General features: G+C 69.5%; 47 protein-coding genes (1 of these 47 only partly in view). 30 read left to right on the top strand and 17 right to left on the bottom strand.

What is annotated here, in order from left to right; all coding sequences use genetic code 11:
- The 7 genes from ACZ6ZD_RS18120 to ACZ6ZD_RS18090 form a co-directional block, all read right to left on the bottom strand.
- Positions 1-1,609 carry the 5' portion of a YveK family protein gene (locus tag ACZ6ZD_RS18120; protein WP_465673451.1) on the bottom strand. The gene continues 17 nt to the left of window position 1, outside the view, so only the first 1,609 of its 1,626 coding nucleotides appear in the window; it begins with the start codon at positions 1,607-1,609; its stop codon lies off the left edge, out of view.
- Complete coding sequence (locus tag ACZ6ZD_RS18115; protein WP_465673449.1) at positions 1,606-2,817, bottom strand: Wzz/FepE/Etk N-terminal domain-containing protein; 1,212 nt, start codon at positions 2,815-2,817, stop codon at positions 1,606-1,608. Before ACZ6ZD_RS18115 ends, ACZ6ZD_RS18120 begins: the two co-directional genes overlap by 4 nt.
- 147 nt (positions 2,818-2,964) lie before the next feature.
- Complete coding sequence (locus ACZ6ZD_RS18110) at positions 2,965-4,893, bottom strand: heparinase II/III family protein (protein WP_465673447.1); 1,929 nt, start codon at positions 4,891-4,893, stop codon at positions 2,965-2,967.
- Positions 4,890-7,034 (bottom strand): bi-domain-containing oxidoreductase, encoded by a 2,145-nt coding sequence (locus ACZ6ZD_RS18105; RefSeq protein ID WP_465673445.1) that lies wholly within the window; start codon positions 7,032-7,034, stop codon positions 4,890-4,892. The genes ACZ6ZD_RS18110 and ACZ6ZD_RS18105 overlap by 4 nt, the downstream gene beginning before the upstream one ends.
- Positions 7,035-7,046: 12 nt before the next feature.
- Positions 7,047-8,963, bottom strand: a complete 1,917-nt coding sequence (asnB, locus tag ACZ6ZD_RS18100) for an asparagine synthase (glutamine-hydrolyzing) (protein ID WP_465673443.1) — start codon at positions 8,961-8,963, stop codon at positions 7,047-7,049.
- A gap of 1 nt (position 8,964) precedes the next feature.
- Entirely contained in the window at positions 8,965-10,191 is a 1,227-nt protein-coding gene (locus ACZ6ZD_RS18095; protein ID WP_465673441.1) for a glycosyltransferase family 4 protein, read from the bottom strand.
- Complete coding sequence (locus ACZ6ZD_RS18090; protein ID WP_465673439.1) at positions 10,188-11,510, bottom strand: UDP-glucose dehydrogenase family protein; 1,323 nt, start codon at positions 11,508-11,510, stop codon at positions 10,188-10,190. The genes ACZ6ZD_RS18095 and ACZ6ZD_RS18090 overlap by 4 nt, the downstream gene beginning before the upstream one ends.
- Before the next feature lie 102 nt (positions 11,511-11,612).
- On the opposite strand from ACZ6ZD_RS18090, the gene ACZ6ZD_RS18085 reads away from it, so the two are divergent.
- Positions 11,613-12,266 (top strand): hypothetical protein, encoded by a 654-nt coding sequence (locus tag ACZ6ZD_RS18085; protein WP_465673437.1) that lies wholly within the window; start codon positions 11,613-11,615, stop codon positions 12,264-12,266.
- Positions 12,263-12,928 (top strand): hypothetical protein, encoded by a 666-nt coding sequence (locus ACZ6ZD_RS18080; protein WP_465673436.1) that lies wholly within the window; start codon positions 12,263-12,265, stop codon positions 12,926-12,928. The genes ACZ6ZD_RS18085 and ACZ6ZD_RS18080 overlap by 4 nt, the downstream gene beginning before the upstream one ends.
- Positions 12,929-12,959: 31 nt before the next feature.
- Here the strand turns inward: ACZ6ZD_RS18080 and ACZ6ZD_RS18075 are convergent, their stop codons facing one another.
- From ACZ6ZD_RS18075 to ACZ6ZD_RS18065, 3 genes are read right to left on the bottom strand one after another with little or no spacing between them, the layout of a single operon-like run.
- Entirely contained in the window at positions 12,960-13,301 is a 342-nt protein-coding gene (locus ACZ6ZD_RS18075) for a helix-turn-helix domain-containing protein (protein WP_465673434.1), read from the bottom strand.
- Positions 13,301-13,681, bottom strand: coding sequence for a type II toxin-antitoxin system RelE/ParE family toxin (locus tag ACZ6ZD_RS18070; RefSeq protein ID WP_465673432.1), 381 nt, complete (start codon positions 13,679-13,681; stop codon positions 13,301-13,303). The genes ACZ6ZD_RS18075 and ACZ6ZD_RS18070 overlap by 1 nt, the downstream gene beginning before the upstream one ends.
- A 55-nt stretch (positions 13,682-13,736) precedes the next feature.
- Positions 13,737-14,522 carry a class I SAM-dependent methyltransferase gene (locus ACZ6ZD_RS18065; RefSeq protein ID WP_465673430.1) on the bottom strand — a complete coding sequence of 262 codons (786 nt, stop codon included), beginning with the start codon at positions 14,520-14,522 and terminating at the stop codon, positions 13,737-13,739.
- A gap of 158 nt (positions 14,523-14,680) precedes the next feature.
- Here ACZ6ZD_RS18065 and ACZ6ZD_RS18060 point away from each other — a divergent pair, with 158 nt between their 5' ends.
- From ACZ6ZD_RS18060 to ACZ6ZD_RS17980, 17 genes are all read left to right on the top strand, one after another.
- Entirely contained in the window at positions 14,681-15,757 is a 1,077-nt protein-coding gene (locus ACZ6ZD_RS18060) for an NAD-dependent epimerase/dehydratase family protein (RefSeq protein ID WP_465673428.1), read from the top strand.
- A complete protein-coding gene (locus tag ACZ6ZD_RS18055; protein WP_465673426.1) occupies positions 15,757-16,986 on the top strand; it encodes a methyltransferase domain-containing protein in 1,230 nt (409 codons plus the stop codon). The genes ACZ6ZD_RS18060 and ACZ6ZD_RS18055 overlap by 1 nt, the downstream gene beginning before the upstream one ends.
- A gap of 31 nt (positions 16,987-17,017) precedes the next feature.
- Positions 17,018-17,845, top strand: a complete 828-nt coding sequence (locus tag ACZ6ZD_RS18050) for a sugar phosphate nucleotidyltransferase (protein ID WP_465673424.1) — start codon at positions 17,018-17,020, stop codon at positions 17,843-17,845.
- Positions 17,845-18,498: a PIG-L deacetylase family protein gene (locus tag ACZ6ZD_RS18045; protein WP_465673422.1), complete on the top strand. Its 654-nt coding sequence runs from the start codon at positions 17,845-17,847 to the stop codon at positions 18,496-18,498. Before ACZ6ZD_RS18050 ends, ACZ6ZD_RS18045 begins: the two co-directional genes overlap by 1 nt.
- A complete protein-coding gene (locus tag ACZ6ZD_RS18040) occupies positions 18,492-19,610 on the top strand; it encodes a class I SAM-dependent methyltransferase (protein ID WP_465673420.1) in 1,119 nt (372 codons plus the stop codon). Before ACZ6ZD_RS18045 ends, ACZ6ZD_RS18040 begins: the two co-directional genes overlap by 7 nt.
- Entirely contained in the window at positions 19,610-20,158 is a 549-nt protein-coding gene (rfbC, locus tag ACZ6ZD_RS18035; protein WP_465673418.1) for a dTDP-4-dehydrorhamnose 3,5-epimerase, read from the top strand. The genes ACZ6ZD_RS18040 and rfbC overlap by 1 nt, the downstream gene beginning before the upstream one ends.
- A complete protein-coding gene (locus ACZ6ZD_RS18030; RefSeq protein ID WP_465673416.1) occupies positions 20,155-21,471 on the top strand; it encodes a glutamate-1-semialdehyde 2,1-aminomutase in 1,317 nt (438 codons plus the stop codon). The genes rfbC and ACZ6ZD_RS18030 overlap by 4 nt, the downstream gene beginning before the upstream one ends.
- A gap of 10 nt (positions 21,472-21,481) precedes the next feature.
- Positions 21,482-22,135 (top strand): phosphatase PAP2 family protein, encoded by a 654-nt coding sequence (locus ACZ6ZD_RS18025; RefSeq protein ID WP_465673414.1) that lies wholly within the window; start codon positions 21,482-21,484, stop codon positions 22,133-22,135.
- Positions 22,132-23,094: a glycosyltransferase family 2 protein gene (locus tag ACZ6ZD_RS18020; protein WP_465673412.1), complete on the top strand. Its 963-nt coding sequence runs from the start codon at positions 22,132-22,134 to the stop codon at positions 23,092-23,094. Before ACZ6ZD_RS18025 ends, ACZ6ZD_RS18020 begins: the two co-directional genes overlap by 4 nt.
- A gap of 2 nt (positions 23,095-23,096) precedes the next feature.
- Positions 23,097-24,320, top strand: a complete 1,224-nt coding sequence (locus tag ACZ6ZD_RS18015; protein WP_465673410.1) for a polysaccharide pyruvyl transferase family protein — start codon at positions 23,097-23,099, stop codon at positions 24,318-24,320.
- Positions 24,317-25,591: a hypothetical protein gene (locus ACZ6ZD_RS18010; protein ID WP_465673408.1), complete on the top strand. Its 1,275-nt coding sequence runs from the start codon at positions 24,317-24,319 to the stop codon at positions 25,589-25,591. The genes ACZ6ZD_RS18015 and ACZ6ZD_RS18010 overlap by 4 nt, the downstream gene beginning before the upstream one ends.
- Complete coding sequence (locus tag ACZ6ZD_RS18005; protein ID WP_465673406.1) at positions 25,588-26,730, top strand: glycosyltransferase family 4 protein; 1,143 nt, start codon at positions 25,588-25,590, stop codon at positions 26,728-26,730. Before ACZ6ZD_RS18010 ends, ACZ6ZD_RS18005 begins: the two co-directional genes overlap by 4 nt.
- Positions 26,731-26,990: 260 nt before the next feature.
- Positions 26,991-28,481: a sugar transferase gene (locus ACZ6ZD_RS18000; protein ID WP_465673404.1), complete on the top strand. Its 1,491-nt coding sequence runs from the start codon at positions 26,991-26,993 to the stop codon at positions 28,479-28,481.
- Entirely contained in the window at positions 28,481-29,410 is a 930-nt protein-coding gene (locus ACZ6ZD_RS17995; protein WP_465673402.1) for a GDP-L-fucose synthase family protein, read from the top strand. The genes ACZ6ZD_RS18000 and ACZ6ZD_RS17995 overlap by 1 nt, the downstream gene beginning before the upstream one ends.
- A complete protein-coding gene (gene gmd / locus ACZ6ZD_RS17990) occupies positions 29,407-30,390 on the top strand; it encodes a GDP-mannose 4,6-dehydratase (protein WP_465673400.1) in 984 nt (327 codons plus the stop codon). The genes ACZ6ZD_RS17995 and gmd overlap by 4 nt, the downstream gene beginning before the upstream one ends.
- A 6-nt stretch (positions 30,391-30,396) precedes the next feature.
- Positions 30,397-31,173: a WecB/TagA/CpsF family glycosyltransferase gene (locus ACZ6ZD_RS17985; RefSeq protein ID WP_465673398.1), complete on the top strand. Its 777-nt coding sequence runs from the start codon at positions 30,397-30,399 to the stop codon at positions 31,171-31,173.
- A gap of 9 nt (positions 31,174-31,182) precedes the next feature.
- Positions 31,183-32,454, top strand: coding sequence for a hypothetical protein (locus tag ACZ6ZD_RS17980; protein WP_465673396.1), 1,272 nt, complete (start codon positions 31,183-31,185; stop codon positions 32,452-32,454).
- 40 nt (positions 32,455-32,494) lie between these two features.
- Here ACZ6ZD_RS17980 and ACZ6ZD_RS17975 read toward each other — a convergent pair whose 3' ends face one another.
- From ACZ6ZD_RS17975 to ACZ6ZD_RS17965, 3 genes are all read right to left on the bottom strand, one after another.
- Entirely contained in the window at positions 32,495-34,003 is a 1,509-nt protein-coding gene (locus ACZ6ZD_RS17975; RefSeq protein ID WP_465673394.1) for a fibronectin type III domain-containing protein, read from the bottom strand.
- Between the two features lie 143 nt (positions 34,004-34,146).
- A complete protein-coding gene (locus ACZ6ZD_RS17970) occupies positions 34,147-35,667 on the bottom strand; it encodes a fibronectin type III domain-containing protein (protein ID WP_465673392.1) in 1,521 nt (506 codons plus the stop codon).
- A 147-nt stretch (positions 35,668-35,814) separates the two neighbouring features.
- Positions 35,815-38,016, bottom strand: a complete 2,202-nt coding sequence (locus tag ACZ6ZD_RS17965) for a LamG-like jellyroll fold domain-containing protein (protein WP_465673390.1) — start codon at positions 38,014-38,016, stop codon at positions 35,815-35,817.
- Positions 38,017-38,153: 137 nt separating this feature from the next.
- Here ACZ6ZD_RS17965 and ACZ6ZD_RS17960 point away from each other — a divergent pair, with 137 nt between their 5' ends.
- Both ACZ6ZD_RS17960 and ACZ6ZD_RS17955 read left to right on the top strand, forming a co-directional pair.
- Positions 38,154-39,779 (top strand): Wzz/FepE/Etk N-terminal domain-containing protein, encoded by a 1,626-nt coding sequence (locus ACZ6ZD_RS17960; protein ID WP_465673388.1) that lies wholly within the window; start codon positions 38,154-38,156, stop codon positions 39,777-39,779.
- A 2-nt stretch (positions 39,780-39,781) separates the two neighbouring features.
- Positions 39,782-41,125: an O-antigen ligase family protein gene (locus ACZ6ZD_RS17955; RefSeq protein ID WP_465673386.1), complete on the top strand. Its 1,344-nt coding sequence runs from the start codon at positions 39,782-39,784 to the stop codon at positions 41,123-41,125.
- On the opposite strand, the gene ACZ6ZD_RS17950 is transcribed toward ACZ6ZD_RS17955, so the two are convergent.
- A complete protein-coding gene (locus ACZ6ZD_RS17950; protein WP_465673384.1) occupies positions 41,126-42,649 on the bottom strand; it encodes a right-handed parallel beta-helix repeat-containing protein in 1,524 nt (507 codons plus the stop codon).
- A gap of 134 nt (positions 42,650-42,783) precedes the next feature.
- On the opposite strand from ACZ6ZD_RS17950, the gene ACZ6ZD_RS17945 reads away from it, so the two are divergent.
- The 4 genes from ACZ6ZD_RS17945 to ACZ6ZD_RS17930 all read left to right on the top strand — a co-directional run bounded on the left by ACZ6ZD_RS17945 (position 42,784) and on the right by ACZ6ZD_RS17930 (position 48,653).
- Positions 42,784-43,344 (top strand): hypothetical protein, encoded by a 561-nt coding sequence (locus ACZ6ZD_RS17945; RefSeq protein ID WP_465673382.1) that lies wholly within the window; start codon positions 42,784-42,786, stop codon positions 43,342-43,344.
- 126 nt (positions 43,345-43,470) lie between these two features.
- Positions 43,471-44,892 (top strand): PepSY-associated TM helix domain-containing protein, encoded by a 1,422-nt coding sequence (locus ACZ6ZD_RS17940; protein WP_465673380.1) that lies wholly within the window; start codon positions 43,471-43,473, stop codon positions 44,890-44,892.
- A 77-nt stretch (positions 44,893-44,969) separates the two neighbouring features.
- Complete coding sequence (locus ACZ6ZD_RS17935) at positions 44,970-45,851, top strand: GTP-binding protein LepA (protein WP_465673378.1); 882 nt, start codon at positions 44,970-44,972, stop codon at positions 45,849-45,851.
- Positions 45,852-45,860: 9 nt separating this feature from the next.
- Positions 45,861-48,653 (top strand): AAA family ATPase, encoded by a 2,793-nt coding sequence (locus ACZ6ZD_RS17930; protein ID WP_465673376.1) that lies wholly within the window; start codon positions 45,861-45,863, stop codon positions 48,651-48,653.
- Positions 48,654-48,805: 152 nt separating this feature from the next.
- On the opposite strand, the gene ACZ6ZD_RS17925 is transcribed toward ACZ6ZD_RS17930, so the two are convergent.
- The 3 genes from ACZ6ZD_RS17925 to uxaC all read right to left on the bottom strand — a co-directional run bounded on the left by ACZ6ZD_RS17925 (position 48,806) and on the right by uxaC (position 51,634).
- On the bottom strand, positions 48,806-49,369 hold the full coding sequence (locus tag ACZ6ZD_RS17925) for a dihydrofolate reductase family protein (protein ID WP_465673375.1): 564 nt from the start codon (positions 49,367-49,369) through the stop codon (positions 48,806-48,808).
- 74 nt (positions 49,370-49,443) lie between these two features.
- The gene (locus tag ACZ6ZD_RS17920; RefSeq protein WP_465673373.1) at positions 49,444-49,902 is read right to left on the bottom strand and encodes a hypothetical protein; all 459 of its coding nucleotides are present in this window, start codon (positions 49,900-49,902) and stop codon (positions 49,444-49,446) included.
- Positions 49,903-50,227: 325 nt separating this feature from the next.
- On the bottom strand, positions 50,228-51,634 hold the full coding sequence (gene uxaC, locus ACZ6ZD_RS17915) for a glucuronate isomerase (protein ID WP_465673371.1): 1,407 nt from the start codon (positions 51,632-51,634) through the stop codon (positions 50,228-50,230).
- Between the two features lie 179 nt (positions 51,635-51,813).
- On the opposite strand from uxaC, the gene ACZ6ZD_RS17910 reads away from it, so the two are divergent.
- From ACZ6ZD_RS17910 to ACZ6ZD_RS17890, 5 genes are all read left to right on the top strand, one after another.
- Positions 51,814-52,824 carry a LacI family DNA-binding transcriptional regulator gene (locus ACZ6ZD_RS17910; protein ID WP_465673369.1) on the top strand — a complete coding sequence of 337 codons (1,011 nt, stop codon included), beginning with the start codon at positions 51,814-51,816 and terminating at the stop codon, positions 52,822-52,824.
- A 13-nt stretch (positions 52,825-52,837) separates the two neighbouring features.
- Entirely contained in the window at positions 52,838-54,223 is a 1,386-nt protein-coding gene (locus ACZ6ZD_RS17905; RefSeq protein WP_465673368.1) for a mannitol dehydrogenase family protein, read from the top strand.
- A gap of 32 nt (positions 54,224-54,255) precedes the next feature.
- Positions 54,256-54,723 (top strand): hypothetical protein, encoded by a 468-nt coding sequence (locus ACZ6ZD_RS17900; RefSeq protein WP_465673366.1) that lies wholly within the window; start codon positions 54,256-54,258, stop codon positions 54,721-54,723.
- Between the two features lie 1,039 nt (positions 54,724-55,762).
- Complete coding sequence (locus ACZ6ZD_RS17895; protein ID WP_465673364.1) at positions 55,763-56,128, top strand: YunG family protein; 366 nt, start codon at positions 55,763-55,765, stop codon at positions 56,126-56,128.
- A 329-nt stretch (positions 56,129-56,457) separates the two neighbouring features.
- Positions 56,458-57,513, top strand: a complete 1,056-nt coding sequence (locus tag ACZ6ZD_RS17890; RefSeq protein WP_465673363.1) for an amidohydrolase family protein — start codon at positions 56,458-56,460, stop codon at positions 57,511-57,513.
- The last annotated feature ends 158 nt before the right edge of the window (positions 57,514-57,671 follow it).

The raw sequence follows: 57,671 nt of genomic DNA, 5'->3' as shown, positions 1-57,671 counted from the left end.
CGAGGTCGGCAGCCGGCGGCGCTGCCTCCGCGTCGGCGACGCCGATTCCTTCGTCGGTCTTGTCGGCGTTCAGCACGATCGCGGTGTCGATCTCGAGCCCGGCCAGGCGCAGCATGTCACCGGTCGACCGGACCGTGGTCGCGGTCGACCGGCCGGACGTCACGACGACGGCCGCCCGCGACGCCCAGCTGCCGAGGTGATCGGCGCCGAGGGCGGGGGACAGGACCGCGAGGGTGAGCACCAGGTCGGCCGCCTCCCAGGCAGCATCGAGCTGGACGTCGCCGGAGCCGGCGGGCCGGTTGTTGTCGCCGACCCGCAGGTAGCAGCCCTCGGGCGGCAGAGCGCCCTTGGCAGGCAGGTGGACCGCGATCCGGCGTCCCTGCTCGGCGAACTTCGAGTCGTGGACGCCGGTCTCGGTGACGCCGAGCTTGCTCGCGAGAGCGCGCGTCCCGGTCAGGTCGGCGACGAGGATGTGCTTACCCTCGTCGGCCAGCGAGACCGCGAGCGACGCCACGGCCAGCGAACAGGCCTGCAGGTCATCGACGCTGACCACGACCACGGCCGGGGTCGGCCGCTTGGTCCAGACGATCCGCCGGCTCAGGTGCTGCGACAGCAGCTTGATCCCTGGGTGCTTGGACTGCGACGTCCGCAGCAAGCGGGAGAACGGCACCCAGCTGCGCGGCGGACGGCCGGTGCTGAGCCGGATGCGGGCGCCCAGCGCGTTGGAGATGTCCTGACGCTTCCAGAGCCGGTCCGAGATCAGGGCTCGCACGATCACGAAGCCGAGGCCGAGGAACAGCCCTGCGACCAGACCGGTGGCGGCCTTCAGCGCGAGCATCCGCTTGGCCGAGCTGGGCAGTGCCGCCGGCGCATCGAGCAGCCGGCTGCTGTTCATCTTCGCGGCGGACGTCGTCGAGTCGAGCAGCTGCTGCTGGACGAACTTGACCTTGTCCTGTGCCGCGTTCAGCCGGGTCACCTCCGGGCTGTTCGGGCGCTGCGGGTCCAGCGGGTCGTCGCCGCCGGCGCGGACGGCCTGTTCGGCGAGCGTGACCTCGTTCTGCGCGGCGGTCAGGTCGCGCTTCAGCGGGACGTCCTGGGCCGCGATCTGCTCGCGGCGGAACTTCAGGTAGGTCTGCGCGACGGTCGTGGCCAGCGTGGTGGCCTCGGCGTCGGTCTTCGCGGTGGCCTTGATTTCCAGCACCCGGCTGGTGATCGGCTCGGCGGTGTAGCGGGCCAGCAGGTCGTCCGGCGCGTCAGGCAGCTTCAGCGTCGCGATCACCCGGTGCGCGACGGTCCGCGTGGTGGCCAGGCTGACCTCGGTGGCCATCGCCTTCGACGGGTCGTCGCCCTCGCGGGTGGTGATCAGCAGCCGGGCCGAGGCCGCGTGCGGCGCGGGCAGGACGAAGTGCGTCGCCAGGCCGATGCCGAACCCGGCGATCGCGAGGATCAGCCACAACCGCAGGTGCCGGACGACGGCGTCCCGCAGGAACCGGAACGTCACCAGGCTGTCCGGCGGCGCGCTGCTCGTCCGCTCGGCGTCGAACAGGCCGTCCTCGTCGTCCCACCGGCTGCTGGCGCCCGCCGGCTCGGAGTACTGGTGGTTCGTCATCGGTTCCGCCTTGCCGTTCCGGTGAGAAGCGTGGGGAGCCGCGAGCCCGAACGGCGCTGCGACTGCGCGACCCGGCCGATCGTCCGGTCGAACGGGTCGGGATCGGTGACGACGATGCCGTCGATGGTCCGGTCGTCGGCGGTGGTGGCGACCGCCAGCCGGGCCAGCTCCTCGGCGGTCACGGTGCCGGCCGAGAGCGCGATGATGGTCCGGGTGGTCGGCTCGCCCTCGGGCTGCGGCTCGTCCCGGTCGACCAGCGTCAGATAGATGTCGAGGGCAACGTTCCCGCGGGCGTCGGCGTGGATCTGGTCGATCACCAGCGAGGTGGTGATGCCGAATGTCGAGGCGAACGCGGCCAGCTGCGGGCCGAGCGAGCGGGCCTTGTCGTCGTCGGCGAAGGTGATGACGGTCAGCGAGAGCGGCGGGCCGCCCTTGGCGTCCAGCTCGAGGTGGTGCAGCGTCTTGCGCAGGCTCCAGGCGTCGACCGCGGTCGGCGTGTAGTTCTCCAGCAGGTCGGCCCAGTCGGAGGGGTCCTGGGCCGGGTAGGAGGACACCGACGCGAGGACCGGCAGCCCGACGGCGTCCGCGATCTCGTCACGCAGCCGCAGCCTGCGGTCGCCACGGGCCCGGGCCAGCACGATGATCGCGCCGGCGACCGCGCCGAGCAGTGCGCCCAGACCGCCGTACGTCGCCGCGTGGACGAACATGTTGCCGCCGTGCGCCTCAGCGGCGCTCTCGAGCAGCCGGGCGCCGGTGCGCTTGCCGAGGTCACCCGGCAGCTGCTTGTCGGTCGTGACGAAGACGAGGTAGACCTGCGCGACCGCGTTGGCGAGCCGGACGGACTGGCGCGCCGAGGTGCCCTTCGCCTCGATCCGGATCACGTCGTCGGTGACCGCGGTGGCCTTCACCCGCGACCGGACCGTCTCGGTGGGCAGCGCGGGCTGCAGGTTCTGGCCGGCGCTGTGCAGGACCGGACCGCTCTCGGCGATGTACACCTGGGTCTCGATACTCTGCGAACCCGTCGTCGAGCCCGCGACCGCGGCCGGCGGCGGCAGCACCACCAGCGCGGCGGACGTGTACATCGGCGGCCGCACGAACGCATAGGCCACACCGAGCAGCAGACCGACCACGGCCATCACAGCCATCAGCAGCCGCGACCGCCGGATCGCCTGCCACGACTTCTTCACATCCAGCTGCTGAGCGCTCACGCCTTCGCCTCGCTTCGCTCAGCTACGGCTTGAGCGCAGGCGCTGCTCTGCCTATTTGTTCGGTCGCTGCGCTCCCTCACGGTGCCCCCTCCAAGAACGTCAATCGTTCGCGTATATAGAGGGGGCACAGCCTGCCTTGATACACCGTTAACTGCGAAAACGGAAGGTACTCGTCGCAGGACTCTCCGGAGTTATCCGTCCGGAGCCGATGAGCGTGGTAGAAGGCACCTTGCGACCGAAGCGCGGGGAGTACCAACCCAGCTCGCCACCTCGGTGCGCCTCCCAGTTCAGCTCGGCTGGGAGCTCGGCGACCGCGGAACCAGCCGGCCAGGTGAGGCGGGCCGTGGCGCCGTCCAGCTCGGCGGTTACGTCCGGTCCGAGGTGCCAAGCGATGCGGACGTCGGCTGCCGTGTCCAGGTGGTCCTCGACGCGCAGGACGCCGTCGTCCAGGCGGGTGTGCCGTCTGTGCGTTGCTGGGGCGTAGCCGTCGTGTTCGGCGTCCCAGGTCGATTTGTCGTACTGGCGGAGGCGACCGGTCGCGCCGCGGAGCCAGAGGAACGGTCCGCCCCAGGTGGACTGTTCGGCGCCGCTCACTTCGACGGTGTTGTGGCCGATCGTGGAGCGGAAGTAGTTCCGCCACTCCTCTTCGCCGTGGTAGCAGTACGTTCCTGGGTCGGCCAGGACGTCGACACCGCCGACGCGGACCTCCAGCGACAGTGCGTCGCAGTGTGCGTGTGCTGCGATCGACAAGAAGCCGTGCGGACCGGCGTCCCCGCGGGCCCAGATTTCGGGCCCGTCGTCGCTGCTGCGCAGGATGGTCAGCCCGGCGTCGTTGAAGTGACCCGGCTTCTCCGCAGGGCGGTCGCCCTGCGTCCCCTCGACCAGCGCGCCAACCAGGACGGACGTCGCGGTCTCCGGGACGGTCGGCCACCAGGACGCCGTCCCGACGACGGCTCCGGCCAGGGCGACGTACGCCGACCAGCTGTGCACGTTCGGCGGGTCGAGGACCAGGACCATGCCTTCGTCGTCGTCACCCTGGCGTGGTGGTCGGAGCGTGCTGTCGACGATGGCTGCGGAGACATCCGCCGTCCGGGTCAGCAGGGACCAGGTCGCCGGCCTGAGTGGGTGTCCGGCCAGGTCTGCCTCCAGAGCGGCGTACAGGCCGAGCTCGGAGACGAAGCGGTGGTAGTCGGTGGCCAGCTCGCGGTTGACGCCGGAGGGGAAGGTGTTGGCGTCCAGCTCGCGCTCCAGCAGGGCTGCGGCGTCGGTGCGCCACTTCGCGCTCTCACGGAACCAGGGGAACGCGCAGGCGCCGACGAGCTGGCCGGCGGCCTCGGCGATCACATGGTTGTTGGCCGATGAGCCGCGGCTGCGGAACGCGGCCAGATAGCGCTGGTGCCAGTGGATCTGGTTCAGCGCCAGCTCGTTGTGCTCGAACAGATCGGTGATCTCGGGCCAGTCGTTCAGCAGCCGGCGGATCCAGGTCCAGCTGATCAGCCGGATGCCGACCTCGATCCCACTCGCCCAGTGCACGCCGGACAGGAACGGGTTCGACCGCCACCAGTCGTTGAGGTGTTCGGCGACGCGGTCGGCGTACTTGTCGTCGTGTGTCAGGTACCAGGCGGCGGCCAGCTGGGTGAGGTGGTGATGCCTGGACAGCTCCCAGACCTGCTTGATGTTGCCGACGGCGTCCTCGTTGCGGTGGTTCAGCCGGAACACGTACTGCGCCGGGTCGGACCGGCGGCCGGTGATCGGGTCACGGAACCAGTCCGGCGCTTCGAGGTCCGTCCGGTCGGTGCCGAGGACTTCGAGCCGGCCGGCCAGGATCTCGTCGGCCGTCGCGATCACCTGCGCCCGGGCCGCCTCCGGGACGCCGCACGCCGTCTGGTGCGGGAGCGTCGTCCGGAAGGTCAGGTCCTTACGCAGGCTGCCCGGCGGTTGCGGGTCCTGGCCGGGACGGACCTGCTGGTAGGCCCAGGTGGTCCGTCGTCCGTGGTCGGTGGTGCGCCAGATCAGTTCGGCGGGGGACATCCGGCGCAGCCGCCGGACGTACCACCCGATGGGCTGACGGCTCATACCTTTTCCGGGGCGCCGCTGGCGAGGCTCCGGTCGACGGCGATGGTGGCGCGGGTGGTGGCGATGAGCGAGTCGAGGGAGATCGGCATCGGGCTGCCGGTCTTCACGGCCTGGACGAAGCGCTCCAGCTCGACGCGCTGACCCTTGTCGGTCCCGCGCGCCTTGCGGGTCGCGGGCTTGCGGCCGCTCCAGACCGAGGCGCTGCCGAAGTTGTCCAGGCGCGCGTTGCGGCCGCCGCCGGTGATGTCGATCGTCTCCTTCGGGAAGCGTGCGTTGCCGCCGCCCACGTAGCTGATCGTCCCGACCGACCCGTTCGCGAACCGCAGCGTCACGACGACGTCGCCGGCGTCCGGCCCGGGGACGGCGTACACCTCGGTCGGGGTGCTGTCGAGCCACCAGGCCAGCGTGTCGATGAAGTGCCCGCCCTCACCCGCGAACCGGCTGCCTTCCTTGCCCTGGTCCAGGTACCAGCTCGACGGATCGAGCTTCCCCGCGTTCACCAGGTACCGCAGCGACGAGTTCCCGCCCGGATCGCCGAACCGCTGCCGCAGGTCCGTCAGCAACGGCGCGAACCGCCGATTGAACCCGACCATCAACCGATCGTTCCCGGTCGCTTCCACCGTCGCCACGATCCGGTCGACCTCGTCACTCGTCAGCGCCAGCGGCTTCTCGACGAACACCGCCTTGCCCGCCTCCAACGCCCGGCACGTCAACTCCGCATGCGTACTGTGCCGAGTCACCACGAAGATCGCATCCAGGCTCTCGTCGCCCAGCACCTCGTCCGCACTCGTCGAGATCGCCTCGAACCCGAACTTCCGCTGCGCATTAGCCGCCGACAAACTCTTGTTCGTAGCCACCCGCGCCAGCACCGCGTCATCATTCGACTGCAAATGCGGCAACAACATGCTCGACGCATAATTCCCAGCCCCCACAAACCCCAACCGCACCGCGCCGCTCGTGCTCTTGGCCGGGCGCGCAACCTGCGGTGCGACCTGCTTCGTCTCCTCCGACGGTACGTCGGGGTATTCGAAGAGGAAGCCGACGCCGGGGACGGAGCCGTTGGACAGCTTGGCGTAGGCGTCGGTGGCTTCGGCGATGGGGAAGGTGGCGGCGATGAGGGAGCCTACGTCGATTTGTTCGCGGGCGATGAGGTCGACGAAGCACTCGAGGTTGCGGCGTTCGGTCCAGCGGACGTAGCCGGCCGGGTAGTCGATGCCCTGGAGCTCGTAGCGGTCGTCGTAGCGGCCGGGGCCGTAGGAGCGGGAGAAGCGGAGGTCGAGTTCTTTGTCGTAGTAGGCGTTCCAGGGCAGGTCGAGTTTGGTCTTGCCGATGTCGACGACGCGGGCGCGGTCGCGGGCCAGGCGGGCGGCGGTCTCGACGGGTCCGTTGGAGGAGCCGCCGGCGGCGAGCAGGATGTGGTCGGCGCCCAGGCCGTTGGATGCCGCGAGCAACGACCGCTCGAGCGCGGCGACGTCGTCCGGCGACGAGCAGTGCAGTGCGCCCGCCTTCTCCGCCATCCGGCAGCGGTCCTCGACGGTGTCGATCCCGAACACGCGGACGCCGGCCGCGACCAGTAGCCGCACGCACAGCTGACCGACCAGCCCGAGCCCGATCACGACCGCGGTCTCACCCAGCTGGACCTCCGCCTGCCGGACGCCCTGCATCGCGATCGCGCCGACCGTCGAGAACGCGGCCTCCTCCGGCCGCACCCCGTCCGGCACCGGCACGCACAGGTTCACCGGCACCCAGTTGTACTCCGCGTGCAGCGCGAACTCGTTGCCCGCGGCAGCGACCAGCTGACCGACCGAGAACTCCTCGGCCCCGGTGCCGACCTCCACCACGACCCCGCACAGCGAGTAGCCGAGCGGCGTGTAGGAGTCGAGCTTGTTCATCACCTTCTGGTACGTGTTCCGCAGACCCTGCTGCGCGACCGTGTCCAGGACCTTCTTCACCTGGTCCGGCCGCGCCTTCGCCTTGCCGACCAGCGACAGCTTCGCCTCGCCGACCTTCATCAGCTCGGTCCCGGTCGAGATCAGCGAGTACAGCGAGCGCACCAGCACGCCACCGGGCTGGCACCCGGGCGGCGGGACGTCGAGAACCGCCAGCTCGCCGGACTTGTAGTTCTGCGCAACCTGCTTCATATGTCTGTGTCCTTAGGAGGTGATCGTCACGCCGAGGGAACGCATGTGCCGCGTCCACGTCTCCAGCGTCAGCAACTGCCAGATCTGCTTCGAGTAGTCCTCACGCCCGGCGCGTTCGTCGTCCACGAGCCGCTGGACGGCGGCCCGCTGCAGGAACCCGCTCTCGACCAGCTCGCCGCGCAGCAGGGTGTCGTCGACCAGCTCGCGCAGGTCGTTCCGCACCCAGGCCCGCAGCGGCGCGCTGAACGACGCCTTCGGCCGGTAGATGATCTCCTTCGGCAACCACGCCTCGGCCGCCTTCTTCAGCGCCAGCTTGCTGACCCGGCGGTGGATCTTCTGGCTGCCCGGGATCGAGAACGCCGCCCGCGCGACGATCGGGTCGACGAACGGCGTCCGGACCTCGGTGGACGCCGCCATCGAGGACCGGTCGGTGTAGGCCAGGTTCAGCCCGGGCAGGAACATCCGCGAGTCGGCCAGGCACATCCGGTTCACATGATCGTCGAGGGTCGTGTCGTGGTAGATGTCGCTGTGCTCGGCGAGCAGCTTCCCGACGTACGGCTCCAGATCCGGGCTCAGCAGCCCGGTGAGCTGATCGCCGTCGTACATCGTGTAGCTGCGCCGGAACGCCTCTTCCTCGGGCAGGTTCGCGAACGTCTCGAACCGCTTCGCCCAGCGCGCGTACCGCAACCCGCGACCGCGCACGGTCACCGGCAGCCGGCGGACGGCCGGGCCGATCAGCCCGTTCCGCAGGACGCCGGGCAGCTGCTGGTACTGCGCGCCCATCACACACGCGAGGTGCTTGCGGTAGCCGCCGAACAGCTCGTCGGCGCCCATCCCCGACAGCAGCACCTTCACCCCGGCGTCGCGCGCGGTGTCGCACATCAGCAGCGTGTTGATCGCGGCCGGGTCGCCGATCGGCTCGTCGAGCATGTCGACCACGCGCGGCAGCAGCTCGACGACGTCCGGCGCGATCTCGATCTCGTGCAGGTCGATCCCGAACTGCTGCGCCACCTTGCGCGCGTAGATCGCGTCGTCCGGCATCGCTTCGAGTTTCTGGTCCTGCGCCCGGAAGGTGATCGTGTACGAGTCGACCGCCGGGTCCATCCGCTTCGCGAGCACGGTCACCAGGCTCGAGTCGAGCCCGCCGCTCAGGAACGTCGACACCGGTACGTCGGCGACCATGTGCGCCGCGACCGACTCCTCGATCACCTGCCGCAGATCGGCCGGCGGACCGGCGGCGGCCTCGGTCGCGACGTCGGTCACCCGCCAATAGGTCTCGTGCCGGCTGCCGCCGTCCGGGCGGAACTCGGCCCACGAGCCGGGCGTCAGCTTCTCGACACCCTCGATCGAGCAGCGCTGCTCGGGCAGCCAGTAGTAGAGCATCGACGAGATCAGCGCGCCGGGCTCGGTGCGCAGCTCCGGGCCGACGGCCGCGACGATCGCCTTCAGCTCGGAGGCGAAGAGGACGCCGTCGCCGCGGCGCAGGAAGTAGAGCGGCTTGATGCCGAGCGGGTCGCGGGCGAGGAACAGGCTGCCGCTCTCCTCGTCGAGGATCGCGAACGCGAACATGCCGCGGAATCGCTTGAGCGCGTCCGGCCCCCAGCGCCGCCAGGCCTCCAGCACGACCTCGGTGTCGGAGTTGGTCCGGAAGGAGACGCCGGCCTTGGCCAGCTCGCTGCGCAGCTCTTTGTAGTTGTACAGCTCGCCGTTGTAGCAAAGCGTCAGATCGCGCTTGCTGAACGGCTGATCCGCCGCAGAGGACAGATCGATGATCGACAGCCGCCGATGCGCCAGTACGGCGTGGACGTCCGGCTCCTCGAACCGGTACACCGACGCCGCATCCGGACCGCGGTGGGCGATCCGGTCGCTCATCACCGCGGCCAGCGCGTTACCGTCGCGCTGCTGGTAGCAGCCGGCGATCCCACACACCTCAGGACCCCGTCGCGCGGACGACGGTGAACGGGGTGACGTGACCGGTGAGCCGGCCGTACACCTCCAGGTAAGCCTTCTGCTGGTGCTTCCAGGCGAGCACCTGCTCGACCCGCTCGCGCCCGAAGCGGCCCATCCGGCGCCGCGCGACCTCGTCGTCCAGCAGGTCGACGATCGCCTGCCCGTACTTCGCGACGTCGTTCGGCTCGACGTAGACCGCGGCGTCCGCGGCCGAGACCTTGGTCTCGATCAGGTCGAAGGCGACGACGGGCAGCTCGAACGCCATGTACTCCATCGTCTTGTTCATCGTGGAGACGTCGTTCAGCGGGTTCTTCGGGTCCGGCGACAGGCCGAGGTCGGCGGTCGACATCACCGCGCGGACGGTCTCGTCCGGGACCCGGCCGGTGAACTCGATGTGCTCGGTCAGGCCGAGTTCGTCGCGCAGGGCAACGACCTCGTCGAACGAGTCGCCGCCGCCCATCAGCGTGAACTTGATTTCGGTCCGGCCGAGGTTGTTGACGATGTGGTCGGCCGCGCGGACGACGATGTCGACGCCGTCCTGCGGGCCCATCACGCCGATGTAGGTGACGAGGTACTTGTGCCCGTCGCGCAGCGCGTCGTCCGGCGTGCTGCGCTGCAGCTTGTCCGGGTCGGGGCCGGTCCGGACGACGGTGACGTCGTGATTGGCCTTACCGCTGCGGGTGATCGCGATCCGCCGGTACGAGTCGTTGGTCGACGTCACGTGGTCCGCCGTCCGGTGCGTCATCCGCTCCAGGAACCGCAGTCCCTTGTACGGAAGGGACGTCGTACCGCCGAAGCGGGACTGGAACAGCTCCGGGCACAGGTCGTGGTGGTCGAAGACGAACTTCGTCCGGTCCAGGCGGCGGAGCAGGATCGCGATCGGCCAGAAGATGTCCGGCGGGTTGCACGCCTGCAGCACCTGGAACTTGCCGGCCTTACGGGCGCGCAGCACGAGCAGCAGCGTCATCAGGAACGAGTACGCGTACTCGAGGATGAACCCCGCCTTGCTGCCGCCGGGCGCGTAGGCCTTGTACTGATGGACGGCGACGCCGTCGATCACCTGGTACGACGGGTCGCCCGGCCCCTTCGGGCAGACGACCGTGACGTCGTACCCGGCGCCTTTCAGCGCCTTGCACTCCTCCCAGACCCGGCGGTCGAACGGGACCCACAGGTTCTGGATGATGATCAGGACGCGCGGACCGGTCACCAGCCGACTCCTTCGTATCCGGGCAGGGCCTCGACGTCCGCGCCGAGCCGGCCGCTCAGGTCGATGGTCCGGGCCGGTGGGGTGGCCAGGAGCGCCTCGACGGCGGCCGGATCGGTCGCGGAGACCAGGGCGACGTCGGCGCCGCGGAGCGCGGCCGCCGGATCGTCGGTGAGGACCCGCTGCAGGTGCGGAAGCTTGGACTCGACGTGCCGCAGGTTGGCGCCGACCAGGCGGGCCGGGTTCACGATCGCGTCGTAGATGCGCAGGTTGTAGCCCTTGCCGATCAGCCGCTCGGCGAGCTCGACGTTCGGGCTCTCGCGCAGGTCGTCGGTGGAGACCTTGAAGCTCAGCCCGAGCAGGGCGACCTCGCGGCCCGGCCCGGCGATCACCCGGTCGACCACGTCGCTGACCGTGCGCTCGTTGGTGGCCAGCGTCCCGGCCAGCAGCGGCAGCTCGGTGTCGTTGACGCGCGCCAGGTGCAGCACCGAGCGCAGATCCTTCGGCAGGCAGGAGCCGCCGAACGCGAACCCGGGCTTCAGGTAGTACGGCGAGATGTTCAGGCTGGTGTCCTGGACGAACAACCGCATCACCTCACGGGAATCGACCCCGTAGTTGCGGAAGATCCGGCCCATCTCGTTCGCGAACGACACCTTCGTCGCGTGGAACGCGTTACAGGCGTACTTGAGCGCCTCCGCCGTCCGCACGTCGACGACCTGCGCCTCGACGTTCAGGAAGCCGAACAGCTCGGTGAGCTGGACGCCGACCTTCGGGTCCTGCGTGCCGACCACGACGAACGGCGGCTCGTAGAAGTCGGCCAGCCCCGATCCCTCGCGCAGGAACTCCGGGCACATCGCCGTCCCGATCGTCAGCCCGGCCGGCGCCGGCGTCTCCGCCAGCACCCCGGCGACCACCTCGTCCACCGTCCCCGGCGGCACGGTGCTCCGGATCACGATGCTGTGGAACCCCGACTCCGGCGGCGACACCACGTGCGCCGCCTCCGCGATGTCCCGCACGGCCCGCTTGATGTACGTCAGATCCGTGCTCCCGGCCGCGGTCGACGGCGTCCCCACGCAGATCAGCGAGACATCCGCCCGCTCCACCGCGAGCCGCGGGTCCGTCGTCGCGTGCAACCGCCCCGACTCCACCCCCGCCGCGACCAACTCGTCCAGCCCGGGCTCGACCACCGGGCTGTGCCCCTCGGTGATCGGCCCGACCTTCGCGGTGTCGACATCGACACCCCAGACCTCGTGCCCCGCCGCAGCCAAACAAGCGGCGGTCACCGACCCCACATACCCCAGACCGAAAACGGCAACCTTCATAACGCCCCCCACAGGCTCAGAACACGGCAGCGCCCAAGAGAGCACCCACCACCCCCCGCTGATACACCCCACCCGAAAATCGCAGAAAGTATCCTCGGTCACATGGAGTTCCGTTACGACCTGGCCAACGGCGACCGCGTCTGGGTGATCGACGTCGCCACAGTCGCCGCGCAACTGCCGCAGATCCTCCAGCTCTACCGCGACGGCGAAACCGAGCCGGTCTTCTTCGGCGACCAACGCCCCGAAGGCGTCGTCGTCCCCTTCGCCCAGTGGACCGAGGCCGAGGTGCTCCGCAACGATGCCGAGGGCGAGCGACGCCGGTTGGAGGCCATCCAGAGGCATCTCGCCGAGACTGGTGAGCAGCTGTCGTTCGAGGACGCCTCGCGCGTGGCCGGCTGGGATCTGACCACCAGCGGCGCCCTGGCCCGAGAGACCGCTGAGCGTCTCGGAGCCGTCACCACGGCCGGCGCCGCCCGTGCCCTCCCGCATCTCCTCGAGCGGATTCGGGAAGGTGCGACGGAGCCTGCCTTCTTCGGCGACCGCCCGGCGCCGGAAGGCGCCGTCATCTCGTTCGAGCAGTGGGCCGACGACGAGGAGCTGAAGGCTGAGGCGGAGTTCGACCGACGTACCTACCAGGTCGTGCGGGAGCGGATCGCGACCTCACGGAACGAGGACGCCGTGTCGTTCGAGGACATGATGGCCGAGTTCGGATTGGATCCTGATTCCGGCGAGCCACTGGATCCCGGCAAGCCGTGACCTCCTACCACCTGATCATCGACGCTGCGTTCAAGCAGGACCTGAACCGGCTGCACGCCGCGTGGAAGCAGGACAGCGGGAGCCGCGAGGGGCTGGAGTTCCAGGCCGCGCTGGGGGCACTCCGAGCGTTGCGGGAAGGGCGGGAGAGCGAGTACGAAGGGAAACAACTCGGCGCCGGCCGATCGTCGTACGACTTACGTGATGCCGCTGAGCTCAAGGTGCCGGTGGTCCAGGAATACAGCGACTCCGGCCGGCCGCTGGGACCGTCGCATCGCCTCGTCTACCGCGAGTTCGACCCGCTGCCGACCGTCGAGGACGGTCGGGTGGTCCACAATCCGGACGCTCAGGCCTACCGACACGCGATCAACCTCACCGCGCGTTCGGACGATCCGGCGGCCGTGGCCGGCGAGCGGCTCGGACGGCAGCGGGGGATGCTCGATCGCGGACTGCACGGGCTCGAGGGCGGCGGTCGGCCGGCGGTGGGGCCGGATCGGCGGGAGGGGGTGCAGACGACGCCGCACCGGATCCCCGTGCCGGCGGATCTGTTGCGGCAGGCCGCCATCCTGCGGGACAGCCCGCCTCCGACCGCGCGCCCTCCGCAAGGTGCACCTGGTGCGGCCGCTCGGCGTCCGTCCGGCCCCGGTCAGGAGCGGGAGCGGTAGACACCCGGTTGGTCGGATCTGGCGGTAGCGGTCAGGCCGCGTCGGTGTTGTGCGCGATGAAGGAGACCTCGGCGCGGTCGTCGTCGAGCGCGATGTTCAGGGAAGCGTCGAGAGCCTGTGCGAGTCGAGCCAGCAACGGCAGCGTCGGGACAGTGTCGGAGCCCTCGATCCGAGAGATCTTGGCCTGCGTCAAGCTGGCGCGGGCGGCGAGCTCGGTCTGGGTGAGGCCGAGCGCCGTACGCCGTTCGTGGACGGCCTGGGCCAGCGCCATCGACAGCCGGATCTCGCGCCGGGCGTCGGCTACGTCCGCGGGCTCGGTGAATCCTTCGCGGAGCTTCCGGGCACGCAGGGTCTTCCATTTGCTGTGACTCATCATTCCACCTCTCCAGCCTCGATGTTCCGGACGAACTCGTCGTGGGCCGGCCCGTGCTCGGCCTCGCAGACCTTCTTGGCCTGCAAGGCGCGCTTCACCTCGGCGTCCTCTCGCATTCGGGTCTTCCGGAAGACCGTCAACAACACGATCCGGCGGCCTGGCGCCAGCCAGTAGGTGATGCGCATTGCCGCCCCGTCGAGGGTAGGGCGCAGCTCGCGCACCCCCTCGCCAAGGTGCCGTGCGTAAGGCTCTCCGAGTGACTGGGCCGATCGGGACAGCAGTCCGACGAACTCATCGACCTTGAGGAAGTGTTTGGCCGGAAGGGTTTCCAGCCAGGACCGGACTTCAGGCTCGATCTCGACCAGGTAGAGCTCGTCCACTCATCGAGAGTATATGTCGTTAACGACATATGCAATCGGCGTGTGTCGGCCCATCTCAGGACTTGCGGAGGAGGTAGTAGGCGTAGCGGTGGTCGAGGTTGTTCTCGGGGACGAGGTAGAGGGCTTCTGGGGTGAGGCCGAGGGCGGCCATTTGGGTCCAGAAGGTGTCGATGGGGTAGGCGGTCATGCTGGCGGCGGTGGATTCGCGGTAGCGGTGGCGGCGGGAGGCGGTGCGCCAGTCGGCGGTTTGGTACTTGGTCTGGACGAAGGCGAGGGCGCCGGGTTTGAGGAGGTCGGCGGCGATCCGCATCAGGCGCAGGCCGTACTCGGGGCTGGGGACCAGTTCGAGGACGTAGAGGCAGAGGAAGAGGTCTGCCTGGCCGATCTGCGGGACGGCAGCCTCGGGCTTGGTCAGGTCGGCTTCGACCGGGGTGAACGGCGTACCGGTGGCGGCCATCTCCTGGGCGCACTCGGCCAGCGTGGCGGCGTTGACGTCGACGCCGATGAACTCGCGGCAGTGCGGCGCGAAGGCGACCGCGTTGGCGCCGCCGCCGCAGCCCCATTCGACGACGCGGTCGAAGCTGCCGCTGGGGGCGACGTTCGCGAGCCGGGCGAACAGCTCCCAGTGCTCGGTGCCGACGGCCGCCCAGTCCACCGAGCTGAAGATGCCGGCGTCGCGGATGTGCGAGTTGCCGCGCCAGGTCGGCAGGTCGTTGCCCTCGGTCCAGTACGAGCGCGCATCGTGTGCGAGCCGTTCCTCCGAGTCGCCGAAACCGAGCCGGACCGTGGTCCGGTCGACGGCCTCGCGCAGCAGGCCTCGGGCTGATCCGATCACACTCATGGCGCCTCCTCAGGTCGCGCGTCCCGCCCGGGCGCCGACATCGAAGAGAGCTGTGTCACAGCGTGGTTGATACAAGCATCCCGATTCGATGTATCAGGACGGCTGGAAGCGGTTCTGTACAAGGCGACAGGGGAGTGTCGGGGTGAGGGAGCGTACGGATGAGAGTGCTGGTCACCGGCGATCGGGGTTATATCGGGGCCGTCATGGTGCCGTTCCTGCGGGACGCGGGCCATCAGGTGGACGGTCTGGACACCGGGCTGTACGAGGGATGTGACCTGCTCGGCGGCCCGGATCCGATCGGGAGCCGCCGGCCGCGGGACATGCGGGACGTCCGCCCGGAGGAGCTCGAGGGGTATGACGCGGTGGTCTGTCTGGCCGCCCTGTCCAACGATCCGCTGGGCAACCTGGACAAGGAGGCGACGTACTCGGTCAACCTGAACGGCACGCTGAACGTCGCCCAGGCGGCCAAGGACGCCGGCGTCGAGCGGTTCCTGTTCGCGTCCAGCTGCAGCCTGTACGGCGCGGCCGGGTCGGAGGCGGTCGGCGAGGACGCCGAGATGTTCCCGGTGACGGCGTACGGCGAGACCAAGGCGCTGGCCGAGCAGGAGCTGTCGAAGCTGGCCGACGACAACTTCAGCCCGACGTACCTGCGGAACGCGACGGCGTACGGCGCCTCGACGCGGCTGCGGCTCGACATCGTGGTGAACAACCTGACCGCGGTCGCGCTGACCACCGGCCAGGTCCGGCTGGAGAGCGACGGCACCCCGTGGCGGCCGCTCGTCCACATCGAGGACATCAGCCGCGCGTTCGGCGAGGTGCTGGAGTCGCCGCGGGACCTGATCCACGACGAGGCGTTCAACGTCGGCCGGTCCGAGGACGTCGTCCAGGTCCGCGACATCGCCGAGATGGTCCGCGAGGTCGTCCCCGGTTCGACGCTGTCGATCGCGGACGGCGCCGGCCCGGACCTGCGCAACTACAAGGTCGACTTCAGCAAGCTGAACGACACCTTCCCGGATCTGAAGCTGGAGTGGACGGTCCGTAAGGGCGTCGAGGAGATGTACGCCGCCTACCAGCGGCACGGCCTCACCTACGACGACTTCACGTCGGCCCAGTTCGTCCGGCTGCGCCGCATCCAGCAGCTGCTCGACAAGGGTCTGGTCGACAGCCAGCTGCGCCGCCAGACCGACGACCAGTTCCCCGGCCCGACGGCCGCCTTCTTCCAGGAGTCCAACTGATGGCCGCTGTGGACTGCCGCCTCTGCGGCGCGGAGCTGAACCGCACGTTCGTCGACCTCGGGATGTCACCGCCGTGCGAGAGCTTCCTGCGCGCCGACCAGATCGACGCCGGTGAGACGTTCTACCCGCTGAACGTGCGGATCTGCGACAACTGCCTGCTCGTCCAGCTGCCGGCGTACGTCGCGGCCGACGACGTTTTCAGCGACTACCTGTACTTCTCGTCGTACTCGACCAGCTGGGTCGAGCACGCCCGCCGGTTCGTCGTCGACATGCAGGAGCGCCTGGACCTCGGCGCGGAGAGCCTGATCGTCGAGGCCGCGAGCAACGACGGCTACCTGCTCCAGCACGCGACCGCGCTCGGCATCCCGGTGCTCGGGATCGAGCCGGCCGGCAACATCGCCGCGATCGCGAACGAGAAGGGCATCCGGACCGAGAGCTACTTCCTCGGCGAGGCGACCGGAACGGACGCCGCGGCCCGGCACGGCCAGGCCGACCTGGTCGTCGGTAACAACGTCTTCGCGCACGTCCCGGACATCGTCGACTTCGCCAAGGGTCTGCGCGCGCTCGTCAAGGACGACGGCCTGGTGTCGCTGGAGTTTCCGCACCTGCTCCGGCTGATCGAGCGTCGCCAGTACGACACGATCTACCACGAGCACTACTCGTACCTGTCGCTCAAGACCGCGTCGCTCGCGCTGGAGAAGGCCGGGCTCAAGGTCGTCGACGTCCAGGAGCTGGCCAGCCACGGCGGCTCGATCCGCGTCTTCAGCACGCCGATCGAGACCGCGGGGGAGCCGACCGAGCTCGTCGGCAAGGTCCTCCAGGACGAAGCGGACGCCGGCCTGCACACCGTCGAGGGGCACGCCGGTTTCGCCAGTGAGGTCTTCACGATCAAGGCCGAACTGCTGGAGTTCCTGATCCAGGCGCAGCGCGACGGCAAGACCGTCGCCGGCTACGGCGCGCCCGGTAAGGGCAACACGCTGCTCAACCACTGCGGCATCCGCGAGGACCTGCTGCCGTACACGGTCGACCGCAGCCCGCACAAGCACGGCATGTACCTGCCGGGCACGCACATCCCGATCTTCGCCCCGGAGCGCCTGGCCGAGACGCGCCCCGACTACATCCTGATCCTCCCGTGGAACCTGCGCGAGGAGATCGTCCACCAGCTCGGCTACGCCCGGGAGTGGGGCGCGAAGTTCGTCGTCCCGATCCCGCGTCTCGCCGTGCTTTAGGTATCTGGCATCTGAGGGGTTTGGGGGGAACATGAAGGTAGTCATTTTCTGTGGCGGCTTCGGGCTGCGGATGCGCAGTGGGGTGGACTCGGCGCCGAAACCGATGATGACGATCGGCGATCGGCCGGTCCTGTGGCACGTGATGCGCTACTACGCGCACTTCGGGCACACCGAGTTCATCCTGGCGCTGGGCTTCGGCGGCTCGGCGGTCAAGGAGTACTTCCTGCGCTACGAGGAGACGGTCTCCAACGACTTCGTGATGACCAAGGGCGGGCAGCGCATCGAGCTGCTCGACTCCGACATCAGCGAGTGGAAGATCACCTTCGTCGACACCGGGATCGACACCTCTATCGGGGAGCGGCTGCGCCGGGTGCGCCCGTACCTGGAGGACGACGACGTCTTCCTGGCCAACTACGGCGACGTGCTGACCGACGCCCCGATGGACAAGATCGTCGACCACGTGATCTCCAGTGACGTGACGGCGAGCCTGCTCGCGGTCCCGCCGCAGGCGTCCTTCCACGTGGTCGAGTTCGGCACCGACTCGCGCGTCACCGGGCTGCGCTCGGCGGCCGATCTGAACGTGTGGATCAACGGCGGCTACTTCGTGATCAAGAAGGAGATCTTCGACGTCCTGAACGAGGGCGAGGATCTGGTCGGCGACGCGTTCCCGCGGCTGTCCGCGGTCGGCAAGCTGGAGGCGATCCCGCACCACGGGTTCTGGGCGCCGATGGACACGCTCAAGGAGCGCAGCCAGCTCGAGGAGCTGTACCGCTCCGGCAAGAAGCCGTGGGCGCTGTGGTCGCACGAGAACCGCCGGCCGAGCCCGTTGTCGACCGACCCGGTAGTGGTGGCGATCTGATGCTGCCGTTCCAGCTCGGCCTGATCGACGGGCCGGTCCACCTCGTTGCCCTCGGCGCGCATCCGGACGATATCGAGATCGGCTGCGGCGGCACGCTGCTCAAGCTGGCCGAGTCGGTGCCGGAGCTGACCGCCGAGTTCGTGATCGCGACCGGGACGCCGCTGCGGCTCGAAGAGGCCCGGCACGCGGCGGAGCTGTTCCTGCCCGAGTGCGAGGTGACCGTCACCTCGGCCGGGCTGCCGGACGGTCGCCTGCCCGCACACTGGAACGAGACCAAGGAGTTGCTGGAGGCAACGGCCCGCGGGGACGGCCCGAAGCCCGACCTGGTCCTTGCCCCGAGCAAGCACGACGCGCACCAGGACCACCGGCTGATCGCCGAGCTGGCGCCGACGGTGTGGCGCGACCATCTCGTGCTGCACTACGAGATCCCCAAGTGGGACGGCGATCTGAGCCGTCCCTGGCTGTACGTCGAGCTGACCGAGGAGCAAATGCGGGAGAAGGTCGCCCTGCTGCACAAGGCGTACCCCTCGCAGGTCCCGCACGACTGGTTCGACGAGGAGACCTTCACCGGTCTCGCGCGGCTCCGTGGCATGGAGTGCCGCGCCCGGTACGCCGAGGCCTTCACGACCGGTAAGGGGATGTTGACGTGGTGAACTGCCGGGGCTGCGCATCCGACGACGTCGTCCTCGTCGTCGACATCGGCGACCAGCCGGTCGCGGACCTCTTCCCGCCCGCCGACGCGCCGGGGCCCGACCCGCGCTGGCCGTTGTCGCTGTGGCTGTGCCGCGACTGCACGCTCGTCCAGCTCGGCCCGGTCGAGGCCCAGATCGCGGAGGAGCCGCTGGCGGTCGAGTCGGCGACGAGCCTGGCCCACGCCGAGTCGTCGGTGAAGGAGATCCTGCGCGACTACCCGGAGCTCGCCGGCGGCGTCGTCTTCGAGTTCGGCAGCCCGCACGGCGGTTCCTGGCTGGACCACCTGTACGCCGCAGGCTCGCGCCTGGCCGACGACGGTGAGCGAGCCGACCTCGTCATCGACGTCCACGGCCTGGTCCACGAGCCTGCGATGGGTGACAGCTTCACGTTGCGCGCCGAGCGGCTCGCGCCCGGCGGCCTGCTGGTGATGGAGTTCCACCACCTGCTGCCGCTGTTCGTGGGCAACCAGTTCGACACGATCCGGCACGGGCACTGGTCGTACCAGTCGTTGCGCGCAGTCCGGAACATTGCCGCCCGCAACGGTCTGGCCGTCGAGTCGGTCAAGCAGGTGGACATGTACGGCGGCAGCCTGATGGTGATGCTGCGGCACGCGGACGACGCGAAGCCGGACCCGTCGGTCGACGTCATCCTGGCCGACGAAGAGGCCGCGGGGATCGCCGACGAGATCCAGCTGGCCAGCCTGCAGGAGGCCGCCTGGCACGCCGCGGGCTCGCTGCACGCCGAGCTGACCCGGCATAAGGCCGCCGGACGCCGAGTCCTCGGGTACGGCGCGCCGTCCAAGGCGCCGGTCCTGCTCGACCTGAGCAAGGTCGGGACGGAGCTGCTGGAGTTCACCGTCGACAAGGCGCCGGGTAAGCACGGCCGCCGGATCCCGGGCGCGTGCATGGTCCCGATCCGGCCGGTCGAGGAGCTCAAGGCCGCCAAGCCGGACGTCGTCCTCGTCCTGACCTGGGACATCGCCGAAGAGGTGATCGCGCAGCTCGAGGCCGACGGCGGCTGGGGCGCGACGTACCTGGTCCCGCTGCCCGAACCGCATGAGTTGAGGCGCTGATGCAGGTCGAACAGGTCGCCAACATCGCCGGAGCGCTGGTCTTCCGGCCGACGCCGCACGTCGACGAGCGCGGGTTCTTCTCGCGCACGTTCGACCGCGACATCGTCAAGCAGGCCGGGCTCGACCCGGACGCGTTCGTCCAGGACAGCATCTCCCGGTCGCGGCGCGGCGTCGTCCGGGGGATGCACATCCGCGCGGGCGCGGGGGAGGCGAAGCTGGTCCGCTGCTCGGCCGGCGCCGTCCTGGACGTCGTCGTCGACCTGCGGCCCGGCTCGCCGACGTACCGGCAGCGCGAGACGTTCGATCTGACCGGTGAGAACCAGGTGACGGTCTACGTCCCGGCCGGCTGCGCGCACGGGTTCCAGGCGCTCACCGAGCCGGCTGACGTGTCGTACCGGATCGATCGCGCGCACGACCCGTCCGAGGACGTCTCGATCCGCTGGGACGACCCGGATCTCGACATTCACTGGCCGCTGCCGGTGACGCTGATGTCCGAACGGGACCTCGCGGCGCCGTCCCTGGCCGCGGCGATTGCGAGGCTGACATGAGCAAGTCGTTCGAGAAGTCGATCGCCGCGAACCTGCGGCTGCACGCGGCCATCCCCGGCGGTGCGCACACCTACGCCAAGGGCGACGACCAGTACCCGGCCGACATGGCGCCGGTGATCGAGCGCGGCCTCGGCGCCCATGTCTGGGACGTCGACGGCAACGAGTACATCGAGTACGGCTCCGGCCTGCGCGCGGTCAGCCTCGGGCACAAGCACCCGCGGGTGCTCGAAGCGGTCCGCCGCGAGCTTGACCGCGGCACGAACTTCGTCCGGCCGAGCATCCTCGAGGCAGAGGCGGCCGAGCGGTTCCTGGCCACGGTGCCGACCGCGGAGATGGTGAAATTCGCCAAGAACGGCTCGGACGCGACCACGGCCGCGGTCAAGCTCGCGCGCGCGATCACCGGCCGGGCCAAGGTCGCGATCTGCTCCGACCACGCCTTCTTCTCCACCGACGACTGGTTCATCACCCGGACGCCGATGGCGGCCGGCATCCCGGATGCGATCGGCGACCTCACCGTCGCCTTCCCGTACGGCGATCTGGCCGCGACCGAGGAGCTGCTGCGCCGCCATGACGGCGAGATCGCCTGCCTGATCCTGGAGGCGGCGACCCAGCAGGAGCCCCCGGCGGGCTACCTGGAAGGCCTCCGCGACCTGGTCCACTCCTACGGCGCGCTGCTGGTCTTCGACGAGATGATCACCGGCTTCCGGTTCTCCGAAGCCGGCGCGCAGGGCATGTACGGCGTCACACCGGACCTGTCCACGTTCGGCAAGGCGCTCGGCAACGGGTTCGCCGTCTCGGCGCTGGCCGGCAAGCGCGAGTACATGGAGCGCGGCGGGCTGCGCGACAGCCACGAGCGCGTCTTCCTGCTCTCCACGACGCACGGCGCCGAGTCGCACGCGCTGGCCGCCGCGATGGCGGTCATGGACGTGTACGCCGCCGAGGGGATCGCCGCGCGGCTCCAGGAGCGCGGCGACAAGCTCGCGGCCGGCGTCCGCGAGGCCGCGCTGGCGGCCGGGGTCGAGGAGCACGTGCTGGTCCGCGGCCGGTCCTGCAACCTGGTCTTCGCGACGCTCGACGAGAACCACGCGCCGTCCCAGCCGTATCGGACGCTCTTCCTGCGGGAGCTGATCCTCGGCGGCGTGATCGGCCCGTCCTTCGTCGTGAGCAGTGCGCTGACGAACGAGGACATCGATCGGACGGTCGAGGTCGTCGCGCAGGCCTGCACGGTCTACCGCAAGGCGCTCGACGCCCAGGACGTCGCGGCGTTCCTGCCCGGCCGTCCGGTGCAGCCCGTCTTCCGTAAGTACGCGTGAAGGGAGCGCTGTGGAGTTGAAGGTGTCAGCGGCGCACCGCTGGGCTGTGGTCAGCCTGGTGGTGTTCCTGGCATTGGCCGTGTACGTCACGGTCGACCCGACCGACAACTTCGACCGCGTGGCCCGCGAGGTGTTCCGGCCGGACGACGTCTGGGGCCCTTGGCAACTGAAATTCGGCTGGGTCGTGGACGCGGCCGGTCCGCCGGTCGCGCTCTTCTTCCTGGCGGTGGCCGGGCTGATCGCCGCCGTCCGGCGCCGGCTGCTGGCTCCGCTCGTGTATGTCGTCGGTGTCGCCGTGCTCGCCGTCTTCGTCACGCAGGTGACCAAGGCGGTGTTGCAGCGACCCGATCCGCACGGTGACGTCGGCGTCCTCAGCGGTTCGTACCCGTCCGGGCACACAGCGGTGCTGCTGTGCTGTCTGGGCGGGATCTTGTTCGTCTGGCGCCGCCATCCGCCGCTGTGGGCCTGGTGGCTCGTGCTCGTGGCCGAACTGACCATGGGCTTCGCGCTGCTGGTGCTGTCGATGCATTGGTTCACCGATGTCGTCGGCGGCTTCCTGCTGGCAGTTCCCGTTCTCGCGCTCGCATCGTCGCGGCGCTTCCTCGATCCGGTGCACCGGACCATCCGCCCCTCGGCCGTCGACTCAGTTGGGAGCCCGACATGACCCACCCCAGACTCAGCATCGGCCTACCGGTCTACAACGGCGAGGAGTACCTCGCCCAGTCGCTGGACGCCGTCCTCGGCCAGACCTACACCGACTTCGAGCTGATCCTGTCCAGCAACGCGTCGACGGACAGCACGGACGACATCTGCCGGGACTACGCCGCCCGCGACGAGCGGATCACGTTCTACCGCCAGGAGCGCAACGTCGGCGCCGCGCCGCACCACGACTTCGTCTTCCGCAAGAGCCACGGCGAGTACTTCAAGTGGGCCTCGGGCGACGACCTGTGGGGCCGGGAGCTGGTGGCCCGGTGCGTCGAGATGCTCGACGCGCACCCGGACGCCGTCCTCACGCACTCGTACACCGCTGCGATCGACGGTAAGGACAACGTCATCCAGGCGCTGGAGTATCCGCTGCACACCGACTCGCTGGAAGCGCCGGAGCGACTGCGCAGCATGCTGCGGGACGGCGATCTGCCCGGTGCGATCCAGGCCGACGACTTCTACGGCGTGATGCGTGCGGACGTGCTGCGCAAGGTGAAGCCGCACGACAGCTTCTACCACGCGGACCAGGTGTTCATGGCCGAGGTGGCGCTGCACGGGCGCTTCCTGCAGGTGCCGGAGTGGCTGTACTTCCGCCGGCACCACGAGGGGCGCGCGCTGCAGGCCAACCCGACCATCAGCAGCTGGTCGCGCAACCTGGACCCGAAGCGCGCCAACAAGCTCGTGCACCCGCCGGTGCGGCTCGTCGCCGAGTACATCGGCGGCTACTTCGCCGCAGTCCGCCGCGCGCCGCTCTCCGCGGCCGACAAGCGCGCCTGCAACCGGCACATCCGGCAGTGGCTGACCAGCCGGGTCACCCGGCGTCTTCCGGGTGCGGACCGGCCGGAGCCGATCACGTACTTCGGTGCGGTCGACAAGTTGTCGCTGGGCGCGCTGGTCGCCGGTCAGGAGGGGCGCTGACGATGAAGGTCGGACTCTACGGACGCCTCGGCGGCGGCAACATCGGCAACGATGCGATGCTCGACGCCGTCCTCGACTACCTGCGGAAGAAACGCCCGGACGCCGAGCTCGACTTCATGTGCGAGGGACCGGAGGCGATCACCAAGCGCTTCGGCGTCCCCGCGGTCGAGCTGCACTGGATGCAGTCCCGCAAACCCGCTCGCAACCGCATCGCGCAGAAGCTGCTGACGCTGCTGCGCATCGGTCCGGCGGCTGTCATCGACACCTGGCGGACCGGGCGGTGGGTACGGCGGCACGACGTGGTGATCATTCCGGGTGCCGGCGTCCTGGAGGCAACGCTGCCGCAGCGGCCGTGGGAGCTGCCGTACAGCATGCTCGTGATGGCGGTGTGCGGCGTTCTGTTCGGTGTGAAGACCGCACTGGTCTGTGTCGGCGGCTCTCGGGTCGAAGAACCGCTCATCCGCTACCTGCTGCGCTCTGCGGCGCGCATGGTCACGTACCGGTCGTTCCGGGACGAATACTCACTTGGGGTCGGCCGCGAGACCGGTGTGGCCAAACCGCAGGACCGTGCGTACGCCGATCTCGCGTTCGCCCTGCCTGTCGAGGCGGCGCGCGATCCGGAGCCCAGGTCCGTCGGCGTCGGGGTGATGGCGTACTACGGCGCTCCGACCGACAGACCGCGAGCTGATGTGGTCCATGCGGAGTACGTCGGCCAGATGTGTCAGTTCGTCCGCAGACTGGTCGACTCCGGGCGCAGTGTCCGGTTGCTGATCGGGGACGCACTCGACGAAGAGGTCGCGAAGGCAGTGGTCGACGACGCGCAGTCCTACTGGACAGGCTCCGGGCCAGCTCCGGTCGGCTACGAGCCGTTCGCGTCGTTCGACGGTCTGATGGACCAGGTCGCGTCGGTGCAGACGGTGGTGGCCATGCGCTACCACTGCGTCGTCGCCGGGCTGAAGCTCGGTCGGCCGACGCTGGCGATCGGCTACGGCCGCAAACACGATGCGCTGATGGCGGACATGGGTCTGCCGCAGTACGTCCAGGACGTCCGGACGCTCGACATCGACCGGCTGGTCGAGCAGGTCGCCGAGCTGGAGTCCCTCGAACCGCAGATCATCAAGACGCTCGCCGAGCGGGCCGCGGACTGCCGCGAACGGCTCGAAGAGGGTTTCCGGGATCTCGACACCGCGCTGTTCCCATCGACGAGGACGCAGGTCACCAGATGAGCACCAACCTGCGCCGCCAGGTCGCCGGCCGCCTGGGCTGGGGGATCGCGGACCAAGCGGTCTCCAGCCTCGGGAACTTCCTCCTCGGCGTCTTCGTGGCCCGGCTGCTCGGCGCCACCGGCCTCGGCGCGCTCGGCCTCGCCTTCCTGGCCTACTCGATCGCGCTGAACTGCTCCCGCGCGCTCTCCACCGATGCGCTGATGGTGCGGTTCAGCGTCGCCGATGACGCCAAGCGCCGCGAGGCGGTCGCTGCGGCCGGGGGTGTCGCGCTGCTGGTCGGCGTGGTCGGCGGCGCCCTGTGCGTCGGGATCGGCTTCGCGATGCGTGGTGTCTCGGAGACCACCGGCGCCGCCTTCATCGCGCTCGGCGTGGTGTTGCCCGGGCTGATGCTGCAGGACAGTTGGCGGTCGGCGTTCTTCGCGGCCGGTGAGGGCCACAAGACCTTCCTGAACGACACCGTCTGGACGGTGCTGATGATCGGCGGTCTGTTCGCCGGTCAGTACCTGGGCTTCGGACTGACCGCGGCACTGCTCACCTTCGGCGGGACGGCGGCCGTTGCCGGACTGTTCGGTATCTGGCAGGCCGGCGTCCTTCCGCGGCCTGCGGCGGCTGCCGGCTGGCTGCGGAGTCACAGCGACCTCGGCGTCCGCTTTCTGATCGAGAACGTCGTACTCGGCGCCGGTGGGCAGATTCGGCCGCTGATCGTGGCGGCGACCGGCGGGCTGGCTGCTGCGGGTGCCATTCGTGGTGCGGAGATGCTGATCGGCCCGGTGGCTGCGCTGCTGATGGGTGTCGGTCAGGTCGCCGTACCGGAAGCGGCTCGGGCGCTGGGCCGTAGCGACCGCGCTCTGTGGAAGCTGTGCACCGCATTGAGTGGTGGACTGGCCAGCATGGCGCTGGCCTGGGGTGTCGTCATTCTGCTGGTCTTCCCGCTCGGCCTCGGTGAGCTGGTGCTGGGGTCGGTCTGGCCGGGTGCGCAGGCGCTGGTCCTCGGTGTGATCGTCAGTGCGACCGCAGGCTGCATGCAGGTCGGGCCTTCGGCCGGACTGCGTGCGTTGGGACGTGCTGACCAGACCATGCAGGTCCAGGTCATCGTGACGTCGTTGTTCGTCGCGCTGGCCACGCTCGGCGGCTTCTTCTGGCAGGCCCAAGGCGTGGTGTGGGGGAGTGCGTCCGCCTCGGTGTTCGGCGCCGCGCTGTGGTGGTGGAGGTTGGCCAAGGCCCGCCGCGACCACGTCGCCGGTCTCGTCGTCGCAGGAGCGCCCGCATGAGCGAGATCGTCATCGCCAGCCTGATGCGGTACGCCGGTGGCTCCGGACTGCAGAGCCACGTCCGGACGTTCGACTCCTACCTGCGCAGCCTGGGTGCGCCGGTCCAGGTGGTCACCCCGTTCGAGGCCCGCTCTCCGTTCGTACTGCCGGTTTTCGCCGCGCGGATCGGCATCCGGCCGGTCAGCCGGGCCGCGGCGGTCTGGTGGCATCAGTTCTGGCATGCGCGCTATCTGAAGACCGCACTGGCCCGCTGGCTCGAAGATCGACCGGATGCGGTCATCTACGCGCAGTGCCCGATTTCGGCCGGCGTCGCGCTCGACGTCCGGACGACGCAGCCAGTCGTGATGGTGGCGCATTTCAACGTCTCCCAGGCCGACGAGTGGGCCGATGAGGGAGAGCTGCCGCGTGACGGCCGGCTGTTCCGGTCGATCCGCGCCTTCGAGCAGCGGGTGCTCAGTCGGCTCGACGGCGTCGTCTACGTCTCCGACTACACCAAGACCGGGCTGGAGAATCAGGTCCCGGCGCTGAAGGCCGTGCCGAACGCCGTCGTCCCGAATCCGGTCGCACCGAGCCAGAACCGCGGCCTGACCACGCCCCGGGCCGACCTGATCACCGTCGGCCGCTTGGACTCCCGCAAGAACCACCGGTACCTCCTCGACATCCTGGCCGCCGCTGCGTCCAGAGGACACCGCTACACGCTCTCCGTGGTCGGGGACGGCGGCGACCGCACTGCCCTGGAGGCGCGGGCGGCTGAGCTCGGACTGGCCGACCAGGTCTCGTTCCTCGGCTACCGGCCGGATGCGCGCCGGCTGATGCGCGAACACCGCCTCTACTGCCACACCTCCCGGACTGAGAGCTTCGGCATCGTCCTGGTCGAGGCGATGGCCGAGGGCGTGCCAGTGCTCGCCGCACCGGTCGGCGGGGTCCCAGAGGTGATGCGTCAGGGGACGGACGGCCTGTTTTGGCCGCTGGACAACGCCGACGCGGCCGCCGACGTACTGATCGGGCTGATGGTCGACGAGCCCGAACGCGACCGCATGGCGGCCGCGGCCATCCAGCACGCCGAGACCAGGTTTTCCACCGAGGCGGCCGGCCAGCAGCTCCTGACCTTCGTCGGAAGTGCCCGCTCTCGGGTCTGAGACGGCCCGGATTCCCGGCCCCCGGAGTGTGTGCAAGTTCTCTGCAACGGTTCCGCGTCGGTGGTCGCCGGGTCCGGTGGGCCGTAGTAATCTGCGGTGACCCGCCGCCGACCGGCGGGTGAATTCTGGGGATGTGAGGCTCTCGAGGATTTCGCCGTCACTTAGGACGGCGATCACCGTTTGACAGGTATGACGCGCAGACTGCAGACTTCGCCGGGCACGGTCCGTGACCGCGCGATCGCAGCATGGAACGAGGGCGAGTGAGCGGAGCAGAGGCGCCGGGCGCGATCGACGGACGCCGCCCACTCTGGGTCGTGCCGCACGAGGTTCCCGCGATCGTTCCCCGGTCGTCCCGATCGACCGAGCCGCACTGGGTGGGCGTCTACCGCTGGGCCGCGGTCGGCGGCGATCTGCTCGCCGCGATACTCGGCGTCTTCGTCGCCCTGCTGACCAGGTTCGGCAGTGAGGTCGGCAGCGGCTACCTGATCGTCAGCAGCCTGCTTCCGCTCGGCTGGGTCGCCGCGGTCGCGCTGTCCAAGGGCTACGACCCGCGCTTCTTCGGCGTCGGGCCGGACGAGTTCCGCTCGCTGCTGCGCTCCGGCGTCGGGCTGACCGCGGCCGTCGCGATGGCGTCGTACGTGACCAAGACCGAGATCGCCCGCGGCTTCGTCGTGCTGGCGATCCCGGTGATGTGCGCGTCGGCGCTCTTCCTGCGCTACGCCCTCCGCAAGGACCTGCACCGGCACCGCGTCCGGGGCCGCTGTATGCACAGGGTTCTCGTGGTCGGGCACAGTGGCCCGGCCGCGACTTTGTGTGAGCACCTCGAGAGCCGCCCGACCGACGGGTTCCGCGTCGTCGCGACCTGCCGGCCGCGCAGCGACGCCGAACCGGACGCGATGCTCCAGCCCGACGAGCTGGACGAGGCCGACATCCTGGCCGCCGCCGACCGGCACGCGGTCGAGGTCGTTGCCATCGCCACCGATCCCGAGCTGGCCGGGCAGTCGCTGCGCCGGCTGTCCTGGGCGCTCGAGCAGCGCGGTGTCGAGCTGATCGTCTCGCCGGGCATCATCGAGGTGGCCGGTCCGCGGATCTCCGTCCGTCCGGTCGCCGGGCTCTCGCTGCTGCACCTGGAGCGGCCGTCGGTCAGTGGCGGCCCGCACCTGATGAAGGCCGTCTTCGACCGGCTGCTCGCGCTCGGCATGATCATCGCGCTCGCGCCGCTGCTGATCGGCCTGGCGCTCGCCGTCCGGCTGTCCAGCCCGGGCCCGGTGCTGTTCCGGCAGCAGCGCGTCGGCCGCGGCGGCGCCGAGTTCACCATGCTCAAGTTCCGCAGCATGTACTCCGACGCCGAGCAGCGGCTCGGCGACCTGTTCGCGCTCAGCGACGGGAACGGCGTCATCTTCAAGATGCGCAACGACCCGCGGATGACCCCGCTCGGCCGCTGGCTGCGGCGGTTCTCGCTCGACGAGCTGCCGCAGCTGTTCAACGTGCTGCGCGGCGACATGTCGATGGTCGGCCCGCGCCCGCCGCTGGCCGAGGAGGTCGCGCTGTACGCCGCCGACGACTCGCGGCGGATGCTGGTCAAACCCGGGCTCACCGGCCTGTGGCAGGTCAGCGGCCGCAGCGACCTGTCCTGGGACGAGTCGGTCCGGCTCGACCTGCGCTACGTCGACAACTGGTCGATGACCCTTGATCTGCTGATTCTCTGGAAGACCGTGCGTGCGGTGATCTACGGCGCGGGAGCGTACTGATGGATGTTGGTGAGACCGTCTACGTGGCCGGCCATCGCGGCCTGGTCGGGTCGGCGATCTGGCGGCGGCTGGAGTCGGCCGGGTACACCCGGCTGATCGGGGCGACGTCGTCCGAGCTGGATCTGCGCGACCGGGCGGCGACGTCCGCCTTCTTCGCGGAGCACCGGCCCGGCGTCGTGATCGACGCGGCCGCCCGGGTCGGCGGGATCCTCGCGAACCGGGACCACCCGACCGAGTTCCTCAGCGACAACCTGCGGATCCAGGTGAACCTGATGGACGCCGCGCTCGAGGTGCGGACGCCGCGGCTGCTGTTCCTCGGGTCGTCGTGTATCTACCCGAAGTACGCCGAGCAGCCGATCCGCGAGTCGAGTCTGCTGACCGGTGAGCTGGAGCCGACCAACGACGCGTACGCGATCGCGAAGATCGCCGGGATCATGCAGGTCCAGGCGGTTCGCCGGCAGTACGGCCTGCGCTGGATCTCGGCGATGCCGACCAACCTGTACGGGCCGAACGACAACTTCGACCTGACCAGCTCACATGTGCTGCCCGCGCTGATCCGGCGGTTCCACGACGCGAAGGTCGCCGGTGCGCCCGAGGTGGTGCTCTGGGGGACGGGGACGCCGCGGCGCGAGTTCCTGCACGTCGACGACCTGGCCGACGCCTGCCTGCACCTGCTGGAGCACTACGACGCGCCCGAGCCGATCAACGTCGGCGTCGGCGAGGACGTGACGATCCAGGAGCTGGCCGAGCTGGTCGCCCGGGTCGTCGGCTATGAAGGGGCCCTGAGCAACGATCTGTCCAAACCGGACGGGACGCCGCGCAAACTGCTCGACGTCAGCCGGCTCGGCGAGCTCGGCTGGAAGCCGTCGATCGCCCTGGCCGACGGAGTGGCCGCCACGTACGCCTGGTATTTGGAGAACGCCGTATGAAGAAGGCCTTGATCACCGGCATCACGGGCCAGGACGGGTCCTACCTGGCGGAGCTGCTGCTCGCCAAGGGGTACGAGGTGCACGGGCTGATCCGGCGGGCGTCGACGTTCAACACCAAACGCATCGACCACCTGTACGAGGACCCGCACCAGTCGGACAAGCGGCTGTTCCTGCACTACGGCGATCTGACCGACGGTTCGCGGCTGGTGACGTTGCTGGCGTCGATCCGGCCGGTCGAGGTGTATCACCTGGCCGCGCAGTCCCATGTGCGGGTGTCGTTCGACGAGCCCGAGTACACCGGCGACACCACCGGCATGGGGACGACCCGCCTGCTGGAGGCGATCCGGATGGTCGGGCTGGACTGCCGGTTTTACCAGGCCTCGTCGTCGGAGATGTTCGGCGCGACGCCGCCCCCGCAGAACGAGGAGACCCCGTTCTACCCGCGCTCGCCGTACGGCGCCGCGAAGGTCTACGGGTACTGGATGGCGCGGAACTACCGCGAGGCCTACGACTTGTTCGCGGTGAACGGCATCCTGTTCAACCACGAGTCGCCGCGCCGCGGTGAGACCTTCGTGACCCGGAAGATCACCCGCGCGGTCGCGGCGATCAAGCTGGGCAAACAGGACCGGTTGTACCTGGGGAATCTGAGCGCCTGCCGCGACTGGGGCTACGCGCCGGAGTACGTCGAGGCGATGTGGCGGATGCTGCAGCACGACACCCCGTCCGACTACGTCGTCGCGACCGGGACGTCGTACTCGGTCCGTGATTTCGTTTCGCTGGCCTTCGACCACGTCGGGCTGGACTGGGAGAAGTACGTCGATCACGACACCCGGTACGAGCGCCCGACCGAGGTCGACTCGCTGATCGGTGACGCCTCCAAGGCGACCACCGAGCTCGGCTGGAAGGCCCAGACCCATGTGCCCGAGCTGGTTCGCATCATGGTCGATGCCGATCTCGCCGCGCTGACCCCGGAGGACTGACCCCGAATGACCGATCTCGAGGCTCCGGCCACCGCCGCGGACCGTGTCGATGTGCTCGGCGTCCACGTCAGCGTGACGAATCTCGACGACACCGTGGCGACGTTCGCGCGCTGGATCGACGACGGCGCTCGCGAGCTGGTCTGCGTGACCGACATGAACGCCCTGCTGCACGCGCGCGCCGACGAGCGGCTGACCGAGGTGTACAACACCGCGGGCCTCGTCGTCCCGGACGGGATGCCGCTGGTCTGGGCCGGGCAGAAGGCCGGCTTCGAGCAGATGGACCGCGTCGCCGGGCCCGACCTGCTCGAGCGCGCGATGGCCGAGGCGGCCGAGCGGGGCTGGACGCAGTACTTCTACGGCGGCGCCGAGGGTGTCGCCGACGAGCTGCGGATGGCCTTCCAGGAGCGGCATCCGGCGCTGAAGGTGGTCGGGGTCGAGTGCCCGCCGTACCGCGCCCTGACGGCCGAGGAGGACGCGGACGTCGTCGCCCGGCTGAACGAGGCGCGTCCGGACATCATCTGGGTCGGGCTGGGCGCGCCGAAACAGGAGCGCTGGATGGCCGAGCACCGCTCGGTCCTGAACGCCCCGATCCTGGTCGGCGTCGGCGCGGCGTTCGACTTCCACACCGGCCGGCTGGACCGCGCGCCGCTGTGGATGCAGCGCGCCGGGCTGGAGTGGAGCTACCGGCTCTACAAGGAGCCGCGGCGGCTGTGGAAGCGGTACCTGATCGGCATCCCGCGTTTCGTGTTCGGCGTCCTGCGCCGTCCGCCGCGCGCCTTGTAACGTGCGGGGGTGAAGTTCCGGCGGCCGAGAAAGCTCCGTCGACTGGCCGGTCCGGCCGGTCGCGCGGGTTGGGGATTGGCCGACCAGGCGCTGTCGAGCCTGAGCAACCTGGCCGTCGGCGTCGTCGTCGCGCGGTCGAGTACGGTCGCGGACTTCGGCGTCTACGCGCTCGCCTTCGGCGGCTACACGATCGCGCTGAACGTGTCGCGAGCGATCTCGACCGAGCCGCTCGCCGTCCGGCATTCCGGTGAACGGACGCCGGAGTGGCAGCGCGCCGTCCGCGCCGCCACCGCGACCGCACTGTTCGCGGGCTTCCTCGGGCTGCTGGTGGGGGTGGCGATCGCGCTCTTTCCCGGCGTCCCCTCCAAAGGCGTCCTGCTCGCCTTCGCGCTGACGCTTCCGGGGCTGCTGCTCCAGGACGCGTGGCGCTGGGCTTTCTTCGTGGTGGGGGAGGGCCAGAAGGCGTTCCTGAACGACCTGATCTGGCTGCTCGCGATGCTGGTGATCTTCGGCGGTCTCTACCTGACCGACACCGCCTCTGCGTTCACTCTCACCTTCGCGTGGGGGCTCGGCGCGGTCATCGCCGCCGTGGTCGGTCGCTTCCAGGCCGGCGTCGCACCGCGCCGCCAGCTGATCCGGGAGTGGGTCCGCCGGAACTGGGACCTGAGCCCGAAGTACGTCGGCGAGATGCTCGCCGTCTCCGGCACCATCCAGGTCTACATGCTCGGCATCACCGCGGCCGCGGGCCTGGTCGCCACCGCCGGTATCCGTGGCGCTCAGGTCCTCCTCGGCCCGGTCAACGTCCTCAACCAGGGCATCCGGATGATCTCCATCCCCGAAGCCAGCCGCGCCCTCGCCCACTCCTACCGCCGCCTCTGGCTGGTCGGCCTGGCCATCTCCCTCGGCGTCGGCGCCGGCGCCCTCGCCTGGGGCGCCGTCTTCCTCCTGCTGCCCCCGGTCGTCGGCCGCGAACTCCTCGGCCCCGGCGTCTGGCACCAAGCCCACGCCGTCCTCATCCCCGTCATCCTCCTCCAGGCCCTCGGCGCCTCCAACGCCGGCGCCTTCGCCATCCTCCGCGCCCTCACCGCCGCCAACCGAGGCCTCGGCGTCCGCCTCGTCTCCTCAGTCATCCTCATCCTCCTAGGCGTGGGCGGCGCCTTCCTCTGGGGCCCCACCGGCGCCGCCTGGGGCCTAGCCCTAGCCTCCCTCCTAACCCTCCTCCTCTGGTGGCACCAAGCCAACCAAGCCATAACCACCCACCGCCGCAGCAGCAACAAGTGAGCCCCCGACCCGGGTGGGTCGGGGGCTCAGCAGGGTGGAGCTACTTGACGGTGATGGTGGAGTAGCCGCCGCGGACGGTGTTCTTGCCGTCGGTGACTTCGATGCGGTACATCTGCGAGCCGAGTGGCGCGTTGGTGTCGGTGAGGGTGACGGTCGGGCGGCTCCAGAAGGTGGAGTTCGCGGTGGTGGTGGCGACGACGGTGTTGGTCGAGCCGCGGAGCAGGCGGTAGGTGAGCGTGATGTCGTCGTTGTCGAGTGACGTCTGAACGGTCGCCTTGACCTGCTTGGTGACGGCGTTGGACACCGTCGGCAGAGCCGGGCCCAGGGGCGCGGCGCCGTTGCCGACGTTGGTGAAGCGGGTGAGACCCTGCTGGGCCGCGCCGTTCACCGTGGTGAAGTCGCCGCCGACCCACAGGTCCGTGCCGCCGGTCGCCGAGACGAGCGGGCCGACCTGGGTCGGGGCCGCCGCGTTGGTGTTCGGGAACCAGGGGCCGAGCGCCCCGTCGGCCGGGTTCTGCAGGAGCAGGTAGTGGTTACCGGTGCCCTCGGGGAAGGCGCCGGGGCAGCTGTGCGCGTGCGAGCCCTTGAAGAGCCAGCCGCCCACCATCGTGAGCGCCTCGGTGGCGCCCAGGCAGGAGCTCTTCCAGACCAGGTTGCCGGTCGCGATGTCCGCGGCCCACGTCCCGTCGAAACAGCCGCCGCCGTCACCGGCGTTCGCGAAGTAGACGCGGCTGCCGACCGTCTCGATGTCCTTGACCCGGCTCTTGCAGGCGGCCGTCGGGTTCGGGACGGCGGACGCCGCCGGGAACGGCAGGATCGCGCCGGTCGAGCTGCTCACACTCGCCACGGCCCACCGGCTGGTGGTGCCGATCTTGGCGAACGTGCCGCCCAGGTAGACCTTCGAGTTGTCGTCGGCCGCGTCGATCGCGTACACGTCGGCGTCCGCGTTCGGGTTCCAGGCCTGGAGCGCGCCGGTGGACACGTTGATCGCGGCCGCGCGGTTCCGGGCGACGTTGTTGACGAGCCCGAACGAACCGCCGAAGTACAGGCTGGTCCCGCCGAGCGCGAGCGTCTTGACCCGGTACGACACACTCGGCTTGATGTTCGCGACGAGCGCGCCGGTGGCGGTGTCGAACGCGGCGATCCGGTTCCGGGTGACGGTGCCGACCTTGGTGAAGTCGCCGCCGACGTAGATCCGGGAGCCGTCCGCCGAGGCCACGATGGACCAGACGACGCCGTTCAGGACGTGGTTGAACGAGGTGTCGAGCGCACCGGTGTTCTGGTTGAACGCTGCCAGGTACGTCCGCTTGGTCTGGCTGACGCCGGGCTTGGCTCCCGGCGGCCGGACGTTCAGGAAGCGGCCTCCGACATACGTCTTGCCCTTGGCAACGGCCAGGCCGAGCACACTCGCGTCGGTCTGCCAGGCGGACGCCGGCAGCGCGGTGAGCGGACCGCCGGTGGTCACTGCGGTTTGAGCCGGCTGCAGGGCGACCAGGATCCCGGCGACGCCGAGACCGGCCGCGCCGAGCGCAGCGATAAGTTTCCTCACTTGTATGAACCCCCCTCGGGTTCAACTGTAGATCGGCCACCCCCAGTGGCCTATGGGCGAAAACGGGCGAATTTCGGGGGACCGGCGGGCGGCCGGTGGGCGACGTGCGGAGGGTCTGCCCGATCGGGCAGACCCCCTTGGTTCTACTTGACCTTGACGCTCGCTGTCGAGCTCTTGACGGTGTTGCGGTCGTCGGTGACCTCGATCCGGTAACCGACCGTCTGGCCGGTCTTCACTCCGGTGTCGGTCACCGTGTAGGACTTCCGCGCCTCCCAGTGGTACGAGTTGTACTTGTAGGAGCCGATCTTGGTGTTACCGCGGAAGACGTTGTAGGTCAGCGTGATGTTGTCGACGTCGTACACGTCGGTGAACTTGATCGTCACCTTCGCCTTGCCGGCGGTCAGCGCCGGCGCTTTCGGGACGGCGGGGACGGCGCCGCCCGGCGTACTGCTGAACCGGGCGAGCCCCTGCTGTCCCTTGCCGTTGACGTTGCGGAAGTCGCCACCGGTCCACAGACCGGTGCTGTCACCGGCCATCGCCAGCGGGCCGACCTGCGTGGTGCTGTTCGGATCGGCGTCCGTGTTCGGGAACCAGGGCCCGAGCTTGCCGTTGGCAACACTGTGGACGAGCAGGAAGTGCGTCCCGGTGCCGTCGCCGAAGGAGCCGTCCTGGCTGCAGTCGTGCGCGTGCGAGCCCTTGTAGAGCCAGCCGTCGATCGCCTTGAGCGCCTCGTTCGCGCCCAGGCACTTGCTCTGCCAGAGCAGCTTCCCGGTGGTGGCGTCGGCGGCGATGATGCCGTCGTAACAGCCGGCGCCGTCACCGCCGTTGCCGATGAAGACCCGGTTGCCGAGGGTGTCGATCGTCTTGACCCGGGTCGTGCACTGCCAGGTCGGCTTCGGGATCGCGCTCGCCGCGGGCATCGCCAGCGCGGCGCCCGTGGTGCTGTTCACCATCGCCAGCGAGTAGTGATCACGGTCGTTGATGGACGTGAACGGACCGCCCACGAACACGCGCGTCCCGTTGTCGGACGTCTGCAGCGCGTACACGTCGTCGTCGGCGTTCGGGTTCCACTTGAGCAGCGCGCCGGTGCTGAGCGTGACCGCGCCGAGCCGGTTGCGGACCTGACCGGCGATCTTCGTGAACGCGCCGCCGATGAAGACGCTGTTGCCGTAGATCGCCAGGGCCTTCACCCGCGCCGCGACGACCGGCGCCCAGGACGGGGCCAGCTGGCCGGTCGCAACGTTGAACAAGGCAACTTTGCTGCGCTTGACGCCGTTCACCGTGGTGAAGTCGCCGCCGAGCACGACCCACTTGCCGTCCGGGCTGGTCGCGATGCTGTAGACCGCGCCGTTCAGCTTCGGCGCGAACGTGGTCGGCGCGCCGGTGGTCTTGTTGAAGGCGGCGACGTACGTGCGGACCGACTCGCGCTGGCCCTTGGCCGCGCCCGGCGGGCGGATCCTGGTGAAGAGGCCACCGGCATAGACCGTATTACCGGCGATCGCCAGCGCGTTCACGCTGCTGTTCGTCTGCCACGCCGACTGCCGGACCGCGGAGACCGCGGACCCGAACCCCTTCGAGGCCGCCTCGACGGGCGGGCCGGACGGGATCAGCGCCGCGGCGACGACGGCCGAAGCGGTGACGCTGGCCAGAACTAGCTTCTTCATCAAGTTCCTTTGACTGGGCGGGGGATCAGTCGACGGCGCGGGCCGCACAGACGCGCCAGCAGCGGACACTAGCGCTCTGGGCGGCCGGCTGGAAACCGAGCCCCCACCCGCGTTATGACTTTGTGCTACAACTCCCCGACAGAATGCTCATCGGGCATCGTAGTGCCTCTGCACCTGCAGAGCGGTCAGGGCATACGGGTAGACGGTCGCCTCGTCGATCGCGAGCCCGGTCTGGGTGGCCCCGCCGCCGCTCCAGGAGCTCGTGTTGTCGTAGCCGATCCGCCACCAGCCGTAGTACAGCGCGGCGGTGCCGGCGGTGGTGCTGCCGACCAGGACGCCGTCCACGTACAGCCGCATGATGCCGTCGCCGAACGTGCCGACGACGTGGTGCCACTGGTTGTTGTTCTTGCCGGACGGGCTGGTGATGGTCCGCTGGGAGCCGTCGTTGACGCCGAACATGATCGCGCCGTTCGACCGCATGTAGAGCATGCGGTCGCCGCCACCGGCGCTGTTGCCGGTCTTGGAGCTGCCGAAGCCGAGGATGCGTCCGCCGCGCAGCGAGCTCTGCTTGACCCACGCCTCGACGGTGAACTGCTGCGGCATGCTGAACGCCTTCTCGCCGACCATGCGGCCGCTGCTCGAGCTGGTGGTCGCAGCGGTGTTCCCCGCGATCGCACCGCTCGCACCGAGCGTCATACCGGTGAAAGTGCCGTTGTTGCTCTGGTTGGACGAGTCGACCGAGGTGGTCGTGCCCGACGGCTCACCGAGCCGCCAGTACGCCTGCGGGCCGTCGGCGTTGACGATCTGGTCGTACGCCGTGGACGCCGTACTGGCCACTGTCACCGGATCGGAGTAGTTGCCGCGCAACGTCGTACTGCCGTCGGTGACCTCCACGCGGTAGTTGGTCGACTCACCTGGCGTCACGTTCGTGTCGGTGTAGTGCAGCCAGGGGCGGTCCCACGGCGTCGACTTGGCCGACCAGGTCGCGATGGTGGTGTTGCTGAACCCCTTGAGCAGCCGGTAGGTCAGTGTGCTGTCGTCGTTGTCCACCACAGTCGGGAAGTGGATCTGCACCGTTCCGGGCTCCACGCTGTACGGCGTCAGCTTGGCCGGCTTCGCCGGAGCCGCACCGGGCAGCGAGTTGGTGAAGCGGGTCAGACCCTGCTGACCGACGCCGTTCGTGGTGGTGAAGTCACCGCCGACCCACAGGTCGCTGCCACCGGTAGCGAACGCCAGGGGACCGACCTCAGTGGGCGCACCGGCGTTGGTGTTCGGGAACCAGGGGCCCAGCGCGCCGTCCGTGAGCTGCTGGCTGAGCAGGAAGCGGTAGCCGAAGCCCTGCGGGAAGCCGCCCGCGCCCTGGTAAGCGCAGTCGTGGGCGTGCGAGCCCTTGTAGAGCCAGCCGTTCACGACCTTGACCGCCTCGGTCGCGCCGAGGCACTGGTTCTTCCACTTCAGGCTGTTGGTGGCGATGTCGGCGGCCCAGGTGCCGTCGAAGCAGCCGCCGCCGTCACCGCCGTTGCCGAAGTAGACGGTGTCGCCGCTGGCGTCGATCGACTTCACACGGGTCGTGCAGGACCCGTTCGGCGGCGGTACGGCGGACGCCCCCGGGAAGGGGAGCACTGCGCCACTGGCCGGGTCCAGACTGGCCACAGTGTTCTGGCTGGTCCCGTTGACCTGGCTGAACTGACCCCCGGCGTACACCTTGCTGCCGTCGTCGGCGGCGTCCACCGCGTACACGTCGCCGTTCACGACCGGTGCGAAGGGCAGCAGGGTGCCGCTGTCGGCGGTCACTGCGGCGAGCTTGGGGCGGTCCTGGCCGTTCACGAGACCGAAAGAGCCGCCGAAATACACGGTGTTGCCGGACACTGCGATCGTCTTGACCCGGTACGAGACGCTGGGCTTCCAGTTCGCGACCAGAGCGCCGGTGGCGGTGTCGAACGCGGCGATCCGGTTCCGCGTGACGCCGTTCACGGTGGTGAAGTCGCCGCCGACGAAGATCCGCGAGCCGTCGGCGGACGCCGCTACGGCGTACACCTGGTTGTTCAGGACCGGGTTGAACCCGCTGACCAGCTCACCAGTCGACTGGTCGAACGCGGCCAGATAGGCCTGCGCGACCTCACTGGTCCCGGCGGCGGCGCCCGGCGGGCGGACCGAGGTGAACCGGCCCCCGGCGTATGCCTTCCCGCCGGCGACCGTCAGACCCTGGACGCTGGCATTGGTCTGCCAGACCGGGCTGTCGGTGGCCGACAGCGAGGCTTCGATGCTCTGGGCGGCCGGTGCGAACACCAGCGACCCCGCGATCAACGCCCCGGCGGCGGCAATGGACGTGACGAACCATCTCTTCATACTGCGTTCTCTCCCCACGGTCTCTGTAGTGCTCCCCCGAGACCCTTGGGAAGAGAGTAGGGCACAGATCGGGACCAACTCGCCACGCCTTGCCGTCGTAGCTATCCTGAGGCGCTGGCCGACGGAATGAGGATGGGATGGAACCGGGCACCGTGGTCTGGCGGGAGACCGCTCAGTCCCTGCTACGGCAGAAGTGGCTGATCTTGGCCTGCATCGTGCTCGGGCTGGTCGGAGCGTCGATTTTCGCGCTCGCCCAGACCCAGCGCTGGACGGCGTCCAGTCAGCTCGTCATCGGCCCGGCCGTGCCGCCGGCGCTCGTCGGCAAGCTGCCCAGCAGTACCGACAAGACCGGCCCGCTCGGCATGGACCTGCCGGCCGAGACGCAGGCCCGGGTGATGGCCAGCCCGCGGCTGCTCCGCAGCGTCGCAGTGACGCTGGGGCTGCCGACGACCGACGAGACCATCCGCGACCTCGCCGCCGTGACGCGGGTCAAGGCGGTCACCGACAACGCCTACCTGGTGACCACCGACGGCCCGACCGCTCCGGAGGCCGTCCAGCGGGCGAACGCGATCGCGACCATCTACCTGAAGCAGCGCAACGACGCCGCCAAGGCGCTCCTGACCACCCTGGCCAGCCAGGCGCAGGACAGGGCGCGGACGGCGACCGCGCAGTCCAAGACTCTGGTCAGCCAGATCGACGAGGCTGTGCAGCGCGGCGACACGCAGACGGCGAGCCAGCTGCGCGATCAGCGGGTCGGGCTGGCCACCGAGGCCCGGCAGGCCGCGGACGACGCGGCCGCCATGCGCAAGGCGCTGACCGGCGTCGGCGCCGGGAGCGAGCTGGTCACCCCGGCGACGACGGACACGGCGTCCTCGTCCCCGATGGTGCTGCGGGACATCTTGGTCGGCGGCATCCTCGGGCTGGTGCTCGGATTCGGTCTGGCGCTGCTGCGGTCCCACCTGACGCCGTACATCCTGACGCGGGACCAGGCGGCCCGGGCGTCGAGCTCGCCGGTCATCGCGGCCTCCGAGGGCAACCGGCGCCGCATCTGGCACCGGGCCGCTCCTGAGCTTCCGCAGTACGAGATCACCGCGCTGGGTGCCGAGGCGAGCGGTGCGCTCGCGCGTCGTGAGCTGAACACCCGCGCCTTCGCAGGCGGCGCCACGGGCGCGCTGCTGGTCGTTTCGGCCTCGCCCAGCCCGAACGCCGCCGGTATCGCGCTCGCGATGGCCGAGGCGAACGCTCGCGACGGCCGCGAGACGCTGCTCGTGCTGGCTGACGTCGAGGGGACGCCGGTCCTTCCGCACGTGACTGGTCACGAGGGCCTGACCGACCTCGTCATGGAGCCTGCCGCGACCCGCGCCATCCGGGCCCGCAAGCTCTTCCGGCCGGGTACGGTCGCCGACCTCTACGTCCTGCCGCCCGGTATGAACCACGAGGAGACCGCCTCCGCGGTCGGCCCCTCGCTGGTCCCAGGCATCGTCGCCGACCTGCCGCCCGGGTACTCCGTCGTCATCCACGGCCCTGCGGCCGTCGGGCGGCACGGCATCTCCCCGCTGGCCGCCGCGGTGGACGCGTCGGTGCTCGTCGTCCAGGTCGGTCACGACAAGGAGATGGACGTCGCCCGCCTCACCGCGGCGCTCCACTACGCCGGTGCGCCCGTGCTGGGCGTCGTCCTGATCGGCGCCTCGGACCACGACGAGACGCTCGGCATCCCGCTCAACTACACCCCGACCGAATCTCCCACCCCCCACGTCCGCTGACCGTGCGTACGCAGCGAGCGGCCGACCTGTTCCGCGATGGTGCGGAGTACCGGGTCGGTCGCGGGTGGGGCCCGCGGCGGGACCGGCTGGCACAGGCGGTGCCAGGGACAGTCGAAACGCCGCTGGAGAAGCCGGCCTGGTTCTGGCTGGTGCTGTGGTGTCTGTTCGTGCTGGGCGTGCAGCCGTGGTCAGGGCGCGTTGCCGCGCCTCAGGGGACGACTGGCTCGACGAACAGCGTCATGAAGGGGTTGCTGCTCGGTGCGATCTTTCTGATCGCTCTGGCAGCCACCAAGCCCGGCTTCCGGACCAGAGTCAACCCGACCGGCACGCTGTACGTCGTCTACGTGCTGTTCGCGACCGCCACGGCGTTCCTGCTGGCCGAGCCGATGGGCCCGCTGACTCGCCTGGCGCGCTTCCTGATCGGTCTGGTGCTGGTCTTCCTGCTCTGGCGACCGCTCGTGCAGGTCCCCGAGCGGCTCGTCCGAGCCCATCTCTGGGCGCACATCCTGCTGGCGATCACCGTCGTCGCCAGCCTGGCCTATGCGCCGAGTCAGGCCTGGCGTCCGCTCAGCTCGCTCGGAAACGGCTACCGGCTCCAGGGCGTCATCATCCCGATGCTCCCGCCGCGCGTCGGTGAGGTCGGCGCGATTCTGCTCGGTCTGGCGCTGATCGGGTACGTCTGCCGCAAACTGTCGATGCTGCCCGCAGCCACGCTGATCGTCCTCGGTGGCGTTCTGATCGCCGCCAGCCGGACGCGGACGTCGGCCGCCGCGATCGCCTTCGGGCTGGTCCTGGCGTTGCTGCTGACCCGGAAGACGTGGTTCGGGCGGCTGATGACGCTCGGCGTACCGGCCTTACTCGGTTTCGCCTTCCTGATGATCGGCTCACTACATACCTGGCTGCTGCGTGGCCAGGGCACCCGGCAGATCAGCTCCCTGAGCGGCCGCACCACCAGCTGGCAGGCGGTCCTGGATGAGAAGGTCTCGATCCAGACGGCGATCATCGGCCACGGGCTGGGCAACAAACGGGTGCTGCTCCGCCGCGGTGAGGGTGACATCGACGTGATGGCTATCGACAACAGCTGGCTGGGCCTCTACTGGGAGACCGGGCTGCTGGCTGTCGTCATCGTCGCCGTGGCGCTGATTCTGGCCTGGGTGGCCGTGCTGCGCGCGCCGACGCCGTACATCCGGGCCTCCGGCGCGCTCCTGCTCGGCTACGTCTCTGCCGCCTCGATGAACGAGTCCGGCCTGTCCGACCTCTCGTCGATGACCGTGCACCTGCTGGTGGCTGCGGCCATCTGCGACGCGGATCGCATCCGCCACCGCTCCAGACAGCCGGTTCACTGATCAGCCGGCTTTCGTGGTCGAGTCCTTGTCGAAGCCGGCGTCCTGCCACTGCGGCCAGGTGAGGGTCCTGCCGCGGTAGGCGAAGCGGGTGGCTCCGGGGACGCGGTAGCTGTTGCGGCGGAACGTGACGGCGCCGTCCTGCGTGGGGGAGCCCTTGTTCTCGACGACTCCGGTGCTGGACCCGTCGTCCTTGAGCACGATCAGGTTGCCCTCGACGACGACGTCGCTGAGCAGGTACCGCCCGCGCGGCCCGTCGCCGCGGGTCCGGGACTGGATCGAGATGCCGTTCCGGTTGTCCTTGACCAGGTTCCCGCGCACGTGCACGCCGGCGGAGGTGTTCACGTTGATCCCGCCGCCGTCCCACAGGCTCCCGCCGGAGCCGCGTCCGGTGCCGAATCCGTTGCCTTCGACAACGTTCTCCTCGATCACCCCGGCGTAGCTGATCTCGTACCGGATGCCGTCCGCGGCGTTGTCCCGGATCCGGTTCGCGCTGATCTTGCGGTCGTACTCGGCGATATCGCTCCACATCCCGACGCCGCGGTTCGCGACGATGTCGTTCCCGGAGACCTCGCCGGACGACCGCGTCGACTTGATCCCGCCGGATTCCCAGTCGGCGATCCAGAAGCCGTCGGTGTTGTTCCGGGTGACCAGGTTCGCGGTGATCCGGACGCCGGCCGACCGGTACTGGCCGAGTCCGAGCTGCCCGTTGTCGGCGATCGCGTTCCGGCTCACCTCCGCGCCGTCCGCCTCGATCAGCATCACCCCGACCGCGTGGTTCCAGCGCACCTCGTTCGCCAGGACGCGCCAGCCGCGGCCGGCCTCGAGCGCACCGCCCTGCGGCCGCGAGGCGAAGCGCTCGATCACCAGCCCGGTCACGGTCACCTTCTCGGCGTTCTTGTCGAACGCCGTCGTCGCCCGCGACATCTCGACGTCCTGCCCGGCCGGATCGTCGGCGACGTACACGGCGTTGGCGTCGTAGTCCCCGAAGAACGTCCCCGGTCGCAGCTCAGCGAGGCTCATCACACGGTCGAGGTGTTTGGCGCCGAAGAAGACCTGCTCGCCGCGCTGGCACGGGTTGGTCCGGTTGTCCTCGCACTGACCTTTCAGCGGGTACGCCGCCGGCAGCACGCCCCGCACCACCCACCGCTCCCCGTCCCGCACCCAGCCCGTCAGCGCAACCGCCCCGGTCAGAGTCGCCCCAGCACCGCCGAACGAGTCCCCGTCCCGCGGTACGAGCGCCCGGCTGATCCGATGCACTCCGGGCGCGAAGCAGAACGTCGTACCGGCGGGGGAGTCGTCGATCACCCGCTGCGGCTCCGCGCCCACCTCGATAGCCGTCCCACGGCAGGTCTCCGCCGTCTCAGGCCCAGTCGGCCCCAGCGCGGCCGCCGCCGCAGCGGGCGGACCGGTCGGCACTGTCACCGCATCGCCCGGCTCGGGCGCCGCATCGTCATCCGTACACCCCGCCAGCAGCATCACCACGACCGAGGCGATTCCCCACCCCACAACCCCACGCCGCCGCATCCCAGCCCCTCCCAACCCACCCAACAGACCCGCAGGACCCTACCGCGACTCTCCCTCGCTCCAACCCACTGCCAGCGCTGTGCGGCTCCTGGGGATTACGCAGGGAGACTGCGAGATGTCACCATTGCGGGGACATGGCTGAGGTAGCAGGAACGCGCGCGGTGCGGGCGGCGGTGTTCGCCGTCGTCTGTGTGCTGCTCACTGCCCTGGGCCACAGCCTGATGTCCGCGTCGGCTCTGCCGTGGTGGTCGGTGACCGGCGCACTACTAGCGGTCTACGGCTGCGGCTGGTGGTTTGCCGCCGAGGAGCGCGATGTGCCCTCGGTCACCGCTGTCGCCGTGGCTGTCCAGGCTGTCCTGCATGGCGGCTTCACCTTCGCTGAGATGTCGATGCAGGCGCCATCGGCGCACGGGCACACCATGACGCTCGTCCCGATGCTCGGGATGTTCGGCGTCCACCTGGTCCTGGCGCTGCTGTCCGGCCTCTGGCTCGCCTGTGGCGAGCGAGCGACCTTCCGTGCGCTCAGCACGGCCATGCGTCGCGTCTGGACGGCGTTCGCGCTCGTCGACGCGGTGCCCGCGTATCTGCCGCGGCTGCGCCCGGCGCGCGCACTCCGCTTCGGCACCATCCAGCGGTGGCTGCTGGTCCACGCCATCGTCTCCCGAGGTCCTCCCGGCACAGTCGCTGTCGTCTGACAGCTCGACCCACCCGACGCAGTGCCCCCTGTGGCCGCGCCGGGTACGGCCATGCCCGCCCGGCAGGCCGTAGTGCCGTCTGATCCGGCCGGACCGCCCGCCGGATCGAGGACTCCGGAGAAGCAGATGGAAAGTACTGATGAATTGACGGTCGACGCCGCGAAGAAGGCGCCGGACAAACGTGGGGCCAAGGGGAGCGGACTGTTCCGGGCCTTCTGGCGCTGGCACTTCTACGCCAGCTTCCTGGTCATCCCGGTCGTGCTGATCCTGGCCGTGACCGGTCTGATCTACCTGTTCCGCTTCCAGATCGAGCAGGTGCTGCACGCGGACCTGATGAAGGTCGAGCAGCCCCCTGGCCTGGTGGCTCAGCAATACGCGTCGCAACTGGAGGCGGTCAAGAAGGAGTTTCCGGACGCGACAGTCGTCTCCATGACCGAGCCGTCCGCACCGGACCGCTCGACGGTGTTCTCGGTCCAGACCGCCGACGGAGCGGGACGGGACGTGTTCGTCGACCCCTACCAGGGACAGGTACTGGGTGCGCTCGATCCGGACGCGACTCTGTCCGGTGGCGCGATCCTGCTGCACGGCGAGCTGATGGCGGGTCGCTGGGGTGATGCGGTGATCGAGATCGGTGCCTGCTGGGCGCTGGTGATGGCGATCACCGGCTACTACCTGTTCCTGCGCGGCCGGGTCGCACGCGCGCGTCGGCGTACGGCGAAGGCTGCGGGCGCCGCACTGCGGTCGCGGCACGCATTGACCGGTTCGGTGCTCGGCATCGGCCTGCTGTTCCTGCTGGTGTCCGGACTGCCCTGGACAGGCTTCTGGGGCGCCAAGGTGCAGCAGTTCGCGACAAGCCAGGGCAGCTCGATGTGGGGCGAGGACCCCGGTGCGCTGTCCAACCCGACGTCCACTCTGGACGAGTCGCTCCCACACAGCCACACGGTGCCGTGGGCGCAGGGGGACGCGAAGGTGCCGAAGTCGAATCCGAACCAGGACCGCAAGTCGGTGGCCAACCTGGACACCGCCGTCGCCGTCGGCGTCCAGAACGGGCTGGCACGGCCGATGACGATCGCGTTGCCGGGCGGGGAGGAGGGAGTGTTCTCGGTCATCGGGTACGCCTTCCAGGACCCGGCCAAGGAGCGCTCGCTGCACGTCGACCAGTTCGGCGGTCAGGTGATCTCGACGTACGGGTACGAGGACTACCCGCTGCTCGCCAAGACAGTTGCCCAAGGCATCGCACTGCACGAGGGCCGCCGCCTGGGCACGGTGAACATGTGGCTCACCACCGCGTTCTGCGTCGGCATCATCTTCATGTGCGTGTCGGGCCCGCTGATGTGGTGGCGCCGCCGTCCCAAGTCAGCCGGCGCAGTCGGCGCGCCCCGCGGCCGGATGCCCCTGAAAGCCACACCTGCCTTGGCTGTGCTGGTCATAGCGCTGGCCCTGTTCCTACCGATGTTCGGCATCACTCTGGCCCTGGTGCTGATTCTGGACCGCCTCGTCATCCGTCGGACGCCGAGGCTCCGCGCCTGGTTCAACAGCGTCGACTGAACTGGCCGATGTCACATCTCTCCCTTCCCGGGGGTCATGTCGTGCGAGAGACGACCTGCCTTGGGAAGGGAGAGGCCGTGAGGGCAACGCAGGACCGGTTACGCCGGTTCGTCGAGACGTACGGCGCCGAGCATCCGCCGCTGGCACTCGCCGCCGCCGACCTGACCATCAGGGACGCCGCCGCGGTGCGCCGTGCGTACGGACCGGTCTTCAACTACCTGACCCGGGTCGAGCTCGAGGTTGAGCGCAACGTGCTGGAGCTGCGGGCGTTGATGCCGGACGCAACCGAAACGGATCAGCTCTTCTACCGCGAGGTGTGGTCGCCGCAGGAGCTGCAACACGGCGTGCTGCTCGACGCGGTCCAGAATGGGTTGCAGATGACGGCGGCACCGACCGACGTCGCACAGGTGGGGGTGGGCATCCGGCTGGTCGGAGTGCTCTCCCGGCTGCCTGGCATGCTCAGCGTCGTCCGGCTGCTCTACTACCTGACCGGAGCGGCCACCGAGAAGTCCGCCGTCATCGCGTACTCACGGCTGGTCGACGGGCTGCGAGCAATGGGGGAGCGGGCGATCGCGGAGACTGTCGTCGCGCCGATCCGGCGGCAGGAGCCCGGTCACTTCGCCTTCTACCGCATGTCGGCCGAGGCGCTCGTCCACGAGACCGGACTGCGCGACTGGCAGCTCCACCTCGCGCGACTGTTGCGGAGGCACTCTTTCGAGGTGGTTGGCGTGCGCAACAATCAGCAGCGGGCGGACTTCGGTGATGTGGCCCGGGCACTCGATTTCGATCGGGATCTGCTCGCTGTTGCCCGCCAGGTGAGCCTGGTCGAACGTGACCTGCTCTGGGCGCGGAAGGAAGGGATGGACGTCCCCGACTACATCCTGGCCGCCCTGGACGATGCGATCACCCTGAGCGCGGTCCGGAGCGGCCGGATTGGCAGCAGCCAGGAGGCGTTGTAGCGTCCTCGCATGGCGACCGAACGGCCCCTACACGGACTGCTGGGGCGGGTTGCCGAATGCCGCGTCGTTGCCGAGCTCGTGGCGAACGTTCGCTCCGGGGCGAGTCAGACCCTGGTCGTGCGCGGCGAAGCCGGAATCGGGAAGTCCGCGCTGCTGGGGCGCCTACTGGACGACGCCGCCGGCTGTCGGCTCGTGCGCGTGGCCGGCGCGGAGTACGAGACCGAGCTCGCCTATGCCGGGCTGCATCAGCTGTGCGGCCCGTTGTTTCCGTTGCTGGAGCGGCTGCCGGCCCCGCAGCGAGCGGCGCTCGATACCGCGTTCGGGCTCAGCACCGAGGGGCCAACCGACCGCTTCGTCGTCGGACTCGCCGTCCTCGCCCTGCTCGCCGAAGCCGCCGAAGAGCGATCTCTGCTCTGCGTGATCGACGACGCCCAGTGGCTCGACCAGGAGTCGCTGGTGACGCTCGCCTTCGTGGCTCGTCGCTTGCAGGCGGAGTCCGTCGGACTGGTCTTCGCGGTCCGCCAGCCAGAGGAGGTGCGTGAACTCGCCGGCCTCCCGGAGCTGACCCTCAACGGCCTTCGGTACGCCGACGCCCGCGCGCTACTCGACGCGGCCTGGCCGGGGCGGCTCGACGAGAAGATCCGCGACCGCGTCGTCGCGGAGTCACGTGGCAATCCGCTCGCACTCCTCGAACTTCCGCGCGGTCTGACACCGGCCGAGCTTGCCGGCGGCTACTACCTCCCAGACGCCGCGCCGATCGCCACCCAGATCGAGCACAGCTTCCTGCGCCAGGTCGAGTCGCTGCCCGCGGACACACGTCGGCTGATGCTGCTGGCCGCTGCTGAGCCGATGGGCGACGTCGCGTTGCTGTGGCGTTCGGCGTCCCTGCTCGGTCTGGGCTTCGACGCCGCGACTGCAGCCCAGCAACAAGGTCTGATCGAGCTGGACGCCCACGTCCGGTTCCGGCATCCATTGCTCCGATCGGCTGTCTACCGGGCAGCATCCAGATCGGAACGCCGGACCGTACACGATGCCCTCGCCGCTGCCATCGACGCCGCCCACGACCCCGACCGGCACGCCTGGCACCTCGGCCACGCCACCTCCGGCCTCGACGAACCCACCGCCGTCCGCCTCGAACAGTCCGCCGACCGCGCCCGCTCCCGCGGCGGCATCGCCGCAGCCGCCACCTTCCTGGAACGCGCCGCCGAACTCACCCCGGACCCCCGCCGCCGCGGCCGGCGCGCCCTCGCCGCAGCCCAAGCCAGATTCGAATCCGGCGCCTTCGACGCCGCCTCCGCCCTCCTCGCCTCCGCCGCCGGCTACCCGATGGACGCCCACCAGCGCGCCTCCGCCGCCCGCCTCCGCGCGCAGATCCTCTTCCGCATCAACCGCGGCCTCGACGCACCCCCAGCCCTCCTCGCCGCCGCCCAAACCCTCACCCCCCACGACCCCGAAGCCGCCCGCGACACCTACCTCGAAGCCCTCGGCGCCACCATCTACGCCGGCCGCCTCACCACCCCCCTAACCCCCCAAACCATCGCCCACTCCGCCCGCCCCACCCTCCCCCCACCCGGCAGCTCCGTGCAGGTGGGCCCACCGATGGGTGGTGTGGTTCGGCCGACCGACCTGTTGCTCGAAGGTCTGACGACTCGGTTCATCGACGGCTACGTCGCAGGCGTCGCGCCGCTACGCCGGGCTCTGGACGGCTTCGCCGACGCCGATGAGAGCGACGTCCTGCGCTGGTTCTGGCTGCCGTGGCTGGTAGCAGGCGACGTGTGGGACGACGCGAAATGGCACGACCTGTCGAGCCGAGCAGTCCGTCTCTGCCGCGACTCCGGCGCGCTCACCTTGTTGCCACTGGCACTCGGATACCGAGCCGTCGTCCACCTGCACGCCGGCGAATTCGCCGCCGCCTCGGCGCTGGCCGCCGAAGGAGCCCTGATCTCCACAGTCACCGGCGGCGCAGCCGTGAACTACCCACCGATGCTGCTCGCAGCCTGGCGTGGCGTAGACCCGGACGAGCTGATGACCGCGTTCCGCCTCGACCTCGAGGACGTGACAGTACGCGGCGAAGCCCGCTGGATCGGCGGCCTCGGCTACGTGAACGCCGTCCTCCACAACGCCCTCGGCCGATACGACGTAGCGCTGGCCTCCGCCCGACAAGCCTGCGAGTACGACGACCTCGGCGTCTACGGCTTCGCCCTCGTCGAGCTGATCGAAGCCGCCGTCCGCAGCGGCGCCCAAGACGAGGCCGCAGCCGCACTCCGCATCGTCCGCGAGCGAACCAGCGCCGCCGGCACCGACTGGGCGCTCGGCGTCCAAGCCTGGTCCCGAGCCCTCCTGGCCGAAGGCCAAGCAGCAGAACCCCTCTACCAAGAAGCCATCGAGCGCCTCGAACGCACCCAGGTCGCCGTCCACCTCGGCCGCGCCCGCCTGCTGTACGGCGAATGGCTGCGCCGCTCCAACCGACGCACCGACGCCCGCAACGAACTCCGCGCCGCCCACGAACTCTTCAGTGACATCGGCGCCGAAGCCTACGCCGAACGCGCCCGCCGCGAAGTCCTGGCCGCCGGCGGCTCGGCCCACAGCCGCCACCACCCAACCCGCGGCCTCCTCACCAGCCAAGAGTCCCAAATCGCCCGCCTGGCCCGCCAAGGCCTCTCCAACCCCGAAATCGGCGCCGAGCTCTACATCAGCCGTCACACCGTCGACTGGCACCTCCGCAAGGTCTTCGCCAAACTAGAAATCACCTCCCGCAAAGACCTGACCCGCCTCCCCCTAAGCCGCCTAGAATCCGCCTAACCCACCCCACCACCCCCGGCTCGCATTAGATCGGCTCGCGGCGGCGGGATCGTTCGTGGCTTGGGATGTCGGCCCCGCCAGCGTGAACGCTGGCGCGTGTTGACGGAGGCTGGTCGTCAAACGCGGACGGCGTCGACCAGCGTGGCCTCGGACTACTTGGTTGTGTGCGGCGTCGGTCCGCCCAAGACCCGGTAGGTGGTCTGAACCATCCCACCGTCGAGAACCGTGGTCCGGACGTGCTCGAGATCCACATCTCCGCCAAGCGACCCGAACAACGACGGCCCGTCGCCGATGAGCACAGGAACGTGCGAGAGCGTGAGCTCGTCGACAAGCTTCGAGGCAAGGAACCAACGGACAGTCTCGCCACCATCGACATACACGCGCCGATGGCCGGCCCGCTGCAGCGCATCGACGGCATCCTCGGCGGACCGATGCACGGTGATTCGAGAATCGGCGTCTGCCGCAAGAGTCGTGCTGATCACATGCATCGGCCGATCAAGGTAAGGCCACTCCTCCTCAGGAGCGATGACCTCATAAGTCCGCCGACCCATCACCACCGCATCAACGGACTCCACGAAAGGCGTGAACCCCGCATCCCCAGCAGCCGCACCACGACTGGTCAGCCACTCAAGATCCCCATCAGGCCGCGCAATGCGCCCATCGACGCTCAACCCAAGGAACACGAAGGCACGGACAGACTCCTGCGAACCAGACACACCATCAACTTTCTCAGCCCCAACCAACGCCCCACAAGTCGAAGCCCCCAGCCCCCAACCACCCACCAGCCCCCTCAACCATGCACCAGCCCTTCGCCCCCCAGCAGCGCCTCGACCACGCACCAGCGCCTCGACCACGCACCAGCGCCTCGATCAGCCGCCTGCGTCTCGAGCACCCCGTCACTAGTCGACCGCCGTCCTGCGCCTCGGCTACCCACCAGCGAGAGCGCGGCCAGCCGGGCCTTCGGCCGGCGCTGCCACACGAGCAGGACAAGGATGAACGCGACTATCTCGTCGTCGACCACCCACCAGTGAGCCGACCACGCACCAGCGCCTCGATCAGCCGCCTGCGTCTCGAGCACCCCGCCAGCGAGTCGACCACCGTACTGCGCCTCGACTACCCACCAGCGAGCGTGGCCATCCGCGCCTTCAGCCAGCGCTGCCAGCACGAGCAGGACGAGAGCGAACGCGACCATCTCGTCGTCGACCAGCCGCCAGCGGGTCGACCACCCACCAGCGAGTCGACCACGCACCAGCCCTTCAACCACCCACCCAGCGGGTCAACCACCCACCCAGCGGGTCGACCACCCGCCTGCGAGTCGAGCACCCGCCTGCGCCTCGACCAGCCACCAGCACCTCGACCCACGCACCAGCGAGTCGAACCACGCACCGGCGCCTCGACCAGCCGCCTGCGTCTCGAACACCCGTCAGCGCCTCGACGACCGTCTTCGCCCTGACGGGCGTCAGAGCGGACGCCCGTCGGCAGGCCGTTGGCCCGACGGCAGCAGACTCGCCCGCCGTTGAGACCTCTTGATCAACGCGCGCTAGCGAATCAACTGCCCGTGTGGCTGGTATGTCTCACCGCAGGTAGGTGTCCCGCGCGAGGTTGTAGGCGAGGTCCTGGGCAACCTCCATTGCGTCGTCCTCGTCCAGGCGGTGCTGGACGACGAGGTCGGCCAGGTAGCCGGCGTCGATCCGGCGCGCGAGGTCGTGGCGTGCGGGGATCGAGAGGTACGCGCGGGTGTCGTCGACGAACCCAGAGGTGTTGTAGAAGCCTGCCGTTTCGGTCACCAACTCGCGGTACCGGCGCATCCCGTCCGGGCTGTCGAGGAACCACCACGGCGCCCCGAGCCGGACCGCGGGGTACACCCCGGCCAGCGGTGCGAGCTCGCGTGAGTAGGTGGTCTCGTCGACCGTGAAGAGCACGAGCCGGAAACCCTCGGCGTGGCCGAAGCGCTCGAGCAGCGGACGCAGCGACCGGGTGAACTCGGTCGTGACGGGGATGTCGTGCCCCTGATCCGGCCCGTAGCTGGCGTGGATCGCCGGATCGTGGTCGCGCAGCACACCCGGATGGAGTTGCATGACGAGCCCGTCCTCGGCCGACATCACCGCGGACTGGAAGAGCATGTGCCCCGCGAACGCGGCTGAGTCCTCCGGCGAGACCTGACCCTTCAGCGCGCTCGCATAGATGCGCTCAGCGTTGGTATCCGTCAGCGGTGTCGTCGACGCGCTGAAGTGGCCGTGGTCGGTAGCGCGGGCGCCCGCCTGGACGAAGACCTGCCGGCGTTGCCGGATCGCCTCGAGATAGCCGCCGTACGACGAGGTGTCGACGCCGGCCAGCTGCCCGAGCTGCTCGGCCAGATAGGACCAGCCGGGCCGATCGAGGTGGACGACGGCATCCGGCCGGAAGGTCGGGATGATCCGGCCGGGGAGATCGCCAGCGACCTTGGCGTGCAGCGCGAGATCGTCGGTGGCTGCATCGGTGGTCGAGAGCAGCTCGATGTTGAACCGGTCGAGCAGCGCGCGCGGCCGGAAGTCGGGCTCGGCGATCCGGGCGGAGATCTGGTCGTAGAGCTCGTCGGCAGTCTCCGCCGAAGGCTGAACGGACACACCGAGGACCTCGGCGAACTCGTGCTCCAGCCAGTAGCGGCTCGGCGTCCCGCGGAACAGGTGCCAGTGGGAGCAGAACTCGCGCCAAACCTCGCGCGGATCCGCCGTCCGGTCGCCGTTGCGGCGGGGGAGGCCCAACCGGTCCGGCGAGACGCCTTGGGACACGAGCATCCGGGTGACGTAGTGGTCGGGGATCACGAGCAGCTCGGCCGGGTTGCCGAACGGCGCGTCGGCGGCGAACAGCCCGATGTCGACATGTCCGTGCAGGCAGAGCAGCGGCAGGTCTTTGGTCGACGCGTGGATTCTCCGGGCGACGTCACGCGCCGCGCCGGCGGGCAGAGCGCGGTCGGGATGGGGCTGCAGGGCCTTGGACATGAGGTCCTCCCGGGGACGGTCGATGAAACGCAGAGTGAAAGGATTGCAGGCGATCGACGATCGCACAAGTTCCTTGTCCACAAGGGCATTTCGCAGATCTCGACACGCCGATGGAAGCAGATTTGACAGGTCATTGCAACCGGTTGCAAGATGGCTCGAAACCGGCCGAGGAGGTGGCGATGCCCGCAACGATCCGTGATGTGGCGCGCCTGGCCGGGGTGTCCCCATCGACCGTCTCTCGCACGCTCTCGATGCCGGAGATGGTCAACGCGGCGACCCGCGCTCGTGTCGCGACCGCGGTCGAGCAGCTCCAATACCAGCCGAATCGGGCCGCCCGCGGCCTGACCACCGGGCGGACGGGCAATGTCGGCCTCGTCGTACCCGATCTGGCCAATCCGTTCTTCGCGAGCGTCGCCAAGGGTGTTCAGGCGCGCGCCCGCCGCCAGGACGTCGCGGTCTTCGTCGCCGACACCGAAGAAGATCAGGCCGTCGAGTCGGGCCTGATCCGGGCACTGGCCCAGCAGGTCGACGGGCTGATCCTGTGCTCACCGCGGTCGGAGTCCGACGACCTCGTCACGATCGCGGCCGAGACCAATGTCGTGCTGATCAACCGGAGCGTCGACGGTATCGCCGGCGTCGTCTTCGACAACGAGGAGGCGATGCGCCGGGCCGCGGCGCATCTGGCCGCTCTCGGGCACACCAAGATCGCCTGGGTCGGGGGTCCGCAGGCCTCCTGGTCCAGCCAGCACCGCAAACTAGGTCTGCTCGCCGCCACTCGCGACCAAGGCGTCGAGTTGGTCCCGGTCGGCAGCTTCGCGCCAACGTACGAGGGCGGTGTCGCCGCGGCTGACCAAGCGGTCGCCACCGGCGCGACCGCCGTGGTCACCTACAACGACCTGGTCGCGATCGGGCTGCTGAACCGGCTGCACGCCCGGGGGATCTCGGTACCCGGTGAGATCAGCGTGCTCGGTGTCGACGATATCGAGATGTCGCGGATGGCGACGCCGGCCTTGAGCACGATCCGGCTGCCGAAGCAGCGCTCCGGCGAGATGGCCGTCGAGATGCTGCTCGGGTTGATCTCGATGCCCGACCCGCTGCCGCCGATCCGGCTGCGCAACACCTTGATCGGTGAGTTGATCGTCCGCGACTCCACCGGTCCCGCTCCGCGTCATCCGTCCGGCAAAGGCTGAAAGAGGTCCTCCCGTGCACAGGCTGAGTCTCACCAACCTCCCCGTCGCGCCCGCTGTCGATCCGGGCTCGTTGTCGGTCGGCGTCGTCCACCTCGGGCTGGGCGCCTTCCACCGCGCGCACCAGGCTGTGATCACCGAGCGGGCGGCGGTTGCGACCGGCGACACCCGCTGGGGGATCAGCGGCGTGAGCCAGCGCTCTGCCGCCGTCCGGGAGCAGCTCGCCCCGCAGGACGGTCTGTACAGCGTGCTGGAGCGTGGTCTCGGGGAGCCGACGGTTCAGGTGCTCGGGAGCATCCGCGAGGTGCTGACCGCTCCTGAGAGCCCGGAGGCGGTGGTCGCCCGGATCGCAGACCCGGCCGTCTCGGTGGTGACGCTCACCGTGACTGAGAAGGGCTACCGTGCGAAGGGCGGCGGTCTCCACCTCGACGACCCGGAGATCCAGGCCGACCTCACCGGTCGACCGCCGCGCACGGTCGTCGGTCAGCTGGCTGCCGCGTTGGTGCGGCGTGAGACGCCGCTGACCATCGTCTCCTGTGACAACCTCGTTGCCAACGGCCCCTTCTTGCGCCGGCTGGTCGCAGAGTACTTCGACGCCCTCGGCAAGACGCCCGATGTCTTCGAGTCATCCCGGTTCCCCGCCAGCATGGTCGACCGCATCGTCCCCGCGACCACTGAGGACGACCGGGCCGAAGCCGCCCGGTTGCTCGGCGTCCGTGACGAAGCGGTCGTCGTCGCCGAGCCGTTCCTGCAGTGGGTCATCGAAGACGAGTTCGCCGGGGATCGCCCGGCCTGGGAGCGCGGCGGCGCCGTCCTGACCGCTGACGTCGCTCCCTGGGAGCAGGCCAAACTCCGCGTCCTGAACGCCACTCACTCGATGCTCGCCTACCTCGGCGCCCTCCGCGGCTACGAAACGATCGCGGAGGCCGTCCGCGATGACGAGCTCGCCGCGCTGGCCCACACCCTGATCACCGAAGACGTCATCCCGACCCTGACCCCGCCCGACGGTCTTGATCTCACCGCGTACGGAGCGACCGTCCTGGAGCGCTTCGCCAACCCGGCGCTCAAGCACCGCACCGCGCAAGTAGCGATGGATGGCTCGGTCAAACTCCCTGTCCGCCTCCTGGGCACCCTCGAAGACCGCCTGGCGGCCGGTGCCGAGCCCACCACCCTCGCTCTCGCTGTGGCCGCTTGGATGGTCTACGTCCACACCACACCGACCCTCGACGACCCCCAAGCCCCCGCCCTCAAGTCCGCCCTCGCCAACGCCGAAACCCCCACCGCCGTCGTCGACGCCCTCCTCGCCCTCTCCACGATCTTCCCCGCAACTCTCCAATCAGCCCCCGCCCTCCGCGACCTCCTCATCACCCAGGTGGCCGCGCTCACCCCGAGAAACCAGTAGGCAACCGCGGCTTCACACGAGAACCTGCTCCTGTGAAGACCCACCAGACCTACGTCTTGGACCATGCCTCCTGGTCCCGCGAGCGCGTCGTCACCGCGTGTCGACAGGTCCTGGAAGTACTCCGTTCGGACGCCGCCATCTTCGAGTGCGACATCCCAACCTTGGACTCCGAGTGGTCACCCGAAATCCAAGCAGCAGCCCGAACCCTGCGAGCGCACGCCCGCACCAACGGACACCTGGAACGCGGTGGCTACGCCAGGACCGGCACAACCCCAGCAACCCACAACACCTGGTCCGCCTTCACCACCTTCTGCCCCCACGCCTACGACGCCACCGTCTGGGACCACCACGGCCACGACCTCGTCTCCCTAGCCGACGAAGCCGAATCCATCACCCTCCAACTAACCCAACCCCAACACCAAGCCCTCACCCCCTACCTACACACCAACGCCCTCATCCCCCTCCAAACCTGGCGCCGCACCCCCAACCCCCGCCCCTAACAGCCTCACCTCGCGATGAGTCTCGCCTCGCGAGGCCCCTCACCCCGCGCGGCCCCTCACCCCGCGCGGCCCCTCACCTCGCGATGAGCCTTATGCCGCCCGGGCACGGTCCCATCTCGTGCGTCGCGCTGTCCCCGGGCTCCTCCAGTGCTCCCGTCGCCAGCTCTCCCCGAGCTTCGCAACCGCCGCCTGGATCCGTTGGCCAGCTCCCTGCGGGGCTCTGGTCGCCCAGACGCCCAGACGCCCAGGTGCCCAGACGCCCAGGTGCCCAAGCGCCCGGGCCGTCAGCTATCTGTCGCCCAAGGCCGCCGCCATCACCGTCCCCGGCTATGCGCGTGTATGGGTGCAGCTGCCGTCCACCCGCCGTGTGCCCCGTCCACTGTCGTCGGCCGGTGCCGCCGCGCGGCTTGCGGCGTTTGGCTGCTGCTGATCTGGTTCTGCCTCCACCAATGGCGCTACCTCGACCCCGTTGACTGGTCCAACGGCCGACCTCTGCCGCTCGTCAACCTGCCGTCACCCGTCCGCTGTCACACCCATCCGCGGTCCGCCGTCACCCGTCCGCCGTCCTGCCGCCCTGCCGTCGCGGTTCGCTGCCGCTTTGCCCGGCCCACTGGTTGTCCGGTGTCGTGCGTGGCTGTCCCCGCCGTCCCGCAGTCCTGCCGTCGCCCGTGCCGCCGTCCTGCCGTCGCGGTTCGCCGCCGCTTGCCCGACCTACTGGTCGTCTGGTGTCGTGCGTGGCTGTCGCCGTCGTCTCGCCGTCCTGCCGTCGCCCGTGCCGCCGTCCTGCTGTCGCGGTTCGCTGCCGCTTGCCCGACCTACTGGTCGTTTGATGTCGTGCGTGGCTCTCGCCGCTGTCTCGCCGTTCGCGGTTTGCTGCCGCTTGCTTGGTCTGCTGGTCGTTTGCTGTTGGGCGTGGCTCTGGCGTGGTCCGCTTGCTTTCGGCAGGTGCGCCTACGAGCCGTCGGTTGGTGGTTGTTCGAGATGCTGACGCCGAGGGTGGGATTGTTGGCGGATGGGGATATCGGGTGAGGAGTTGCGCGTGTATTTCGTCGCGTCTTGGGGTGCTGATACTTGCTATCCGGAGAGCAGTGCTCGGTGGACGTCGGAGAACCCGGCGCGTGACCAGTGCGGGATGACTGCGCTGGTTGTGCAGGATGTGCTCGGCGGCGAGTTGATGCTCGGGGAGGTTCACGTCCGTGGTGTTCAGGTGGGTTACCACTACTGGAACCGGTTGCCGGACGGATCGGAGGTTGATCTGACTGCGGACCAGTTTCAACCGGATGAGGAAATTGTCGGAGGACGTTCGGTCGTTCGCCCGCCGGATGCCCCACGTCGGCACCGCGAACAGTACGAGCGGCTGCGTGCGCGAGTTCTGCGAGCAATCGCTGAAGATGCACGAGGCTGACGGGTGGTCGCTGTTTCGAGGGATGCGGCGGGTCGGGGGTGAGTCGATACTTTGGATCTTTGGTGGGGGTCCGAAGGTGGGGTGGGGGTCGTTAGGTTCGGGGGATGGGAATCTCTCGGCGGGTGGTGTTGGGGTTGGGGCCGGCTGTGGTTTCGGCTGGGTGGGGTGGAGTGGCGGTTGCGGGGGAGCCTCGGGGTGGGGCGGTGGTGATTCGGGATGTTCGGGTTTTTGACGGGCGTCGGGTGTTGCCGGGGCGGCGGTGGGTGCTGGTTCGGGGTGGGGTGATTGCGGGGATTGGGGCGGGGGCTGCGCCGGCGGATGGCGTCCCGGTGGTGGAGGGGCGTGAGGGGATGTTGCTGCCGGGGTTGATCGACTCGCATGTGCATTCGTTCGAGGGGAGTGGGGCGGACGCGTTGCGGTTCGGGGTGACGACCGAGCTGGAGATGTTCGGGGAGCCGTCGGGGTTGGCGGCGGCGAAGCGCCGGCGGCGGTCGCGGGGGCGTGTGCGGACGGCGGATCTGTGGTCGGCTGGTAATGGGGTGACGGTGCCGGGTGGGCATCCGGTGGCGCCGGGGTACGACTTCCCGCGGGTTGGGCCGGAGACGGATCTGGATGCGTTCGTCGCGGATCGGATTCGGGAGGGGTCGGACTACGTCAAGTTCGTGTACGAGCCGGGCAATCCGCCGGAGCGGCCGTTGCCGAGTCTGACGGCCAAGCAGGTTGAGGGGACGATTCGGGCTGCGCACCGGCGCGGGCGGCTCGCGGTCGGGCATGTCGAGAAGCTGAAGCTGTACGTCGAGGCGGTGCTCGCCGGGGCGGATGGGATCGTGCATGCGCCGTACGACGCGGTTGCGAGTGATGCTGAGGTTGAGGCGATTCGGCGGACGCGGAGCTTCGTCGTACCGACGATGTCGGTGGTCGACTGGGGGCTGGGTGCGCGGACGTTGCTCGAGGACGAGCGGATCACCGAATGGTTGAGCCCGACGCAGCTGTATCTGCTGTCGCAGGAGCCGCCGGATCGTCCGGGGCGTCCGGACTTTCTGGGGATTGCTCGGGCCAATGTGCGTCGTTTCCATGCGGCTGGGGTCCCGGTGCTCGCGGGGACGGATGCGCCGGTTCGTGCGAATGTGAGCGGGGCGAGCTTGTGTACTGAGCTCGAGCACTTGGTCGCCGCCGGGTTGAGCCCGGCCGAGGCACTCACCGCCGCGACCGCGGCGCCGGCCCGGCACTTCCGGTTGGTCGACCGGGGGCGGATTGCCGTCGGGTATCGCGCCGACCTGGTTCTCACGTCGGCCGACCCGACCCGTGACATCCGCAACCTGCGGACCATGCACACCATCTGGAAGAACGGTCACCAGGTCGACCGCACCCCGCCGCAGGAATAGCCCGAAATCACCTCCACCTCCGCTGGACAGCCGGACCCCGCGCCATTGCAATCCTCGGGAGCCGGGAGCCGGGAGCCGGGAGCCGGGAGCCGGGAGCCGGGAGCCGGGAGCCGGGAGCCGGGAGCCGGGAGCCGGGAGCCGGGAGCCGGGAGCCGGGA

It is taken from the genome of Kribbella sp. NPDC104218 (assembly GCF_055584105.1).
This window is presented reverse-complemented; position numbering and strand designations above follow the sequence as displayed.

Bases quoted from the DNA above. Each gene is read 5' to 3' on its own strand.
- ACZ6ZD_RS18110 (WP_465673447.1), bottom strand. From the start codon at position 4,893: ATGAGCCGTCAGCCCATCGGGTGGTACGTCCGGCGGCTGCGCCGGATG.
- ACZ6ZD_RS18105 (WP_465673445.1), bottom strand. From the start codon at position 7,034: ATGAAGCAGGTTGCGCAGAACTACAAGTCCGGCGAGCTGGCGGTTCTC.
- ACZ6ZD_RS18090 (WP_465673439.1), bottom strand. From the start codon at position 11,510: ATGAAGGTTGCCGTTTTCGGTCTGGGGTATGTGGGGTCGGTGACCGCC.
- ACZ6ZD_RS18085 (WP_465673437.1), top strand. From the start codon at position 11,613: ATGGAGTTCCGTTACGACCTGGCCAACGGCGACCGCGTCTGGGTGATC.
- ACZ6ZD_RS18075 (WP_465673434.1), bottom strand. From the start codon at position 13,301: ATGAGTCACAGCAAATGGAAGACCCTGCGTGCCCGGAAGCTCCGCGAA.
- ACZ6ZD_RS18065 (WP_465673430.1), bottom strand. From the start codon at position 14,522: ATGAGTGTGATCGGATCAGCCCGAGGCCTGCTGCGCGAGGCCGTCGAC.
- ACZ6ZD_RS18060 (WP_465673428.1), top strand. From the start codon at position 14,681: ATGAGAGTGCTGGTCACCGGCGATCGGGGTTATATCGGGGCCGTCATG.
- ACZ6ZD_RS18055 (WP_465673426.1), top strand. From the start codon at position 15,757: ATGGCCGCTGTGGACTGCCGCCTCTGCGGCGCGGAGCTGAACCGCACG.
- ACZ6ZD_RS18050 (WP_465673424.1), top strand. From the start codon at position 17,018: ATGAAGGTAGTCATTTTCTGTGGCGGCTTCGGGCTGCGGATGCGCAGT.
- ACZ6ZD_RS18045 (WP_465673422.1), top strand. From the start codon at position 17,845: ATGCTGCCGTTCCAGCTCGGCCTGATCGACGGGCCGGTCCACCTCGTT.
- rfbC (WP_465673418.1), top strand. From the start codon at position 19,610: ATGCAGGTCGAACAGGTCGCCAACATCGCCGGAGCGCTGGTCTTCCGG.
- ACZ6ZD_RS18030 (WP_465673416.1), top strand. From the start codon at position 20,155: ATGAGCAAGTCGTTCGAGAAGTCGATCGCCGCGAACCTGCGGCTGCAC.
- ACZ6ZD_RS18020 (WP_465673412.1), top strand. From the start codon at position 22,132: ATGACCCACCCCAGACTCAGCATCGGCCTACCGGTCTACAACGGCGAG.
- ACZ6ZD_RS18015 (WP_465673410.1), top strand. From the start codon at position 23,097: ATGAAGGTCGGACTCTACGGACGCCTCGGCGGCGGCAACATCGGCAAC.
- ACZ6ZD_RS18010 (WP_465673408.1), top strand. From the start codon at position 24,317: ATGAGCACCAACCTGCGCCGCCAGGTCGCCGGCCGCCTGGGCTGGGGG.
- ACZ6ZD_RS18005 (WP_465673406.1), top strand. From the start codon at position 25,588: ATGAGCGAGATCGTCATCGCCAGCCTGATGCGGTACGCCGGTGGCTCC.
- ACZ6ZD_RS17995 (WP_465673402.1), top strand. From the start codon at position 28,481: ATGGATGTTGGTGAGACCGTCTACGTGGCCGGCCATCGCGGCCTGGTC.
- gmd (WP_465673400.1), top strand. From the start codon at position 29,407: ATGAAGAAGGCCTTGATCACCGGCATCACGGGCCAGGACGGGTCCTAC.
- ACZ6ZD_RS17985 (WP_465673398.1), top strand. From the start codon at position 30,397: ATGACCGATCTCGAGGCTCCGGCCACCGCCGCGGACCGTGTCGATGTG.
- ACZ6ZD_RS17970 (WP_465673392.1), bottom strand. From the start codon at position 35,667: ATGAAGAAGCTAGTTCTGGCCAGCGTCACCGCTTCGGCCGTCGTCGCC.
- ACZ6ZD_RS17965 (WP_465673390.1), bottom strand. From the start codon at position 38,016: ATGAAGAGATGGTTCGTCACGTCCATTGCCGCCGCCGGGGCGTTGATC.
- ACZ6ZD_RS17960 (WP_465673388.1), top strand. From the start codon at position 38,154: ATGGAACCGGGCACCGTGGTCTGGCGGGAGACCGCTCAGTCCCTGCTA.
- ACZ6ZD_RS17950 (WP_465673384.1), bottom strand. From the start codon at position 42,649: ATGCGGCGGCGTGGGGTTGTGGGGTGGGGAATCGCCTCGGTCGTGGTG.
- ACZ6ZD_RS17945 (WP_465673382.1), top strand. From the start codon at position 42,784: ATGGCTGAGGTAGCAGGAACGCGCGCGGTGCGGGCGGCGGTGTTCGCC.
- ACZ6ZD_RS17940 (WP_465673380.1), top strand. From the start codon at position 43,471: ATGGAAAGTACTGATGAATTGACGGTCGACGCCGCGAAGAAGGCGCCG.
- ACZ6ZD_RS17930 (WP_465673376.1), top strand. From the start codon at position 45,861: ATGGCGACCGAACGGCCCCTACACGGACTGCTGGGGCGGGTTGCCGAA.
- uxaC (WP_465673371.1), bottom strand. From the start codon at position 51,634: ATGTCCAAGGCCCTGCAGCCCCATCCCGACCGCGCTCTGCCCGCCGGC.
- ACZ6ZD_RS17910 (WP_465673369.1), top strand. From the start codon at position 51,814: ATGCCCGCAACGATCCGTGATGTGGCGCGCCTGGCCGGGGTGTCCCCA.